Source organism: Streptomyces sp. NPDC048196 (assembly GCF_040652715.1).
GTDB lineage: Bacteria > Actinomycetota > Actinomycetes > Streptomycetales > Streptomycetaceae > Streptomyces > Streptomyces siderophoricus.
In genome coordinates this window covers 1-41,181 of sequence record NZ_JBEZMM010000059.1, presented here as the reverse complement: position 1 = coordinate 41,181, position 41,181 = coordinate 1, and the positions used below count along the sequence as shown (strand labels likewise).

The 41,181-nt window shown below is 71.1% G+C and carries 40 protein-coding genes; 28 read left to right on the top strand and 12 right to left on the bottom strand.

Translation table 11 applies throughout. The annotated features are described in order from the left end of the window. The first annotated feature begins 153 nt into the window (after positions 1 to 153). Entirely contained in the window at positions 154 to 366 is a 213-nt protein-coding gene (locus tag AB0E02_RS34265) for a hypothetical protein (protein ID WP_030416522.1), read from the top strand. A 219-nt stretch (positions 367 to 585) separates the two neighbouring features. Here the strand turns inward: AB0E02_RS34265 and AB0E02_RS34260 are convergent, their stop codons facing one another. Beyond that, positions 586 to 1,287 (bottom strand): FadR/GntR family transcriptional regulator, encoded by a 702-nt coding sequence (locus AB0E02_RS34260; RefSeq protein WP_030416523.1) that lies wholly within the window; start codon positions 1,285 to 1,287, stop codon positions 586 to 588. Positions 1,288 to 1,418: 131 nt separating this feature from the next. On the opposite strand from AB0E02_RS34260, the gene AB0E02_RS34255 reads away from it, so the two are divergent. Together AB0E02_RS34255 and AB0E02_RS34250 are read left to right on the top strand one after the other, a co-directional pair. Further along, entirely contained in the window at positions 1,419 to 1,949 is a 531-nt protein-coding gene (locus tag AB0E02_RS34255; protein WP_362146982.1) for a gluconokinase, read from the top strand. Positions 1,950 to 1,984: 35 nt separating this feature from the next. Then, a complete protein-coding gene (locus AB0E02_RS34250; RefSeq protein WP_362146979.1) occupies positions 1,985 to 3,382 on the top strand; it encodes a gluconate:H+ symporter in 1,398 nt (465 codons plus the stop codon). Positions 3,383 to 3,517: 135 nt separating this feature from the next. Here the strand turns inward: AB0E02_RS34250 and AB0E02_RS34245 are convergent, their stop codons facing one another. Further along, positions 3,518 to 5,071: an FAD-dependent monooxygenase gene (locus AB0E02_RS34245; RefSeq protein ID WP_362146976.1), complete on the bottom strand. Its 1,554-nt coding sequence runs from the start codon at positions 5,069 to 5,071 to the stop codon at positions 3,518 to 3,520. 62 nt (positions 5,072 to 5,133) lie between these two features. On the opposite strand from AB0E02_RS34245, the gene AB0E02_RS34240 reads away from it, so the two are divergent. Then, positions 5,134 to 5,817 (top strand): TetR/AcrR family transcriptional regulator C-terminal domain-containing protein, encoded by a 684-nt coding sequence (locus AB0E02_RS34240; protein ID WP_362146973.1) that lies wholly within the window; start codon positions 5,134 to 5,136, stop codon positions 5,815 to 5,817. Here the strand turns inward: AB0E02_RS34240 and AB0E02_RS34235 are convergent, their stop codons facing one another. From AB0E02_RS34235 to AB0E02_RS34225, 3 genes are read right to left on the bottom strand one after another with little or no spacing between them, the layout of a single operon-like run. Beyond that, positions 5,818 to 6,978 carry an acyltransferase gene (locus tag AB0E02_RS34235; protein WP_362146970.1) on the bottom strand — a complete coding sequence of 387 codons (1,161 nt, stop codon included), beginning with the start codon at positions 6,976 to 6,978 and terminating at the stop codon, positions 5,818 to 5,820. Continuing rightward, positions 6,975 to 8,330: a polysialyltransferase family glycosyltransferase gene (locus AB0E02_RS34230; protein ID WP_362146967.1), complete on the bottom strand. Its 1,356-nt coding sequence runs from the start codon at positions 8,328 to 8,330 to the stop codon at positions 6,975 to 6,977. The genes AB0E02_RS34235 and AB0E02_RS34230 overlap by 4 nt, the downstream gene beginning before the upstream one ends. After that, entirely contained in the window at positions 8,330 to 9,307 is a 978-nt protein-coding gene (locus AB0E02_RS34225; protein WP_362146964.1) for a glycosyltransferase family 2 protein, read from the bottom strand. Before AB0E02_RS34225 ends, AB0E02_RS34230 begins: the two co-directional genes overlap by 1 nt. A gap of 223 nt (positions 9,308 to 9,530) precedes the next feature. Here AB0E02_RS34225 and AB0E02_RS34220 point away from each other — a divergent pair, with 223 nt between their 5' ends. The 21 genes from AB0E02_RS34220 to AB0E02_RS34120 all read left to right on the top strand — a co-directional run bounded on the left by AB0E02_RS34220 (position 9,531) and on the right by AB0E02_RS34120 (position 30,138). Continuing rightward, positions 9,531 to 10,814, top strand: a complete 1,284-nt coding sequence (locus AB0E02_RS34220; RefSeq protein ID WP_362147000.1) for a DUF6716 putative glycosyltransferase — start codon at positions 9,531 to 9,533, stop codon at positions 10,812 to 10,814. A 41-nt stretch (positions 10,815 to 10,855) separates the two neighbouring features. Next, positions 10,856 to 12,058: an acylneuraminate cytidylyltransferase gene (locus tag AB0E02_RS34215; protein WP_030416532.1), complete on the top strand. Its 1,203-nt coding sequence runs from the start codon at positions 10,856 to 10,858 to the stop codon at positions 12,056 to 12,058. Positions 12,059 to 12,119: 61 nt separating this feature from the next. After that, positions 12,120 to 13,052: an N-acetylneuraminate synthase family protein gene (locus AB0E02_RS34210; protein WP_310722592.1), complete on the top strand. Its 933-nt coding sequence runs from the start codon at positions 12,120 to 12,122 to the stop codon at positions 13,050 to 13,052. Positions 13,053 to 13,278: 226 nt separating this feature from the next. Then, positions 13,279 to 14,385 (top strand): hypothetical protein, encoded by a 1,107-nt coding sequence (locus AB0E02_RS34205; protein ID WP_362146997.1) that lies wholly within the window; start codon positions 13,279 to 13,281, stop codon positions 14,383 to 14,385. Between the two features lie 172 nt (positions 14,386 to 14,557). Beyond that, positions 14,558 to 15,808: an amidohydrolase gene (locus tag AB0E02_RS34200; protein ID WP_362146994.1), complete on the top strand. Its 1,251-nt coding sequence runs from the start codon at positions 14,558 to 14,560 to the stop codon at positions 15,806 to 15,808. 230 nt (positions 15,809 to 16,038) lie between these two features. After that, positions 16,039 to 17,073: a BMP family ABC transporter substrate-binding protein gene (locus AB0E02_RS34195; protein ID WP_362146959.1), complete on the top strand. Its 1,035-nt coding sequence runs from the start codon at positions 16,039 to 16,041 to the stop codon at positions 17,071 to 17,073. Positions 17,074 to 17,254: 181 nt separating this feature from the next. Beyond that, complete coding sequence (locus AB0E02_RS34190) at positions 17,255 to 18,883, top strand: ABC transporter ATP-binding protein (protein WP_362146991.1); 1,629 nt, start codon at positions 17,255 to 17,257, stop codon at positions 18,881 to 18,883. Then, positions 18,880 to 19,986 carry an ABC transporter permease gene (locus AB0E02_RS34185; RefSeq protein WP_362146956.1) on the top strand — a complete coding sequence of 369 codons (1,107 nt, stop codon included), beginning with the start codon at positions 18,880 to 18,882 and terminating at the stop codon, positions 19,984 to 19,986. Before AB0E02_RS34190 ends, AB0E02_RS34185 begins: the two co-directional genes overlap by 4 nt. 73 nt (positions 19,987 to 20,059) lie before the next feature. Beyond that, positions 20,060 to 21,349 (top strand): ABC transporter permease, encoded by a 1,290-nt coding sequence (locus AB0E02_RS34180; RefSeq protein ID WP_362146953.1) that lies wholly within the window; start codon positions 20,060 to 20,062, stop codon positions 21,347 to 21,349. Then, the gene (locus AB0E02_RS34175; RefSeq protein WP_362146950.1) at positions 21,346 to 21,741 is read left to right on the top strand and encodes a cytidine deaminase; all 396 of its coding nucleotides are present in this window, start codon (positions 21,346 to 21,348) and stop codon (positions 21,739 to 21,741) included. The genes AB0E02_RS34180 and AB0E02_RS34175 overlap by 4 nt, the downstream gene beginning before the upstream one ends. A 223-nt stretch (positions 21,742 to 21,964) precedes the next feature. Beyond that, a complete protein-coding gene (cutA, locus tag AB0E02_RS34170) occupies positions 21,965 to 22,288 on the top strand; it encodes a divalent-cation tolerance protein CutA (RefSeq protein ID WP_362146947.1) in 324 nt (107 codons plus the stop codon). A gap of 190 nt (positions 22,289 to 22,478) precedes the next feature. Next, positions 22,479 to 23,681, top strand: coding sequence for a helix-turn-helix transcriptional regulator (locus AB0E02_RS34165; RefSeq protein ID WP_362146944.1), 1,203 nt, complete (start codon positions 22,479 to 22,481; stop codon positions 23,679 to 23,681). Between the two features lie 94 nt (positions 23,682 to 23,775). After that, on the top strand, positions 23,776 to 24,264 hold the full coding sequence (locus tag AB0E02_RS34160) for a recombinase family protein (protein WP_362146941.1): 489 nt from the start codon (positions 23,776 to 23,778) through the stop codon (positions 24,262 to 24,264). 99 nt (positions 24,265 to 24,363) lie between these two features. Continuing rightward, positions 24,364 to 24,681 (top strand): hypothetical protein, encoded by a 318-nt coding sequence (locus AB0E02_RS34155; protein ID WP_362146938.1) that lies wholly within the window; start codon positions 24,364 to 24,366, stop codon positions 24,679 to 24,681. An 8-nt stretch (positions 24,682 to 24,689) separates the two neighbouring features. Then, complete coding sequence (locus AB0E02_RS34150) at positions 24,690 to 25,046, top strand: hypothetical protein (protein WP_362146989.1); 357 nt, start codon at positions 24,690 to 24,692, stop codon at positions 25,044 to 25,046. Positions 25,047 to 25,179: 133 nt separating this feature from the next. Further along, a complete protein-coding gene (gene tgmA, locus AB0E02_RS34145) occupies positions 25,180 to 25,464 on the top strand; it encodes a putative ATP-grasp-modified RiPP (protein WP_362146935.1) in 285 nt (94 codons plus the stop codon). Further along, positions 25,464 to 26,432, top strand: coding sequence for an ATP-grasp ribosomal peptide maturase (gene tgmB, locus AB0E02_RS34140; RefSeq protein WP_362146932.1), 969 nt, complete (start codon positions 25,464 to 25,466; stop codon positions 26,430 to 26,432). Before tgmA ends, tgmB begins: the two co-directional genes overlap by 1 nt. Next, positions 26,429 to 27,595 (top strand): ATP-grasp peptide maturase system methyltransferase, encoded by a 1,167-nt coding sequence (tgmC, locus tag AB0E02_RS34135; RefSeq protein WP_362146929.1) that lies wholly within the window; start codon positions 26,429 to 26,431, stop codon positions 27,593 to 27,595. Before tgmB ends, tgmC begins: the two co-directional genes overlap by 4 nt. Positions 27,596 to 27,668: 73 nt before the next feature. Next, positions 27,669 to 27,974 carry a DUF6087 family protein gene (locus AB0E02_RS34130; protein ID WP_362146926.1) on the top strand — a complete coding sequence of 102 codons (306 nt, stop codon included), beginning with the start codon at positions 27,669 to 27,671 and terminating at the stop codon, positions 27,972 to 27,974. Between the two features lie 195 nt (positions 27,975 to 28,169). Continuing rightward, entirely contained in the window at positions 28,170 to 29,447 is a 1,278-nt protein-coding gene (locus AB0E02_RS34125) for a thymidine phosphorylase (protein ID WP_362146923.1), read from the top strand. Positions 29,448 to 29,544: 97 nt separating this feature from the next. After that, the gene (locus AB0E02_RS34120; RefSeq protein ID WP_362146920.1) at positions 29,545 to 30,138 is read left to right on the top strand and encodes a Uma2 family endonuclease; all 594 of its coding nucleotides are present in this window, start codon (positions 29,545 to 29,547) and stop codon (positions 30,136 to 30,138) included. 132 nt (positions 30,139 to 30,270) lie between these two features. On the opposite strand, the gene AB0E02_RS34115 is transcribed toward AB0E02_RS34120, so the two are convergent. Next, entirely contained in the window at positions 30,271 to 31,590 is a 1,320-nt protein-coding gene (locus AB0E02_RS34115; protein WP_362146916.1) for an MFS transporter, read from the bottom strand. A gap of 26 nt (positions 31,591 to 31,616) precedes the next feature. Here AB0E02_RS34115 and AB0E02_RS34110 point away from each other — a divergent pair, with 26 nt between their 5' ends. Next, positions 31,617 to 32,702 (top strand): LysR substrate-binding domain-containing protein, encoded by a 1,086-nt coding sequence (locus AB0E02_RS34110; protein WP_362146913.1) that lies wholly within the window; start codon positions 31,617 to 31,619, stop codon positions 32,700 to 32,702. A gap of 14 nt (positions 32,703 to 32,716) precedes the next feature. Here AB0E02_RS34110 and AB0E02_RS34105 read toward each other — a convergent pair whose 3' ends face one another. The 4 genes from AB0E02_RS34105 to AB0E02_RS34090 form a co-directional block, all read right to left on the bottom strand. Next, positions 32,717 to 33,733 (bottom strand): aminoglycoside phosphotransferase family protein, encoded by a 1,017-nt coding sequence (locus tag AB0E02_RS34105; protein WP_362146910.1) that lies wholly within the window; start codon positions 33,731 to 33,733, stop codon positions 32,717 to 32,719. A gap of 18 nt (positions 33,734 to 33,751) precedes the next feature. Beyond that, positions 33,752 to 34,759: an aminoglycoside phosphotransferase family protein gene (locus tag AB0E02_RS34100; RefSeq protein ID WP_362146907.1), complete on the bottom strand. Its 1,008-nt coding sequence runs from the start codon at positions 34,757 to 34,759 to the stop codon at positions 33,752 to 33,754. After that, a complete protein-coding gene (locus tag AB0E02_RS34095) occupies positions 34,756 to 37,245 on the bottom strand; it encodes a hypothetical protein (protein WP_362146904.1) in 2,490 nt (829 codons plus the stop codon). The genes AB0E02_RS34100 and AB0E02_RS34095 overlap by 4 nt, the downstream gene beginning before the upstream one ends. 82 nt (positions 37,246 to 37,327) lie before the next feature. After that, positions 37,328 to 38,095, bottom strand: a complete 768-nt coding sequence (locus AB0E02_RS34090; RefSeq protein ID WP_362146901.1) for an alpha/beta hydrolase — start codon at positions 38,093 to 38,095, stop codon at positions 37,328 to 37,330. A 103-nt stretch (positions 38,096 to 38,198) separates the two neighbouring features. Here AB0E02_RS34090 and AB0E02_RS34085 point away from each other — a divergent pair, with 103 nt between their 5' ends. Then, a complete protein-coding gene (locus AB0E02_RS34085; protein ID WP_362146898.1) occupies positions 38,199 to 39,323 on the top strand; it encodes an adenosine deaminase in 1,125 nt (374 codons plus the stop codon). 180 nt (positions 39,324 to 39,503) lie between these two features. Beyond that, positions 39,504 to 39,794, top strand: a complete 291-nt coding sequence (locus AB0E02_RS34080; protein WP_362146895.1) for a hypothetical protein — start codon at positions 39,504 to 39,506, stop codon at positions 39,792 to 39,794. 254 nt (positions 39,795 to 40,048) lie between these two features. Here the strand turns inward: AB0E02_RS34080 and AB0E02_RS34075 are convergent, their stop codons facing one another. Further along, the gene (locus AB0E02_RS34075) at positions 40,049 to 40,258 is read right to left on the bottom strand and encodes a PspC domain-containing protein (RefSeq protein WP_030416988.1); all 210 of its coding nucleotides are present in this window, start codon (positions 40,256 to 40,258) and stop codon (positions 40,049 to 40,051) included. A gap of 45 nt (positions 40,259 to 40,303) precedes the next feature. Then, complete coding sequence (locus tag AB0E02_RS34070; RefSeq protein WP_362146986.1) at positions 40,304 to 40,819, bottom strand: VanZ family protein; 516 nt, start codon at positions 40,817 to 40,819, stop codon at positions 40,304 to 40,306. Positions 40,820 to 41,181: the final 362 nt, after the last annotated feature.

The window sequence follows — 41,181 nt, the reverse complement described above, 5'->3', positions numbered from 1 at the left end:
GCCGGTGTTTGGGACTGCTGGCGCTTTACGTCCCAAACACCGGCCCCTCCGGCCCGTCCCCTCCCGTTGGGGGAAGGGTGCGGGTGGGTGGGGGTGCAGGTAACCACCACCCGCGGCGCCGCGGACGGGTATGGGGGAGGGAACAATGGGCGCATGTCCAGTCCGCGTCGTGCGTGCCCCGTGTGTACTCGAGAGATCGCCGTTGTCGGCGGCCGCTTTGCCCGGCATGACCCGCCGGGGCGGCGGACGGGGCTGGAGCTGATCTCCTGTCCGGGGTCACGGCGGATCGCCCCGCTGATGGCCCCCGCCGAGCGGCTCTTCGACCCCGAGGAGCCCCCGTTCCCGGGCCAGCAGCCGCTGTTCTGACGCGCACCCCCACCGGCCTTTTCCCTATCCCCCAACGGGAGGGGCCGGACCGGAGGACGGAGTCTGGAGGGCCGGCACCGCACCCGACAACCACCAGCCCGCCGCAGGCGCCACGGCGGGACGGCCCGCGGCGGGACAGACGGGTACGTGCGGGGGCGCCGCAAAGCGCCACGGCGGGACGACCCGCGGCGGGGCAGACGGGTACGTGGGAGGGCCCAACTACGGCGCCAGGACGTCCAGTTCGGCCATCGCCCCGGTGGTGATCTCGCGGGTCAGCCGCTCCGCGGCCCCCGCGTCGCCCGTGCGGACCGCCTCTGCGACCTGGACGTGGAGGGTGACCGCGGCCGGGTCGGGGTCGGTGAACATGACGTGGTGGTGGGTGCGGCCGGTCAGGACGGCCGCGACGACGTCCGCGAGGCGGGCGAACATCTCGTTGCCGGAGGCGGCGAGGATCACGCGGTGGAAGGCCACGTCGTGGACCAGGTACGCGTCGAGCTGCTGGCCGCGTGAGGTGGCGACCATGCCCATGGCGTGTTCGGTGAGTTCGGCGCACTGGGCGGGCGTGGCGTGCTGGGCGGCGAGTCCGGCGGCGACCGGTTCGACGGCCGAGCGCAGGACGGTCAGTGAGCGCAGCTGGCGGGGGCGGTCCCGGCCGGTCAGCCGCCAGCCGATGACCCGCGGGTCGTAGACGTTCCACTCCTCGGTGGGGCGGACGGTCACCCCGACCCGGCGCCGGGAGGCGACCAGCTGCATGGATTCCAGGACCCGGATCGCCTCGCGGATGACCGTGCGCGAGACGTCGAAGCGCTGCGCCAGCTCGTCGGTGCGCAGGACCGTGCCCGGAGGGTGGTCGCCCGCGGTGATCTCGGGCCCGAGGGCCTCCAGCACGCGGCCGTGCAGGCCCTTCCCCTCGTTCTCCATGGAGTAAGCGTACGTTCCCGCCTCCCGGGCAATTAAGTATGACGTTTGCATCACAGACTCTTGAATACGTCGTATGTAATCGGCTTCAGTGGGGGTGCACGGGGTCAAGGAAGACAGCGAGGTAACCCGGGATGAGCACTCCCGACGCCGCCCCAGACGTCATCGTCGTGATGGGCGTGGCCGGCACCGGCAAGACCACCATCGGCCCGCTGGTGGCCGCCGAACTGGGCGTCCCGTACGCCGAGGGCGACGACTTCCATCCCCCGGCCAACATCGCCAAGATGACGGCCGGTGTCCCGCTGGACGACGCCGACCGCGGCCCCTGGCTGGATGCGATCGGCGCCTGGGCGCACGGCCGGGCCGGGCGGGGCGGCGTGGTCAGCAGCTCGGCGCTGAAGCGGGCCTACCGGGACCGGCTGCGGGCCGCCGCCCCGGGCCTGGTCTTCCTGCATCTGACCGGTGACCGCGCGCTGATCCAGGCGCGGATGGCCGAGCGTCAGGGCCACTTCATGCCGACCACGCTGCTGGACTCGCAGTTCGCCACGCTCGAACCCCTCGGGCCGGACGAGGCGGGCGTCGCGGTCGACGTCGCCGGCACCCCGCAGCAGATCGCCGGGCGGGCGGTGGCCGCACTGCGTGCGCAGGCCGCATCCGCCGGGTAACCCCCTCCCCCTCCCGTCCAACCAAGGGAAGCGCCGTGACACATCTCAGCGTCGAGATGCTCGCAGCGGACGCGACCGTGCCGATCACCTCGGCCGGTCACGCCCAGCTGGGCATCGCCGTCCTGGCCGGCATCGCCGTCATCGTCCTGCTCATCACCAAGTTCAAGCTGCACGCCTTCCTGTCGCTGATCATCGGCTCGCTGGTGCTCGGGGCGGTGGCCGGGGCACCGCTCGACAAGGTCATCGTCAGCTTCTCGACGGGGCTGGGGACCACGGTCGCCGGGACCGGGGTGCTGATCGCGCTGGGTGCGATCCTCGGCCGGCTGCTCGCCGACTCCGGCGGCGCGGATCAGATCGTCGACACGATCCTTGCGCGGTCGAGCAGGCGGGCGATGCCGTGGGCGATGGTGCTGATCGCCGGGATCGTCGGGCTGCCGATCTTCTTCGAGGTCGGCATCGTGCTGCTGATCCCGGTGGTCCTGCTGGTCGCCAAGCGCGGCAACTTCTCGCTGATGCGGATCGGCATCCCGGCGCTGGCCGGACTGTCCGTCATGCACGGGCTGATCCCGCCGCACCCCGGCCCGCTGGTGGCGATCGACGCGGTCGGCGCGAACCTCGGCGTCACCCTGGCGCTCGGCGTGGTCGTGGCCGTGCCGACCGCGATCATCGCGGGCCCGGTCTTCTCGCGTTACGCGGCCCGCTGGGTGGACGTCCGCCCGCCGGAGAAGATGATCCCGCAACGCGCCTCGGAGGAGCTGGAGAAGCGGCCCGGGTTCGGGATCACCGTCGCCACCGTGCTGCTGCCGGTCGTGATGATGCTGGCCAAGGCGCTGGTGGACGTCGTCGTCGACGATCCGAAGGCCGGTGTGCAGCGGGTTTTTGACGTGGTCGGATCGCCGCTGATCGCGCTGCTGACCGCGGTGATCGTCGCGATGTTCACGCTCGGCCGGGCGGCCGGTTTCAGCCGCGGGCGGACCGCGGCCACCGTGGAGAAGTCGCTCGCCCCGATCGCCGGCGTGGTGCTGATCGTCGGCGCGGGCGGCGGCTTCAAGCAGACGCTGGTGGACTGCGGCGTGGGTCAGATGATCCTGGACGTCTCCAAGGGCTGGCACCTCTCCACGCTGCTGCTGGCCTGGCTGATCGCGGTCGCCATCCGGCTCGCGACCGGCTCGGCGACGGTGGCCACCATCTCGGCCGCCGGTCTGGTGGCCCCGCTCGCCGCGGACATGAGCACCACTCATGTGGCGCTGCTGGTACTGGCGATCGGCTGCGGCTCGCTGTTCTTCAGCCATGTCAACGACGCCGGCTTCTGGCTGGTCAAGGAGTACTTCGGGTTGACCGTCGGCCAGACGCTGAAGACCTGGTCGGTGATGGAGACGCTGATCTCGGTGGTCGGCATCGGGTGCGTGCTGTTGCTCTCCCTGGTCGTGTAGCCCCGGTTCATGGTCCTTCAGGGCGGACCCCTGCCGCCCCGGGCGCCGCACCCCCCTTAAGGTGCCCGTTCCCGGCGCGAGGCCGTACGGCGGAGTTTCCGCTCGTACGGCCTCGCGCGCTTGTGGAACCGCAGGTCAGACGGCCGGCTGCGGGGCGGGCGCGCCGATGTACGCGGCCAGGGCCTCGGCCACCGCGGTGGTGGCGCCGGTGGCCGGGGCGGCGAGGGCGAGGTAGCCGTCCGGGCGGACGAGGAGGACGGCGGGACCGTCGCCGTAGGCGGCGCGGAGGTGGCCGTCGGTGTCGATCAGGTCGGGGTCCGAGCCGCCGGCGCGGACGATCCGCAGCAGGGCCGGGTCGGCGGGCAGCGCGGCGGCGTCGAGGTCGGTCTCGCCGAGGACGAGCAGGGTGAAGTGCGGGCCCCGGTAGGCGTCGAAGAGCCGGACGGCCTTGCCGTCGGGGGTGTGGCAGGGGGCGTCGGGCGCCCGGTCGCCGGCCCGCAGCGCGTCCTCGGGCAGACCGGTGCGCAGCTCCCGGGTCAGCGGGCTGTCCGGGTAGCCGATGTCGAGCTGGTGCAGGTCGCGGCCGCGGCGCAGCGAGCGCGAGCGGTGCAGCCGGGTGCTGGTGTCGAGGATGCGCTCGGCTATCGGGCGGCGTTCGGCCTCGTAGGTGTCGAGCAGGGTGTCGGGTGCGCCGTGCCGCAGGACCAGGCCGAGCTTCCAGCCGAGGTTGTAGCCGTCCTGGACGCTGGTGTTCAGGCCCTGGCCGCCGGCCGGTGAGTGGATGTGCGCGGCGTCGCCGGCGAGGAAGACCCGGCCGGTGCGGAAGGTGTCGGCCAGGCCCGCCTTGGGCCGGAAGACGGAGGTCCAGACGACGTCGGTGACCTGCTCGGCGGTGAGGTGGGTGTGCGCCGCGATCGCCGCGCGGACCATCTCGGGAGAGGCGTCCGGCCCCTCGGTGGAAGCCACGATCATGCCCTGGAAGAGATCGGTGCCGGCCAGCGGCAGCAGGGCGACGAAACCGCCCTCGGTCGATTCCCAGCGGTGCCAGTGGTCGCGGTCCAGGCCGCTGATCCGGACGTCCGCGAGCAGCGCGGCGCCCGGCCCCATTTCCAGGGCCCCCGGCCCGCTCATCCCGGTGCCGAGTGCCCGGCGGACCGTGCTGCGCCCGCCGTCGGCGGCGACCAGATAGGCGGCGCGCACGGAGTGCGGCGTGCCGCCGGCGGTGACGAGACGGGCCGTCACCCCGTCCGCGTCCTGGGTGAAGTCGGTGAGTTCGGTGGAGAACAGGACGCTGCCGCCGAGCTCGGTGAGCCGTTCGTGGAGCAGCTCCAGGTTGCGGAACTGCGGCACCATCATCGCGTTCGCGTGCGGCGCGGCGGGCGTCGGCTCGACCCGCTCGATCATCACCTCGGTGCCGATGATCCGGCCGTCCTGCCAGCGGGCGGTGACCGGGTAGTCGCCGCCGGCCGCGCGGATGGCGTCCAGCACCCCGAGGTCTTCGTAGACCTCCTGGGTGCGCGGCTGCAGGCCGTTGCCGCGCGCGCCGGGGGAGAGGCGGTCCTGGCGCTCGACGATCAGGGCGCGCACGCCGCGGCGGGCCAGGTCGATGCCCAGCGCGAGGCCGGTCGGGCCCGCTCCCGCGATCAGTACGTCGACGGCCGCGGGGAGGGTGTCCGGCTGACCGCTCATGTCCTTAACGCTGTTAAGTTCCATGCTTCCGAGCATGGCCTTAACGGTGTTAAGTTGTCAACATGGTTTCGCGCATCGACCGGAAACAAGTGGTCACCACCGCACTGCGGCTGCTGAACGAGGTCGGCCTGGACGGCCTGACCCTGCGCCGGATCGCCACGGAGCTGGACGTCAAGGCCCCCGCGCTCTACTGGCACTTCAAGAACAAGCAGGAACTGCTCGACGAGATGGCCACCGAGATGTTCCGGCGGATGGCCGTGCCGCTCACCGGGCAGGGGCCGGACGGGTCGGCCTTCGACGGGACCTGGCAGGAGCTGCTGCTCACCGCCTGCCGGGGACTGCGCCGGGCACTGCTCGGCTACCGCGACGGCGGGAAGGTCTTCAGCGGCACGCGGATGACCGACAGCAGCTTCGCCGCGCCGCTGGACGGCTTCCTGCGCCGGCTCACCACGGCCGGCTTCACGCTGGGCGAGGCGGTGCACGCCTGGTGGACCGCGTACAACTTCACCATCGGGCTGGTGATCGAGGAGCAGTCGGTGCACCCGGAGCCGGGCCGTCCGGAGACCCGGGACCCGGCCTATGACTTCGACCGGCGCGAGGCGGATCTGGGCGACCGCTATCCCCTCGCGGCACGCGGCGGCCGGGAGATGTTCGGCGACCTCGACCGCAGCTTCGAGGCCGGGCTGCGGATCATCCTCGCGGGCATCGAGGCGACGGCCGGTCCGGGAGCCCGGGCCGGCCGCTGATCAGCGCCGCGGGTCCAGTGCCCGCTTCAGGCGGGGGGTCAGCGGACGCTCCACACAGCGGTACAGCACCCACGCCAGCAGCAGCATCAGCCCGGTCGTCAGGACCAGCGTCAGGGCGGATGGCACGCCGAGGGTGCGGTGCAGGGCGCGCACCACGACCCAGCCCAGGTGCTCGTGGACCAGGTAGAAGGGGTAGGTGAGCGCACCGGCGACGGTCAGCCAGCGCCAGTCCGCCCACCGCAGCGCGCCCAGGGCGACCGCCCCGACCAGTACGAAACCGAGGGTGACGACGGCGATGATGCCGGCCGTCGAACGGTAGGAGAAGGCGTGCACCGACGCGGCGTGCCAGAGGCCGGCGACCGCGTAGTGCTGCCCGATGAGCCAGCTGACCAGGACGATCGCCCAGGCGACCGGATCCCGGGGGCCGTAGCGGTGCAGCAGGTACAGCCCGATGCCGCCGATGAAGAACGGCGCGTACTCCGGCATCAGGACGACGTCCAGCAGCGGCTGGTGCGCGGCCTGGGCCAGCGCCGCGGCCAGCGTCCAGCCGGCGCAGAAGAGGACCACCCGGCCGCGGGTCGCGCCCGGCAGGACCACGCAGAGCGCGAAGAGCGCGTAGAAGCGCATCTCCGCCCAGAGGGTCCAGCAGACGCCGAGGACGCGGTGCACGCCGAGCGGCTGCTGGAGCATGGTGAGGTTCGTCAGGACCTCGCTGGGCGCGAGCGCCTTGTAGGCGACGAAGGGGAGCGCGAAGACCGCGGTGACGAGCAGGATCGCGGCCCAGTAGGCGGGATAGAGGCGGGAGATGCGGGAGGCGACGAAGGCCCGCAGGGTCCGGCCCCAGCCGGACAGGCAGATCACGAACCCGCTGATCACGAAGAAGATCTGGACGCCCAGGCAGCCGTAGGCGAACAGCGGTGCCAGGGTGGGGAATTGATGGGACGGGGAGTCGCCCCAGGCCCCGGCTATCTCGCCGCCGCGCCCGCCGTAGTGGTACGCGGCGACCATCAGGGCGGCCAGCAGCCGCAGCCCGTCGAGGGCGCGCAGCCGGGACGGTGCTCCGTCGCGGCTGCGCCGCCGTATCAGGCGCTGCGGGGCGGGGGTGACGAGGTCCGGCGCGACGGGTGGCGCGCCGGTCGCCAGCGGCGGGGTCGTCGTCATCCGAAGACGGCCCGCTTCTTCAGCCGCCGCTGCACCGCCCGGGCCCGGCGGGCGACCCGGCGGACCGTGGCGTTGCGCGGGATGAAGGACAGCTGGGAGGGGATCGCGCCGGGCAGCGCCAGCGCGGTCAGCCGGCGGCGCTTGAAGTAGCGCCAGGTCCGCGCGTCGAGGTGGGCCGCGAGATAGCGTTCGGCGGCCGGCCGCAGCTCCGGGTAGATCTGGTGCTGCATCGCATAGCCGACCGCGGCGACCAGCCCCTCGACGGACGCCGCGGTGGCGCTCGTACGCGGCCGCTCGCCGGTGTCCTCCAGGTCCGGGACCAGGGCGTCCACCAGCGTCACCGGGATGCGGTTGCTGTTCTGATACGGCGTCAGCCGCTCCAGCAGCAGATCGGTTCCGGTGCGGGCGACCGGCAGGCCGTAGAAGGTGGCCGCGGTCAGCAGGGCGGTGGAGAAGCAGCCGACGACCAGCGCGGGCCGCATCCGCTGGTAGACCACCTCGGCCAGCACCGGACTGTCGAGCACCGTCAGTGCCACGTCCAGCTTCTCCGCCTCCCGCTCCAGCAGCCGCGACCAGCGGGCCGGCGCGGACGGGTGCGGCTTGAAGACGATCTCGCGGTGCCCGCGCCCGGCGGCGCCGCGCACCATCCGCACATGCAGCTCCTCCTCCTCTTCCGGGGTGAGGATGCCCAGCGCGGAGAGGTACTGCCCGAGGAGCAGCGCGCCGCCCTCCGGGAGGTCCAACGGGCCGCTGACGTCGGCGAGTTCGGACAGCACCTTGGTGAAGGCGTCGGTCGGGACGGTCTCGGCCGGCACGTCGAACTCGGTGAGCAGCAGCGGCGACAGGTCCGGCACCAGGTCCAGGTGCAGCAGCCGGCCGATCCGGGTGCCGACCAGCGGGTCGAGCTTGTTGCGGGTCGGGCCGTAGCTCATCAGCCCGTCCGCGTAGACCTCGATCGGCGCGTCCGGGAAGAGCTGGGCGATCGCCAGCGCCGGGTTGACCTGGATGGACTCCACGACCAGCTCGACCTGGTCGTCACCCAGGCCCCACAGCAGCCGCAGGTGGCGCTCCCACAGCGGGACGTCGTCCGCGCGCGGGGACCAGCCGCCCGGGTGGAAGGGGCTGATCGTCTCGTTCCACGACAGCACCCGGTCGAAGCGGCCGCGCAGCCGCTCGAAGCCGGGCATGGTGTCCAGCGACGCGGTGGTCTCCGGGGTCGTCGCGTTGTTGCTGAGCAGCAGCAGCCGGCGGCCGGCCGGCGCGAACCGGTCGGCGTCCAGCGCCGCGGCGAGCGTCGCCGCGCCGTACAGCGTGGACGCCACGAAGATCTGGGTGCGGGCTCGGGTGGGCATCAGGCGGCCACCTCGGCAGGGACAGGGCGACGGCGCAGCCGCCGCAGCCGGGACGCGCGCTGCACATCCATCGAATCCAGTGCTTCCTTCAGTACGTCCTGCGGCATGCGCTTCATGGCCGCGGCACTCATCGAACGCAATTTACGGGCCACCTGCGGTTCGAAACGTTCGATCGAACCGAGGTGGTGGGAAATGATCGCGCAATAGGTCCGGACCGCTTTCGGAAGCAGTCGGTCCGCATCGCGGTCCTGTGCGGTTTCCTCGATCACCTGGTCGAATGCCCGGATGAAATCCAATTGCCGCACATCACCGATCTGGGTGAGCGACGAGGCCACTCCGCGCCGGTAGAAAACACCGAGCAGACCGACCACCGCCATGGACTTCGCCTCGCGGTGCAGCCGCCAGATCCACGGCCGGTCCTCGGCGGTGCGCAGCCCGTCCTTGAAACGCAGCACCCCGTCGTCCAGCAGCCGGCGGTGGTACATCCCGGCCCAGGCGTAGGCGTAGTCGACCGAGGTGGAGCGGTCCGCGGGCAGGATCACCGCGCGCGGATCCAGCACCACCCCGCGCCGGCCGTGCGGCACGCGGTGCACGGTGCGCGCCCGGGCGGTGCACTGGACGTGGTCGGTGCGGACGAAGTCACACCCCAACTCCTCGATGGCCGAGAGGAGTTCGGTGAAGTAGCCGGGTGCCAGCCAGTCGTCGCCGTCGAGGAAGGTGAGGTACTCCCCGCGGGCCTGGTCCAGGCCGGTGTTGCGGGCGGTGGCCAGGCCGCCGTTCCGTTCGTGCCGCAGCACTCTGGCGCCCGGCAGCTCACGCTCGGCACGCGCGAGGATCTCCGGGGTCTCGTCGCGCGAACAGTCGTCGACGAGCAGGAATTCAAAGTCGTCGCGGGCGTTGGCCGCGAGGCTTTTCAGGGTGTCGGGCGCGTATGTCTGCACGTTGTAGAACGGCACGATGACGGAGAGCTTAACCACCCGGGTGACGTTAGGTGTCGGTCCGGCATTCGTCTTTACGCGGTGTGGACACCGGGGTGAACGAAGAATGGCGGGATGGTTAACCGGGCCGGTAATCGGGCCGGTTCGTCATTCGTCGACCCGCTGTTAACCCTTTGTTGCGACCCAGTTGGCCCGCCAAACGGAATGCCTTCCTAGCGTCTTCGACGTGCCATCACGTACCGCTTCCCCGCCGCGAGTCGCCGTGCTCGCCGACTCGGATACCCGCTGGAAATGGGGCGCTTTGACAGCGTACCGAATCCAATCGGACATCCGGCTCGACGGATATCTGCTCCGCGGCCGCGCCACTCCCACGGTCCGCCAGCTCGACGAGGTCGGCGCCCGGGCGGACGCGCTGCGCGAGATCCGGGGCGTCGACTTCGTGCGCACCATCGACCGCACCCGCTACGACGTCGTCGTGCTGGCCTGCGTCGGCGGCGCGGTACAGGCCATGCTGCACGGCCTCGCCCGCGCCTGGGAGGGCGCCGATCAGCGCCCCGTGGTCGTCACCGGCTACGTCGGAGTGGTCTACGAGAAGCTCGCCGACGGATTGCTGCTGCGGCACGGCGCGGACGTCGTCCTCGCCAACTCCCGGCACGACGCAGAGCGGTTCCGCGCCGTCTACCGCGGGGTCGGCGCCGACGACGGCAGCGTCGTCGAATGCGCCCTGCCGTTCCTCGGCGGCGACCGCTACACCGCCGAACACGCCCCCTACACCGTGGTGTTCGCCGCCCAGCCCTCCGTCCCGGAGAACCGCGCCGACCGGACGTACCTGCTGCGCCGGGCCGTTGAGCACGCCCGTAAGCACCCCGGCCGCGAGGTGCTGATCAAGCTCCGCAGCAAGCCCGGCGAACACACCACGCACATCGAGGAACTGCCGTACCAGAAGCTCGCCGCCAAGATCCCCGGCGGACTGCCCGCCAACTGCCGCCTGGTGTATGGCAACATGGGCGAGGTCCTGGACCGCACCGACCTGCTGGTGACGGTCAGCTCCACCGCCGCCCTGGAATCCCTGCACCGCGGCATCCCCACCGCCGTCCTCACCGACCTCGGCATCCGCGAGGTCCTCGGCAACCACCACTTCCTCGGCTCCGGCTGCCTGGCCTCCTGGGACGAGCTGGACGCCGGCCACCGCCCGGAACCCGACCCGGGCTGGCTGGCCCGCCAGGGAGTCGCCGCCGAGGGCGAATACGAGAGCGCCTTCGACGCGGCCCGTGCCCGGGTCACCGCACTCCGCGAGGCCGCGACCCTGCCGCCGCTCACCCCGTACTACACACCGCGCACCGCCCCCGGCTACCTGCCCGGCATCCTCGCGCGGCACGGCCTGGACCCGCAGGGCGCCCCGCTCCCCGGCCACACCGACGCCCCCGAGGAGACCGGCGGACTGCGCCGGATCGCCCGCGAGACCGTCCGCGAGGCCGCCCGCGGCGCCTATCGCCACGGCGTCCAGCGCGTCGCCCCCGCCATCCGCCGCTGGGGCCAGCTGTGACCTCCCCAGCCTCCGCCCCCGGCCCGACCAAGGAGCCCGCAATGCCACCCACCGTGGTTGCCGTCATCCCCGCCCGCGGCGGATCCAAGGGCGTGCCCGCCAAGAACCTCGCCGCCGTCGGGGGCGTGCCCCTGGTGGCCCGCGCGGTCCGCGAATGCCGCGCCGCCCGCCTGGTCACCGACGTGGTGGTCTCCACCGACGACGCCGGGATCGCGGCCGCCGCGCGCAGCGCCGGAGCCGTCGTCGTCCGGCGCCCCGGCGACATCGCGGGCGACACCGCCACCAGCGAGGCCGCCGTCCTGCACGCCATGGACGCGTACGAGGCCGAGCAGGGCACCACGGTCGACGCGGTGCTGCTGGTCCAGTGCACCAGCCCGTTCCTGGTCCGCGAGGACGTCGACGGGGTGGCCGCCGCGGTCGTCGAGGGCGGCGCCGACAGCGCGCTGACCGTGGCGCCCTTCCACGGCTTCGTCTGGCGCGACGCCGAGCCCGCGGTGGGCGGCGCGACCGCCGGCGACGGTGGCCACGGCGTCAACCACGACAAGTCCTTCCGGCCGCGCCGCCAGGACCGGCCCCAGGACCTGCTGGAGACCGGCGCCGCCTACGCCATGGACGCGGCCGGCTTCCGCACCAGCGGCCACCGCTTCTTCGGCCGCACCGAACTCGTCCGCACCGACCCGGCCCGGGTGCTGGAGGTCGACGACCCGCACGACCTCGCCCGCGCCCGCGCGCTCGCGCCGCTGCTGGACGCTGCCCGCCCCGGCGCCCTGCCGACCCGCGACGACATCGACGCGGTCGTCCTCGACTTCGACGGCACCCAGACCGACGACCGGGTGCTGATCGACGCCGACGGCCGGGAGATCGTCGCGGTCCACCGCGGCGACGGCCTCGGCATCGCCGCCCTGCGCCGGGCCGAGCTGAAGCTGCTGATCCTGTCCACCGAGACCAACCCGGTCGTCGCCGCCCGGGCCCGCAAGCTGCGGGTGCCCGTCCTGCACGGCATCGACCGCAAGGACCTCGCCCTCAAGCAGTGGTGCGAGGAGGCCGGAGTCGCGCCCGAGCGCGTGCTCTACGTCGGCAACGACGTCAACGACCTCCCGTGCTTCGACCTCGTCGGCTGGCCGGTGGCGGTCGCCGGGGCACACGACGTGGTGCGCGGCGCGGCCCGCGCCGTCACCGCCACGCCCGGAGGCAGCGGCGCGATCCGCGAGATCGCCGGCTGGCTGCTGGGCCCCTCCCTGTAACCCACCCCCTGCTCCCCTGTTCCCCCAGCACACCCCCGTATCCACACGAAGGAATCTCCCCATGAGCACCAACTCCCGCCTCCGCAAGCTCGGTACCCGCGAGGCCGGCCCCGGCCGCCCCGTCTACGTCACCGGCGAGATCGGCATCAACCACAACGGCGACCTGGAGAACGCCTTCGCGCTGATCGACGCCGCCGCCGACGCCGGCTGTGACGCGGTGAAGTTCCAGAAGCGGACCCCGGAGGTCTGCACCCCCCGCGACCAGTGGGACATCGAGCGCGACACCCCCTGGGGCCGGATGACCTACATCGACTACCGCCACCGCGTGGAGTTCGACGAGGACGGCTACCGCGCCATCGACGAGTACTGCAAGAAGCGCGGCATCGCGTGGTTCGCCTCCCCGTGGGACGTGGAGTCCGTCGCCTTCCTGGAGAAGTTCGACGTGCCCTGCTACAAGGTCGCCTCCGCCTCCCTCACCGACGACGAGCTGCTGCGCGCCATGCGCGCCACCGGCCGCACCGTCATCCTCTCCACCGGCATGTCCACCCCCAAGCAGATCCGGCACGCCGTCGAGGTCCTGGGCAGCGACAACATCCTGCTCTGCCACGCCACCAGCACCTACCCGGCCAAGGCCGAGGAGCTCAACCTGCGGATGATCAACACCCTGCAGGACGAGTACCCCAACGTCCCGATCGGCTACAGCGGCCACGAGACCGGTCTGCAGACCACCCTCGCCGCGGTCGCCCTCGGCGCCACCTTCATCGAGCGGCACATCACCCTCGACCGCGCCATGTGGGGCTCCGACCAGGCCGCCTCCGTCGAGCCCGGCGGCCTCTCCCGCCTCGTGCGCGACATCCGCACCATCGAGGAGTCCCTCGGCGACGGCGTCAAGAAGGTCTACGAGTCCGAGCTCGGCCCGATGAAGAAGCTGCGCCGGGTCGCCGGCGTGGTCGCCGAGACGGAGGCCGCCGAGGCCCAGCCCGCGGCAGTCTGACACCGGCCACCAGCCGACGGGAGACAAGGTGAGCTCACCTGAGGGGATCCGCGCCGCGCCGTTCACGCGAGGTGCCGAGGTCCCGCCCCAGGGGACGACGGGTACTCCCGCCCGTCGTCTCCTGGGGGTGCCCCGGCAGCGCCACCGCCCCCGCACCGCAGCCGCCGGTGCCACCGCCCGCTCCGCCGCCCGCGGCACCGGCACCCTCGCCTTCGTCGAGAGCCCGGTGCAACTGCTCAACGTCCTGGAATGGGCGCACGCGGCACTGCCGGAGGCCGATACAGCGGAGGCCGGCGCAGCGGAGGCCGACGCCTCGGACGGTGCCGCCCCCGACGGTGGCGGTCCCGACGGGGCGGCCACCGAGGTCACCATCGTCGTGCTCTCCCCGCACGACCCGATGACCCGCGGCCAGCTGCGCCGAATGGCCGAACTCGCCCGCGACGAAGGACACACCGTGCGCTGGGAGGAGGCCCGCGGCGGCCCCACCGCGCCGCTGCGCACCATCGGCGGCCTCACCCCGCTGCTGCGCCGGGCCCGCCGGATCGTCATCGGCGACCCGTTCTCCCGCTACGTCCAGCTGCTGCTCGCCCTCACCGGCGCCCCCGACCTGGTCGTGGTCGACGACGGCACCGCCACCATGGAGTTCATCTCCCAACTCGCCCGCGGCGAACGGCTGGTGCGCTGGCACCGCAGCGGCGGCGGACGCGGCGCCCGGGACCTGGTCTTCGCCCCGTTCTCGGCCACCGCGCGCCGCCGGCTCACCCCGCCGCCCGAGGGCGGCCGGCGCACCGTCGGCGTGTTCAGCTCGATGCCGGTCGAGGCCCCGCCCGGTGTGCACCTCGCCCGTAACGACTTCGCCTGGACCCGGGCGCGGTTCGGTCCGCCCCGGGTGATGGGCGCCGCCGACATCGTCGGCACCTCGCTGGTGGAGACCGGGGTCGTCGACGCCGACCGCTATCTGGCGGCGGTCGGCACCCTGGCCCGTACGCACGGCGCCAGCCGCTACTTCGCCCACCGCCGCGAGAGCACCGAGAAGCTGCACCGCCTCGCCGCCGCGACCGGCCTGGAGATCGTCCGCCCGGATCTGCCGCTCGAACTGATCGCCCGCCGCGGCCCCGTCGGGCGGCTGATCGTCAGCTTCCCCTCGACCGTCGTGCACACCCTGCCGCTCGCCCTGGCCGGTACGCAGGTCCGGGTCGCGGTCTGCGACATCGACCCGGAGTGGCTGACGGCCCACGCTTCACCGCGCGCACAGGGCTTCCTCGACGGGGTCACCGGAACCGCCCGCGACGTGCAACGACTTCCGTTCGGGGAGCGGATGGCCACCGGTTGAGCGGAGCGGGGCATGGCGACGGCCGTCGCGGGAAGCCGTACTTCATACCCCTCCCATAAACGGTCCATGCGCCGAGCGGCCTAGATTTTCTTCCCCTAAGGGGCTGAACTTTTGTTGATCGAGGGACAGTTGCCCCATCGGTGGGCCTAATCTTCAACAGGTGAACCAACTGATGTCCCGCGATTCCGACGACGCCGACGCCCCCGCCGACACCGCTGCCGGGGCCCCGCTCCCCGGCACGCTGCCCGAGGCGCTCGGTGCCGAACTCATCGACTTCCGCCGCGACTTGCACCGCCACCCCGAGCTCGGCAACCAGGAGTTCCGGACCACCGCGGCGATCAAGGAGCGGCTGGAGCAGGCCGGACTGCGCCCCCGGGTACTCGCCACCGGCACCGGTCTGATGTGCGACATCGGCACGGACACCGCGTACGGCGACGGAACCGCCCCGCTGCTCGCCCTGCGCGCGGACATCGACGCCCTTCCCATCCCGGACACCAAGACCGTGGAGTACGCCTCCGTGGTCCCCGGCCGGGCGCACGCCTGCGGCCACGACGTGCACACCACCGTCGTGCTCGGCGCCGGCCTGGTGCTGGCCGCGCTGGCCCGCAACGGCGCGCTGCCCCGCCCGGTGCGGCTGATCTTCCAGCCCGCCGAGGAGGTGCTGCCGGGCGGCGCCGCGGACGCCATCGAGTCCGGGGTGCTGGACGGCGTCGGCCGGATCCTCGCCGTGCACTGCGACCCGCGCGTCGACGCCGGCCGGATCGGCCTGCGGACCGGCGCGATCACCTCCGCCTGCGACCGGCTGGAGGTCGAGCTGGACGGCCCCGGCGGGCACACCGCCCGCCCGCACCTGACCACCGACATGGTCACCGCCGCGGCCCGGGTCGCCCTCGACGTGCCGGCGCTGATCGCCCGCCGGGTCGACGCCCGGGCCGGGCTCGCCGTGACCTGGGGCCGGCTGTCGTCCGGGCACATCTGCAACGTCATCCCGCAGCGCGCCGAGCTGTCCGGCACGGTCCGGTGTCTGGATCTCGACGCCTGGCGCAAGGCCCCGGACATGGTGCACGCCGCCATCGACGAGGTCGCGACGCTGCACGGCGCGAAGTCGCAGATCAACTACGTGCGCGGGGTGCCGCCGGTGGTCAACGAGGCCGACAGCGTGACGCTGCTCAAGGACGCGATGACCGCCCGGCGCGGCGTGCACAGCGTGGAGGACACCGAGCAGTCCCTGGGCGGCGAGGACTTCTCCTGGTACCTGGAGGAGGTCCCCGGCGCCATGGCCCGCCTCGGCGTCCGCCGCCCCGGCGAGCTGGGCCGGTACGACCTGCACCGCGGCGACTTCGACGTCGACGAGCAGGCGATCAAGGTCGGGGTCGAACTCTTCACCGCGGCGGCGCTGCTCTCCGCGGAACTTCTCCCGTAGGGGGACGCGGGGGCCCGGGCCCGCGGGCGGCTCGCCCCCGGCGCGAGCGCCCGCGAGCCTCCGGTGCGATCTTGAACGTCGCACCGGAGGCCGGGGCGCCCCATCGCGATCAAGGCCCTGAGAGACAAATCGATAACGTCCACACAGTGGAGGGTTTTCCGCCAGGTCTACGCGCGTTAATCTCCGACAAGCCAGCGCCAATGGAGGCGCTACGAGTCGAAGGGGCCCTCGTGCACCGGGTATCCAAGATCGTTGCCGCGGGCATTGCCACCGCGGCCCTCACTCTCTCCCTGAGCGCCTGTGGCGAGTCGTCCACCGAGTCCGGCGGCAAGGACAAGGGCGTCGGGCTCGCCTTCGACGTCGGCGGCCGGGACGACCACTCGTTCAACGAGGCGGCGGCTCGTGGCGTGGACAAGGCCGAGAAGGACTTCGGTGTGAAGTCCAAGATGATGACCGCCAAGAACGGCGAGACCGAGGCGGACCGCGAGCAGCGCCTGTCCTCGCTGGCCGAGGCGGGTTACAACCCCGTCATCGGCGTCGGCTTCAACTACGGCAAGTCCGTCAACAAGGTCGCCAAGCAGTTCCCGAAGACCACCTTCGGCGTCGTCGACTCGCCCTCCCAGGCCAAGAACGTCTACGGCATGGTCTTCGCCGAGAACGAGGCCTCCTACCTCGCCGGTGTCGCCGCCACGCTGAAGAGCAAGACCCACAAGGTCGGCTTCATCGGCGGTGTGAACAACGCGCTGATCCAGAAGTTCCAGGCCGGCTTCGAGCAGGGCGTCAAGGACACCGACCCGAAGACGAAGGTCACCTCCGAGTACCTCTACGCCAACGACGACAAGGGCTTCAACGACCCGGCCGCCGCGAAGGGCAAGGCCAAGGGCATGCTCGACGCCGGTATCGACGTGATCTACACCGCGGCCGGCCAGTCCGGTAACGGTTCGATCGAGACGGTCGCCGGCAAGAAGGGCACCTGGGCGATCGGCGTCGACTCCGACCAGTACCTCCAGCCGGGCCTGGCCCAGTACAAGAACTCGATCCTCACGTCGGTCATGAAGAACGTCGACGTGGCGGTGTACGACCTGGTCAAGAGCGTGCACGACAAGAAGCCGCTGACCGGCAACAAGAGCTACACGCTCAAGGACGACGGTGTGCGGCTGTCCACGTCGGGCGGCTTCATCAAGGACATCCAGGCCAAGATCGACGCGGCGAAGAAGAAGATCGCGTCGGGTCAGGTGAAGGTCAGCGAGACCCCCGCCAAGTAGTAGCGTCTCTCCGGTCCGGCGCGGCGGCCACCCGCCGCCGCGCCGGACTTTCGCCGGATCGACCCGGCAGGTATTTCGGCTTTTTTCGGCGTCAACACTACGCGCGTAGCGCGGAGTTGGCGCGATATCTTCACCTCCCCGCTCCTTCGTACCACTCCCTGTCCCCCGAGGAGAGTGCGCCATCAAAGCGTCCAGCAGCCCCCAGGCAGACAGCGCCCCCGCCGCGGCACCGGCGGTGGAACTCCGCGGGATCACCAAGCGGTTCCCGGGAGTCGTCGCCAACCACGACATCGACATCACCATCCACCGCGGCACCGTGCACGCGCTGGTCGGCGAGAACGGCGCGGGCAAGTCCACGCTGATGAAGATCCTCTACGGCATGCAGAAGCCGGACGAGGGCACCATCGGCATCGACGGCGACCAGGTCAGCTTCCACAGCCCGGCCGACGCCATCGCCCGCGGCATCGGCATGGTGCACCAGCACTTCATGCTCGCCGACAACCTCACCGTCCTGGAGAACGTCGTTCTCGGCGGTGAGAAGCTGCACGGCATCGGCGCCAAGGCCCGCGCCGAGATCCTCAAGATCTCCGACCGCTACGGCCTCGGCGTCCGCCCCGACGTCCTCGTCGAGGACCTCGGTGTCGCCGACCGCCAGCGCGTGGAGATCCTCAAGGTCCTCTACCGCGGCGCCCGCACGCTCATCCTCGACGAGCCGACCGCGGTGCTGGTCCCGCAGGAGGTCGACGCGCTCTTCGACAACCTGCGCGAACTCAAGGCCGAGGGCCTGACCGTCATCTTCATCTCCCACAAGCTGGGCGAGGTGCTCTCGGTCGCCGACGACATCACCGTCATCCGGCGCGGCACCACGGTGGCCTCCGTCGTCCCCGGCGAGACCACGCCCAAGCAGCTCGCCGAGCTGATGGTCGGCAGCGAACTGCCCTCGCCGCAGACCCGCGAGTCCACCGTCACGGACGTGGAGATGCTGAAGGTCGAAGGGCTGCGGCTGACCACCGCCGACGCGGAGGGGGTGGAGCGCACCGTCCTGGAGGACGTGTCGCTGACCATCCACAAGGGCGAGGTCCTGGGCATCGCGGGCGTGGAGGGCAACGGCCAGGCCGAACTGGTCGAGGCGATCATGGGGATGCGCGACCCCGACGGCGGCACCATCACGCTGGACGGCACCGACATCAGCCACCTGCCCACCCGCGCCCGGCGCGAGGACGGCATCGGCTACATCCCCGAGGACCGCCACCGGCACGGCCTGCTGCTGGAGGCCCCCCTGTGGGAGAACCGCATCCTGGGCCACGTCACCCAGAAGCCCAACGCCAAGGGCCGGCTGCTCGACCTGAAGGCCGCCCGCGCGGACACCGAGCGGATCGTCGCCGAGTACGACGTCCGCACCCCCGGCATCGAGGTCACCGCGGCCTCGCTCTCCGGCGGCAACCAGCAGAAGCTGATCTTCGGCCGGGAGATGAGCCACCACCCCAAACTGCTGATCGCCGCGCACCCCACCCGGGGCGTGGACGTCGGCGCCCAGGCACAGATCTGGGACCAGATCCGTACCGCCCGCCACGAAGGTCTCGCCGTACTGCTGATCTCCGCCGACCTGGACGAGCTGATCGGCCTGTCCGACGGCCTGCGGGTGATGTACCGCGGCCGGCTCGTCGCGGACGCGGACCCCGCCACCATCACCCCTGAGGAGCTGGGTTCGGCCATGACCGGCGCCGCCAGCGGCCATCTCACGCATTCCGACAACGACTCCTCCGCGGAGCAGGAGCCGCGCTCGTCCCAGGAGGGGGAGTCCGAGTGAAGAAGATCGACAAGAACAAGCTGGTCCTGGGCATCGCCGCCCCCGCCCTGGCGATCGTCGCGGCACTGGCCATCACCTCGGTGATCATCATGGTCACCGGCAAGGACCCGATCCACGCCTACCTGGTGATGGCCGACTTCGGCTCCAAGAGCGACAGCCAGGTCTGGATCATCAACAAGGCGGTCCCCTACTACCTGTCCGCGCTGGCCGTCGCCATCGGCTTCCGGATGAACCTCTTCAACATCGGCGTCGACGGCCAGTACCGCATCGCGGCGTTCTTCGCCGCGGTGGTCGGCGGTGCGCTGACCCTTCCCGGCTTCCTCCAGATCCCGATCATCATCATCGTCGCGATGCTGGTCGGCTCGGTCTGGGCCGGCATCGCGGGTCTGCTGAAGACCACCCGCGGCGTCAGCGAGGTGATCACCACGATCATGCTGAACGCCATCGCGGCCGCGGTCATCGGCTACTTCCTCCAGGACGGCCGGCTCGCGGTCAAGGACGGCAACCTCTTCCACACCCCGAACCTCCCGGCCTCCAGCCACTTCTTCACCCTCCCCACCCAGCCCGCTCCCCTCGACGGCTTCCTCGTGATCGCCGTGGTCGTCGGCTTCGCGTACTGGTTCGTGCTCAACCGCACCCGCTTCGGCTTCGACCTCCGCACCGTCGGCCAGTCCGAGTCCGCGGCCGAGGCGGGCGGCGTCAGCGTCAAGCGGATGATCGTCACCTCCATGCTGCTGTCCGGCGCCGCGGCGGGCCTGATCGGCATGCCGACGCTGCTCGGATCCTCGTACAACTACGGCACCGACTTCCCCATCGGCATCGGCTTCACCGGCATCGCCATCGCGCTGCTGGGCCGCAACCACCCGCTCGGGATGGCCGCCGCCGCGCTGCTGTGGGGCTTCCTCGAACGGACCGGCACCCAGCTCGAATTCGAGGACTACCAGCAGGAGATCGTCGGCGTGATGCAGGGCGTCATCGTGCTGTGCGTCGTCGTCGCCTACGAACTCGTACGGCGCTACGGCCTCAGACTCCAGCAGCGGCAGGTCGGCGCGGAGCTCGCCGCCCAGGCCCGTAAGACCGAGAAGGCGGAGGTGTCCTCGTGAGCGAACGGAGTGAGCGAGCCATCCAGGGGTGCGCGCCGTGCGAATGCGCGGCCGAGCGAAGCGAGGTCTCGGCATGAGCACGAACCTCACGGCTCCGGTCGACCAGAGCCCCCACCACCACAAGCCCAAGGCCCCCCGGGCCAAGCTCAGCTACCCCAAGGTCCTGCTGATCATCTCGGGCAGCCTGATCCTGCTGTCCCTGCTGCGGGTGATCACCGGCGCCAACAACCTGACCGAATCCGGCCAGTACACCGCCGCGCTCAACGCCGCCGTGCCGATCGGCCTGGCCGGCCTCGGCGGTCTGTGGGCCGAGCGCTCCGGCGTCATCAACATCGGCCTCGAAGGCATGATGATGCTCGGCGCCTTCTCCGCGGGCGCGGTCGGCTGGCAGCACGGCCCCTGGGCCGCGGCGGCCGCCGGCATCGTCGGCGGCGCGCTCGGCGGACTGCTGCACGCCGTCGTCACCGTCACCTTCGGCGTCGACCACATCATCTCCGGCGTCGCCATCAACATCATGGCGCTCGGCCTGACCCAGTTCCTCGCCAAGCTGTGGTTCGGCGCGGACGGCAGCGCGGCGGCGGCCGCCGGCGGCAACGACAAGCAGTCGCCACCGATGCCCGACATGCCGACGTTCACCGTCCCCGGTCTGTCCGACTGGCTCTACTCCATCGAGCAGCACCACTGGTTCCTGGTCTCCGACGTGGCCGGCATCCTCGGCTCCCTGGTCACCAACGTCTCCTGGCTGACCCTGCTGACCGCCGTCGTCTTCGGGCTCAGCTTCTTCGTCCTGTGGCGTTCCTCCTTCGGCCTGCGGCTGCGCTCCTGCGGCGAGGGCCCGATCGCGGCCGAGTCGCTGGGCGTCAACGTCTACCGCTACAAGTACGCGGCGGTGATCGTCTCCGGCGCGCTGGCCGGCCTCGGCGGCGCGTTCCTGGCGATCTACGTGCACATCTACCAGGACGGCCAGACCGGCGGCCGCGGCTACATCGGCCTCGCCACCATGATCTTCGGCAACTGGCGGCCGGGCGGCGTCGCCATGGGCGCCGGCCTGTTCGGCTTCATGGACGCGCTCCAGCTGCGCGGCGGCGGCCCCACCGTCCACGCGCTGCTGCTCCTGCTCGCCGTGCTGCTGGTCGGCCTGGCGGTGTGGAAGATGCGCGCCGGGCAGCGCCCCCAGGCCGTGATCAGCCTGGTCGCCGCCGCGCTGCTCACCGTCTGGTACACCACCACCGACACGGTCCCGCTGGAGATCGTCGGGGTCGCCCCGTACATCGCCACGCTGCTGGTGCTCTCGCTGGCCTCGCAACGACTGCGGCCACCGAAGGCCATCGGCAAGATCTACCGGAGAGGCCAAGGCAAGTGAGCACCACTCCCGACTGGGAGTCACTGCGTGCGCAGGCCCGGGACGCGATGTCCCGGGCCTACGCCCCGTACTCCGGCTACCCCGTCGGGGCCGCCGCCCTCGTGGACGACGGCCGCACGGTCACCGGCTGCAACGTCGAGAACGCCTCCTACGGCCTCGCCCTGTGCGCCGAATGCGGCCTCATCTCCGCCCTCTTCGCCACCGGCGGCGGCCGCCTGACCGCCTTCACCTGCGTGGACGGCGCGGGCAACCTACTGGTCCCCTGCGGCCGCTGCCGCCAACTCCTCCACGAACACGGCGGCCCGGACCTCCTGGTGGACACCCCTTCCGGAATCCATCCGCTCTCTTACCTGCTTCCTGAGGCTTTTGGGGCGGGGCATTTGGGGGGCTGAGGGAGGGGCGGGGGCTGAGGGGCGGACCGTCTGAGGGGTGGGCCACCTGAGGGGTGGCGGGCTCGAGCTCGGGCGGGTCCTTGCTGTACGGCCCTAAGGGGTGCCATCGCCCGCTTAGGGCATGGCCCCCGCCACCCACCCCCGCCACCCACCCCCGCCACCCACCCCCGCCACCCACCCCCGAAGCGACCCAGGTCTGCCGGTTCGCCACTACTGTCGCCCCATGACTGACCTTCTTCAGGTATCCACCGCAACGGAGAACCGCGAAGCGGCTGTGAAGCTGGCGCAGTCGGTAGTCCTCGCACGGCTCGCAGCCGGGGCGCAGATCGTCGGGCCTGTCGGGTCCGTGTTCTGGCACCAGGGAGAGTTCGGCTCAGGCGAGGAATGGCAGCTCGTCCTCAAGATTCGCGCCGACCGGTACGACGAGGTCCAGGCGCATCTGCTCAAGCACCACCCCTGGCAGAACCCGGAAGTCTCCGCAGTTCCCGTCGTTGCCGGGACGGATGCGTATCTGCACTGGCTCGAGACGACCACCGCACCGGACTGACCTCAGGTCCATACCAGTTCCAGGGCCTCGGCCACTGCGGGCCGTTCGCGGTGAGAGCAGTGTCTCAACGCTGCGTATCACGGCCGGGGCCAGCCGAGCCGCCGACTGCTCCGTTCACCCTTGGCACTTCGATAGCGGGACCTACCATCGGGGTACAGCCACTGAGCCTGAGCAACCCACCGAGGTGATCGTGAGCAACTGGGCCGACCTTACGACCGGTAAGCGCATCAAGCACCTACGGGGCTCCGATCTCACCCAGCAGGGGCTCGCCGATGCGGCAGGCGTCTCGCTCGCCCTGGTGCAGAAGGCTGAGCAGGATCGCGGCGAACTGTCTGTCGGCTCGCTGCTCAGACTGGCGAACGCGCTCAGGACCGACGTTGCGGTGATCCTCGGCCAACAGGCACCGCGGCGGGGAGCGAGCCGGGACACCCGGGCCGCTCTGCGGCGACTTTCCGACGCAGTACACGACAGCGCCCTCGGGGACTGGAACGGTATCGAAAGGCCAAGCTCGTTCGTCGAACTGTCGACTGCTCACGATCGTGTGTGTGCCGCCTACTGGCGGGGCGATTACGGGGTGTTCAGCGAGCTCATCGCCAAGGTGTTGCTCGAAGGGGGCGTCCGGTACGGGCAGGCGACGGGGTACGAGCGTGAGCAACTGGGCTCGCTCCTCGCCAACACCTACCAGTTCGCGTCCTCGGCCGCGATCCTGCTCGGGCATCGTGATCTTGCGCTCAGCGCGATTACATCAGCGCGCCGACTGGCGAAGGACTCCGGTGACGACGTGCTGGCAGCGCTTCTGGAATCGACGCTGTCATGGATTCATCTGCGGAGTGCGAAGGTTTCCCGAGCAGTTGCTGTTGCGGAGCGCGCGGCCTTGCAAATCGAGCCGTCGTTCAGCAGAGCGTCCCGTCCCCAACTACTCGCTTTCGGCAGGTTGATGACCTCTGCGGCGGTAGCGTCCTCACGTCGAGGAGATGCCGCTTTCGCGGATGACTATTTGGCACAGGCACATGCGGCAGCGGCTCGGCTCGGTCATGACGAGGCCTTGTACGGCACGCATTTCGGTCCTACCGCCGCGAACACCGAAGCGGTGGGAATCGCTGTGGCGCTCGGCAACTACGGAAGGGCACTGCAGCTCGCTGCTCACACCGAACTGCCGTGCTCCATGCCTAAGCTCGCCCGCAACCGCTACAAGCTCGACGTCGCCCTGGCCCAGTGCGAGGCGAAGCTGTACGACCGAGCCGCCGACACCCTCACCGAGGTGGCGCTCGACGCCCCGGAGTGGGTCAAGCACCAAGTGTTGCCCGGCGTCATTGGGAAGCGTCTCGCCAAGGTCTCCACCGCACGCGTGCGGAACATCAGCGAACTGATCGGTGTGCCGCTGATCGCGTAGGTCCTACGGAGCGTACGAGTCGGGGCCGGGCCTTCTCGCCCGGTCCTACGACCCATCTCTTCACCAAGAGTGATCACGCGGGCACGATCGATGCATGGTCAGCATCGAGCACGGAAACAGGCAGGCGCCGACGACTGTCCGCCGAACCGAGGGCGACGTGAGACGGCGACAGGCCCTTGCGGACGCGGCGTCGGGCATGAGCCCCGGCGCGATCGAGTTACCGGCCGAGGCCGCGAAGATCGAGCGGTTCCGCTGTGTGATCTACCTGTGCAGGGTCCCGCACGCGAACATCGCGGAGCTTCGTAAGGAGTGCGCCGAGTACGCCGAGGCGTTCTGCTGGGAGATCACGGCCGTGATCGAGGACCGCGAGGGATCGCTGGCGCCCGAAGGCCGCGACGGGCTCAGGCAGGCGATCGACCTCATCAAGTCCGGCCAGGCCGGCGCAGTCGTCACCGCGTGGCGATCGATGATCTCCCCCGCTGTGCAGGAGTACGACCAGTTCGCTCGCGAAGTCGAGAAGGCCGGCGGCTTCCTGCACGTCAAGGACTCGCCACGTGGTCGGTGCAGCGTCGAGCGAGGCTGACGGCGCCCCTCCGGAAACCCGGCCAGGCCAACTGCAGGACCCCCGCGACCGGGCGAACGGTCCGGGGGCATGGCCATCAACTACCAAGGAGTTGACAACATGACTCACGCTACAACGAGGTTCTTGGTCCGGCTGCTGCGGCTGCTGCTTCCGGCGCGGGGTCGCCACCGGACGGACCGCGCGCTGCCGGAGGCGCGGTGCGCGGACGCGCCGACGCTCGCCCCGCACCGCAGGCCCGTCCGGCAGCCTGGACTGCTGCGTGGCGAGGACTCGGCCCTGGTGCGCCCGTATCTGCTCACGCCCGCAGAGCTGAACCAGCGCCGCTCGCAGCACCAGCGGCGACAGGTGCTGTGGCTGGCCCCACGAGGCATCGACGTCGGGCCGTACGTGATGCACGCCGTGGGGGCGACAGCGTGATCAACCCCATGGACAATGCGCGGCTGCTGCCGTGGTCCAGCCCGGACGGGAAGCCGTGCTACCTGGCAGGCAACGGGAACGGATACGTGTCCCGCCTGGCCGACAACGTGGAGGCGGCGCAGCTCAGCACGGCCGCTGAACTGATCGAGGAAGCCCGCCCCCTCCTCGCCGGACGGACCTGGGCCCCTGATGAAGTCCATCTACTGGCATGCGTGTTGACCGCATCCCTGGCCGATGTGCACCGGGTGGCGGAGAGCAGAGGCGCGCGGCTGCCCGCCCCGGACGGTGACGAACCCGACGGTGATGCCGCTCCGGGCGGCGGCGATGGCGGCGAGTCGCGGCTTCCTGCAGACACGTTCGTCTGATGCACACTCGCCCGCCGGAGCGGCGTCGCCCTCACGGCCGACAGCCCAACCGGTGGGAGCCCGATCCGTGGCGACGGACGGGCAACTCCCGCGCCCGGCCGGGCCGGGACCGACGAGAGAAAGGGGGCGCGGCATGGCCGCGACCGCTGAGATCGAGAGCGCCACATCCGCTACGTACCTCATCAGCACCCGCCCCTGGGGGGCCGGCCGACTCGCGCCGTATCCGGCCACGTTGTGCCGTTCGCACGCCACGGTCACCGTCGACCCTGCCACGCAACTCGGCGTGTTCCGCGACCACGCCGGTCAGGTGGTCGAGATGGGAAAGCACGGCACCAGCTCCGGCACCGAGACCTCCACGACCACGAACTCGGACTCGCAGAACGACCAGGGCCACGACCAGGACAGCCAGCAGGACTGATGCTTGCGACCGAGGAGAGGCCGGTACTGGTGGCCACCGAGACGGACGATGTCACCGCCGACATGGTGATCACGCAACTCAACCGGCGAAAGGTGCCGGTGGTCAGGTTCAACCCCGCCGACATCGGCGGATGCCTGACGGTCTCGGCTCGGTTCGGCACCTGCCCGGCCCCGGTGGCCGGGCAGGTGCGTACCCTGTCGAGAACCGTCGACCTGGATCGCGTGCGAGCGGTGTACTGGCGCCGCCCCGTCTGGCCCGACTTCCCGTACTTGAGCGACGACGATGCGCGGTTCGCCGCCGCGCAGGTTCGCCATGGGCTCGGCGGTACCCTTTACGCCCTCGAAGGCCCACTATGGGTCAATCATCCCCTTCGTAATGCAGCGGCCGACTACAAGCCTGCTCAACTCGCTGTCGCACAGCGGCTTGGCCTCACAGTGCCGTCGACCCTTGTGACCAATGACCCCGAAGAAGCACGGGAGTTCATCGCCGCGCACGGTCAGGTGATCTACAAGACACTGCGGTGGACCTCGTACAAGCGAGGCGGAGTTCCGGTCACAGGGTGGGCAGACCCGGTCACCGCCGCGGAGATCGATGACAGCGTGCGCGTGACACCGCACCTGTTCCAGGCCCGCGTGGACAAGGTTGCCGACGTGCGAGTGCTGGTGGTCGGCGGGCGGGCGTTCCCCGTGCGGATCGACTCTGACCTCCTGGACTGGCGCAAGGACTACTCCGCCCTCTCCTACAGCGTGGTAGACCTGCCTGATCACGTGGAGAAGGCGCTCTGTGCCTACCTGGACCGCTTCGGGCTGGTGTCCGGGAGCTTCGACCTCGCCGTTGACCGGGCGGGTGACTACTGGTGGTTGGAGCTGAATCCGAACGGCCAATGGGGGTGGCTGGAAGAGAAGACCGGCCTGGAAATGTCCGCCACATTCGCCGACCTGCTGACCCGAGGAGAGCCCGCCCCATGACTGAACCCGCATCCGAGCGACGTGCCCTTGCCGACAGGCTGGAGAAGGCCGGTGTCCTTACGACCCCCCAATGGCGGGCGGCGGTCGAGGCCGTACCGCGTGAGCTGTTCTTGAACCCCGGGGTCTTCCTGCCCGTGGACGGTGGCCGCTGGCGACCGGTCACAGCGGCGGGAGCCGACCCGGCGGAGTGGGCGGAGACCGCCTACAGCGACCAGTCCCTGACCACTCAGCTCGATGGTCACCTCACCGCCGACCAGGCCACTGACCTCGTGACAGGTGTGCCCACGTCCTCGTCCACCACGCCCGTCACCGTGGTCGGCATGATCGAGAGCCTGGATGTGGAAGACGGGCACCAGGTGCTGGAGATCGGCACCGGCATCGGTTACTCCTCGGCCCTGATGTGCCACCGCCTCGGCGAAGACAACGTCACCACGGTCGAGGTGGACCCCGACGTGGCGGCCCGCGCGGACGCCGCGCTGGAAGCAGCCGGTTTCTCGACATGGACCGTGACGGGGGACGGGCTCCTGGGGCATCCTCGCCGCGCCCCGTATGACCGGGTGATTGCCACCTGTGCCGTACGCCGCATCCCCCACGCCTGGATCCGGCAGACGAAGCCGGGCGGCATCATCCTCGCGACCATTGGCTCCTGGCCCTACGGCACGGGTCTGGCAAAGGTGACCGTGGGCGAAGACGGGACCGCCGAGGGTCGGATCATCGGCCGCTCCTCGTTCATGCAGGCTCGGGCGCAAGCCGTGGTCCCGCCGGCCGGCGACCTGTCCGCACGCACGGCCTTCCCCGACAGCGAGCGCGCGACGAAGGTAGCGCCGGTCATGCTGGAGGAGTGGATGCCCGCCTTCCTCGCCCAGCTTGCCGCGCCCGGCGCACACCTGGTTCGCGCCTCGACGCGCGAGGGACCAGAGCTCCTGTACCTCGTCGACCCAGAGCGCGAGTCCTTCGCACAATTCACATCTGAGGGCGATGGCTGGACCGTCCGCCAGGGCGGCCCGGTGGCCCTGTGGGACGACATCGAGCAGGCCCTCACGGCATGGCAGGACACGGGAAGCCCCGACATCACCGCCGTACAGCTCCAGATCGACAACAAGGCCCACACATATGGGATCGAGGACAGCCCGTCGCTGCGCTGGCACCACCGCCTCGCATGAAGGAGCGCGAAGCGATCAACCCCGGCGGCCCCTACCCTCCTGAGGAGCAGCCGCCGGACCGTAAGGATGCGAGATGAACGACGAACCGTTGTCGGAATGGGCGGAGCGCCGTTACGCGAAGGTCGGACGGCTCCGCGCGATTCCCCTCGTCACCGGTGACGGCCCCAAAGGCGCGCATCTGAACCCAGATGTACCCCGTGCCATCCAGCGATGGAACGGATACTCCTGGGAACCCCACGGCTTCGCGTCCAACCTCGCCGAGGCGAGACAGATCCTGTACCCCGAGGTCATCGAGTCCCCGGCCCCGGGGCCGGCGCCCAGGCTCGGCGCAGGCACCGGCAAGCACCGTAAGCCCCAGGCGCCAAGGTCGGAGCGCTAGGGATCGTCATGCCGCGTGGCCTACACCGCACCGGACGGGACGGTCCACCGCTGGACGATGTAGCCGACATCAGCCTGGGGCGCAGTGCCCTGCGCCCCAGCGGATCAAGGGCCCGCCGCATCTCCGCCCACCCACCCTGGCCACCCCCGCGTCTATGCGTGTAGAACGGACCTACCCGTTCGAAAGGAACCGTCCATGGACGCCATCTCCGTCATCCGTACCAAGCGCGACCGCGGCGAGCTGACCCCCGATCAGATCGACTGGGTCATCGACGCCTACACCCGCGGTGAGGTCGCTCACGAACAGATGTCGTCCCTGGCGATGGCGATCTTCCTCAACGGTATGAACCGCAAGGAGATCGCCCGGTGGACCGCCGCGATGATCGCGTCCGGTGAGCGGATGGACTTCTCCTCGCTGCCCCGCCCCACCGCCGACAAGCACTCCACCGGTGGCGTCGGCGACAAGATCACCCTGCCGCTGGCCCCGCTCGTCGCCGCCTGTGGTGCCGCCGTACCGCAGCTCTCCGGCCGCGGCCTCGGCCACACCGGTGGCACCCTGGACAAGCTGGAGTCCATTCCCGGGTGGCGCGCCCACCTCAGCAACGCCGAGATGCTGGACGTGCTCCGCGATGTCGGCTCCGTGATCTGTGCCGCCGGCGACGGACTGGCCCCCGCCGACAAGAAGCTCTACGCGCTGCGCGACGTCACCGGCACCGTCGAGTCCATCCCGCTGATCGCCTCCTCGATCATGTCCAAGAAGATCGCCGAGGGCACCGGTTCCCTCGTCCTGGACGTCAAGGTCGGCTCCGGCGCCTTCATGAAGCACCTCGACGACGCCCGTGAACTCGCCTCCACCATGGTCGAGTTGGGAACCGACCATGGGGTGCGGACGGTCGCCCTGCTCACCGACATGGCCACCCCGCTCGGCCGCACCGCCGGCAACGCCCTCGAAGTCCGCGAGTCCGTCGAGGTGCTGGCCGGCGGCGGCCCGCAGGACGTCATCGACCTCACCCTCGCCCTCGCCCGCGAGATGCTCGACGCGGCGGGTCTGCCGGACGCCGATCCGGCCAAGGCGCTCGCCGACGGCTCCGCCATGGACCACTGGCGCCGCATGATCACCGCCCAGGGCGGCGACCCGGACGCCCCGCTCCCGGTCGCCCGCGAACAGCACACCGTCACCGCCGCCGCCACCGGCACCCTCACCACCCTCGACGCCTACGCCGTCGGCCTCGCCGCCTGGCGCCTCGGCGCCGGCCGCGCCCGCAAGGAGGACCCGGTCCAGGCCGCCGCCGGCATCGAACTCCACGCCAAGCCCGGCGACCGCGTCACCGCCGGCCAGCCCCTCCTCACCCTCCACACCGACACCCCCGAAAAGCTCCCCTACGCCCTGGAGGCCCTGGACGGCGGAGTGCTGATCGGCGCCCCCGACACCACCTTTACGGTGAGCCCGGTGGTCCTGGAACGCATCGGCTGACCTGCGGTTTTCCCGTATGGGTGAACGGGATCGGTGGACCGGCGCCGGTCCCGTTCGGCATGCTGGGATCGGTGACGTACCGATAGAGGAGACCGCCATGAGCGCACTCACCGTCGACCACGCCGCGGGCAACGGCCCCGAGTGGGACGACCTCGTCCGCATCTGGGAACAGGCGGACGCACGCGAGGGCTGGAAGGTGGAGATCATCGAGGGGATCGTCACCGTGTCACCGCCGCCCGACAACAGCCACAACTTCATCGCAGCGAAGGTCCAGCGCCGTCTGTACTCCGTGCTCCCGGAGGACTGGGACATCTACCAGACACTCGGGACGGGCATTCCCCTGCGCAAGGGCCTCTATATCCCTGACCTCGCCGTGGTTCCGGACGATGTCGTGCTCGACAAGACCGGCGAGTACGTCTCGGCATCCGCCGCCAAGCTGATCGTCGAGGTCACCTCGAAGTCCAATGCGAGCAACGACCGGATCGCGAAGGCGGCGGGCTACGCCCGGGCCGGCGTTCCGCTGTATCTGCTCGTCGACCGGTTCGCCCCCGCTGGGCCCACCATCACCCTGTACGGCGAGCCCGCGGGCGACGTCTACCGGGTGCTGCAGACCGTGAAATTCGGCGACGAACTGGCTCTTCCCGCACCTTTCGAACTCGCCCTGGACACCGGCGTCTTCCCGGTCGACTGACGACGACTGCCCGATCCCCGGGACAGCACGACGAAGGACCCGCCCCGCCAGGACAGGTGGCGGGACGGGCCCTTCGGTCGAGGGGCGGGCGGGGGCTACGGGCCCCGGCCGCGCGGGAGTTGCTCGGTGGGGTTACGCCGCCCGGGCCAGGTGGAGCAGGCGGCCTTCCGCTACGGCCTTGCGGGTGGCGTAGAGGGTGATCGACGCGGCGCCGAGCATCGCGGCGAGGCCGAGGAGGACGGTGCCCTGCCAGCCGACCGCGTGGAAGGCGGCGGCGCCGAGCGCGCCGCCCAGGCTGCTGCCGACGTAGTACGCGCACTGGTAGAGGGCCGACGCCTGGGCGCGGGCCGTCTTGGCGGTGCGGCTGACCGACGACGAGGCGACCGCGTGGCCCGCGAAGAAACCGGCGGTGATCAGGACCAGGCCGGCGAGCACCGCGCCGACCGAGTCGGCGAGGGTGAGCAGCAGGCCCGTCGAGGTGGTGCCGACGGCCAGGTAGAGCGCGCCGCGGCGGCCCACCCGGGCGACCAGCTGGCCGGCCGCCGCCGAGGAGGCCGTACCGACGAGGTAGATCACGAAGACCGAACCGACGACGCCCTGCGGGAGGTTGAACGGCTCGGCGACCAGCCGGTAGCCGATGACCGTGTAGACCGCGCCGAAGACCGTCATGAACAGGGCGCCGATGGCGTACAGGCGACGGAGGAGCGGGTCGGCGAGGTGGCCGCCGAGGGTGCGGGCCAGTGCCCGCGGGCCGACCGAACGGGGCGCGAAGTGCCGGGCCTTGGGGACCAGCAGCCGGAACGTCACCGCGCACACCACGGCCATCAGCCCCACCGCGCCGAGCGCGGCCCGCCAGCCCCAGCCCTGGGCGACCCAGCCGGTCACGATCCGGCCGGACATCCCGCCGATGCTGTTGCCGGCCACGAACAGTCCGATGGCCGCCACCAGCGCCTTGGCGCGTACCTCCTCGGCCAGGAAGGCCATCGCCGATGCCGGCAGACCGGCCAGCGCCACGCCCTGGACGGCGCGCAGCGCGATCAGGACGCCGAGCGACGGCGCGAACGGCACCAGCAGGGCGATCACCGAGGCCACCGAGAGCGACGCGGTCATGAGCGTGCGCCGCCCGAAGCGTTCGGACACCGCGCTCAGCGGGATCACGCCGAGGGCCAGTCCGAAGGTGGCCGCCGAAACGGTCCAGCTCGCCTGGTCCGGGGAGACGCCGAGGTCGCCGGAGATGGCGGGCAGCAGTGCCTGGGTGGAATACAGGAGGGCGAAGGTGGCCACTCCGGCGGCGAAGAGGGCGAAGCTCATCCGGCGGTAACCGGGGCCGCCCGGCCGCAGCTTGCCCGCTTCGGGGTCGGGCGCGGCGGCGGAGGAAGAGGAGCTGGTGGACGACTGGGGAGAGGCGGCCGCACGGTCGGTGACGGACGCCCCGGTATCAGCGGGAGGCATGCTTCGACCGTAGGACCCGACAGTTCATGCGTCCAATGCATGGAAACGGCATAATCGATTCCGTGGCGCATGAGCAGAGGTCAGAGGGGTCGCTGTTGCACGGTCGCAACAGAAAAGATGTTGAGGCAGGGAGGCGTAGCCGGGGAACGGAAGCGGGCCGGGGCGGGGCACCCGGCGCGGAGACCGGCGAGGCGGCCGAGCTCGGTGTCGGGTCGTGGGCGGCGGTGCTCGCCCCACGGCTCGCCCAGTTCACCGCCGTCGCCCGGCACGAACACGTCACCCGGGCCGCGCAGGAGCTCGGCGTGCCGCAGCCGACCCTCAGCCGCGCCATCGTCCGGCTGGAGGACGACCTCGGCGTCGCGCTCTTCGCCCGGCACGGCCGTACGCTCTCCCTCACCCCGGCCGGCCGGTCCTTCCTCGCCTCCGCCGAACGGGCGCTCACGGACCTTGAGCGGGCCACCGAGTCGGTACGCGCCGACGTCGACCCGGCCGCCGGCAAGGTCGCCTTCGGGTTCCTGCACACCCTCGGGCCGGAGACCGTACCGGGGCTGATCCGCAGCTTCCGCGCCGACCACCCCCGCGTCCGCTTCCAGCTCGTGCAGAACTACGGCGAGGCGATGATCGAACGGCTCCGCGCCGGCGACCTCGACCTGTGCCTGACCTCGCCGGTGCCGGACTACCCGGACCTGGTCGCCCGCCGGCTCGACGAGCAGAAGCTGCGGCTGGTCGTCCCGGACGACCACCCGCTGGCCGCCCGCAAACGCATCCGGCTCGCGGAGGCCGCCGGCGAGCTGTTCGTGACCCTCGAACCGGGCTACGGGCTGCGCCGGATCACCGACGCGCTGTGCGCCGAGGCGGGCTTCGCCCCGCGCGTGGCGTTCGAGGGCGAGGAGGCCGAGACGCTCCGCGGACTGGTCGCGGCCGGCCTCGGCGTGGCCCTGCTGCCGCCACCGGCCGTACCGCGCCCGGGAGTTGCCGAACTGACGGTGACCGCCCCGCGCGCGGTCCGCGAGATCGGCGTGGCCTGGCTGGACGGCCACCCCGACACCCCACCGGTCGCCGCCTTCAAGAAGTTCCTGCTGAGCAGACGGGGGCGCCTGCTACCGCGGTGACGGGCACCGCCGCCCTAGCCCTGCGGTCCCCGGCGCCCGGCCCAGCGCCCCACCGCGCGCTCGATGTCGGCCGGGGAGTTGTCGGAGCGGGGGCCCGACGGCCAGAAGGGCCGGGCGGCCCGGAGTTTGTCCGCGAGTTCGCCCGCGCGGGCCCGGCGCTGGCCCGCCGTGGGAGCGGCGGCGATCAGTCGCGCCCAGCGGACGGTGTCCACCACCGCGGACTTCATGCGCTCGAAGGCCAGGTAGAAGGCGAGCGCGTCCTCCCATCCCACCCGGCACTCCGCGGGTGCCACCCGCTGCCAGGCGGCGACCGTCCGGTCCTGCTCGGCGGGCAGGTAGGACATCTTGTGCAGATGGTCCGCCAGGTCGTAGACCGGGTCGCCCCACAGCGCGAGCTCCCAGTCGAGGAAGACCGTGCGATGCCGGTGAGTGATCACGTTGCGCCGGTGGATGTCCGCGTGGAGGAGGCGGAAGGGCCGGCTCCGCAGCGTTCCCGCCCGTTGTTCCAGGAGCGCACACGGGTCTTCCGGGACGCCCAGGTCGCGGTAGAGCTGCCCGGTCGCCTCGTCGCCGTCGGCGCGGATGGTCCGCACCAGACGCAGGAGGAGGGCCACGAAGCCGGCGGTGTCGCCGTCCGCGGGCCAGTCGGCGGGCACGCCGGGCAGTTTGGCGGCGGGCACGCGCAGCAACTGGGAGAACAGGGTGCCGATGTCGCAGAGCACACCGGCGGGCAGCGGGGTGCCGGCCGGACAGACCTCGTCGAGGCAGGTCCCCGCGATGAACTCGTGGATCTGGAACGGGGGGTCCGCCTCTACGTGGAGCAGCTGCGGTGCCGAGGTGACGTAGGGGCGGATGGCTTCGAGGACCGCGTGCTCGGGCCACATCGTCAGGTCCATCGTCGGCGCCCCGCCTGCCGGGATGCGGACCATCACGGGCCCGTCGGCCGAGTCCACGCGGACATTGCTGTTGTAGTACCCGGAAAGCGCGTCCTGCCGTACGCGCGCTTCCTGGTACAAGGCCATCGCGTCCATCCGCTGTCCACCGCCCTTTCAGGGGCCTGGGTGCGTCGGTCCGTAGCGCAGTCCGGAGCGGATCCGCGCCGGAGTCACGTCGGGAACATGTCCCCACACCAGGCGGGCGGCATTCACCTTCTTCGCCAGACGGGCGATGAGGCCGTCCCGGGTGGCCGGATCCGTTCCGGGAGCGGCCAGCTGCTTGGAGTACCGGACCGTGTCCACGATGGCCGACTTGATCCGCTCGTGCCACAGGTACGTCGTAAGGTCGCGCCGCCAGCCGGCGGTGGTCTCCGGCGGCAGGGCCCGGAGCCAGTGGCGCAGCAGGTCCTCGCGCTGGTCGTCCGGGTAGTCCATCTTGTGGAGGTGGAGGGCCACTTCGTAGACGGGGTCGCCCCACAGGGCGAGTTCCCAGTCGATGAACCAGGTCGTTCCGGCGGTCACGATCATGTTCTTGCGGTGCAGATCGGCGTGGAGCACGGCGAACGGCCGCGGGGTCAGGGCGCTCCACCGCCCGCTGACCGGGGCGAGCGGATCCGTCGGGAACCCGAAGTGGTCGAAGACCCGGCCGTACGCCGGCAGGTGGTCCGCGTGGATCGTCCGCGTCAGCTGCGCCAGGCGCTGCCCGAAGGCCGGTGCGTCCCCCGGCGTGGGCCAGCCGTCCGGAAGCGGCGGCATCTTCCCCAGGGGGATCGCCGTCAGCTGCCCCATCAGCGCGACCGTATCGCCGATCACATGGTCCGGTACGGCACTTTGGCGCGGGGAGAAGTCGTTGAGGATGTCACCCGCGATGAAGCTCTGGACCTGGAAGCGCGGGGCGTGGGAAACATGGCGGAGTTCCGGCGCGTAGTCCACATAGGGGCGGACGGCGGCCAGCACCTCCTCCTCGCGCCACACCCGCACGTCCATCACGTCGGCGGCCGCGAGGGGGATGCGGACGTTGACCCGGCCGTCCGGGGTGTCCAGCGCGGCATTGCGGTTGTAGTAGCCCGCCGCCGCGTCGGTGCTCCGGAGAGCCGCGTCGTACAGCGCGTGCCAGCTCATGCGGCTGCCCCGAGGAACAGGGACAGGACCTCGTCCGTGCGGTGTTCCAGCGCGTCCAGCGTGCCCAGCGGCCGGAGGCCGGCCCGGGCGCACAGCGCGGCGTCGGCCAGCCCGCCGTCCTCCTCGCCGAGCCGGACGGCTGCCCGGTGGATGGCCATGACCAGGGACGGATAGACGTCGCACGCCTTGAACTCGGCCACCGCCCGGCGCCATGTCGACAGCGCCCCGCCCCGGTCGCCTTGCTGCAGCAGCAGGAAGGCCCGGTACATGTCGGCGCGCGCCCTCCCGGAGCGGTAGCCGGCCCGGTCGAGCGCCGCGTACGCGCTGAGGAAGGACGAGGAGGCGCGCTCGGGCTGCCCGAGCCGGATCTGCGCCATCGCCATGGCGGTGTATGCCTTGCCGATCTCGTGCTGGGCCCCCAGCTCCCGCTGGACGGCCAGCGCCTCGGCGGCCTCCGCCACGGCCGCCTCCGGATCGGTGAAGGCCAGCAGCTCGGCGCGGTTGGTCCGGATGTTCGCGAGGCCGAAGGGGTCCTCGGCGCGCCGGTATTCCGCCTCGGCCTCCTGCAGCAGGTCCGCTGCCGCGTCGAAGGAGAGGAGGAACCGGTGGCCGAGGTGCAGCAGCCGCTTCACATCGGCACGGACGACGGGTTTGTCCGGCCGGCTCATCCCGTACACGGCCTCGGCCAGGTCGAACGCCTCGGCGAAGTCCCCCTGCCACATCCTGATGTCGGCCAGACAGAACCCCGCGGAGACCCGCACGGGCCCGGACTGCTCCTCCCAGACCTGCTGGAAGATACGGGCGGCCGTGCGGCTCTCACCGGCGATCCTGCGGGCATTGGCGGCGGCGAGGGAGAGCCTCGCCGAGACGGCGGTGCCGGCCCGCCGGTCCACCTCGGGGGCGAGCTCGATCACCGCCCGGGCGTTGCCCAGCGACAGCAGGGACTCGGCTTCGAGGCAGTCGGCGGCCTCCCGGACGGAACTCTCGCCTCCGGGCCGGGCCGCCAGATAGTCCCGCAGGTCCTTCACGATGCCGTCGACCACCTGCCGGCCGCCCATGGCCATCCCGCGGTCGGCGTACTCGTGGATCTGCTCCGCACTGATCGCTTCCGCGTGCAGACCGTGGTAGACGGCCTCGCGCAGGGGTGACGAACGGGAGACGCCGGCACGGTCGGGGCTGCTTTCGAGGCGGTCGGCCACGTCCTCCCAGTAGGCGCGCAGCCGGTCGTGGACCGACCGCTTCACCGCGGGGGAGAGGTGGGACTGCAGAGCGGCCACCATGAGCTGGTGCAGCCGGTACCAGCCCTGGGCGAGCGGATACGCGAACGAATAGGCGGTCAGCGACTCCCAGGTCAGCAGGTGCGCCGGCAGGTTGAACGCCCGCCCGAGCGCGCGGAAGGCCCCGAAGTCGAAGGTGCGGGCCACACTGAGCAGTTCGAGGATCCGCACCTCGTCCGGCGGTACGTGCTGCAGGAACCGCTGCACGATGTGCTCGGAGGTGATCGTCGTCTCCAGCCGGGCGGGGTTCTGCAGGTAGGTGTCGATGGCGAGGTGCAGATAGAACGGCACCCCGGCGCTGGCCTCGGCGATCGACCGCTGCCGGCCGCCCTCGGTGATGCCCGCGGCGGACAGCAGATCGAGCCGGGCGTCCATAGGCAGGCCCTCGACCGGGACGTGCTGGATCACCGAGGCCCAGTCCTCGTCGTACGCCGCCCACTGCAGCGGCTCGCGGCTGGCCACGACGGTCAGTCCACCCTGCAGCTGACCCAGCAGATCACGCAGCCAGGCATCGGCGCCGAAGCTCTTGCCACCCGGTAACGGAGTGGGGACCAGCGCCTCGTAGGCGTCCACATAGAGCACATAGGGCCGGTCGCCGCTCGCCTCCCGCAGCTCCTCGGCCAGCAGGTACGAAACGGCATAGCCGAGCTCGGCGTTGGTGAGGTTGTCGAGGTCCTGCAGCGTGGGGTCGGACTTGATGCGCTGCTTGCGCTGCCGGTTGGACAGCGCCCGGTCCGTCAGCCGGACCAGCCCCGCCGCCGTACCGAACACCGGGAACCCCATGGCGTCGTCGAGGATCTTCGACAGGACGTCGCTCTGCTCCGCGAACGGCGTACTGGAACGGTCCATCCGCAGCTGAGGGTGGACCCGCTGCCACAGGACCGCGTACGCGATGTCGAAGCGGTCGAACTTCACGCCCTGCGCGCCGAACTCGGTACGGAGCACGGCCAGTGCGTCCTCCTGCTGCCGCAACGCCGGGACCTGCAGGTCGAGGCGGGCCGTACGGTAGCTCTGGCCGGTCCGGTTCCGCAGCTCCTGCAGCAGCCGGGACTTTCCGATCCCTCCGATGCCCACGACGTTGAAGACCTGCGGGTCCGGTCCGGCGGGCAGCCGGCCCAGGGCCGACTCGTACGCGGCCAGCACCGATTCCCGGTCGAAGAACTGCCGTTGCAGTGCGGAAACCCGTCGGTAGCGCGGCCCGATCGGCATGCCGTATCCCCCCGGTTGCTGGTGCTGCCGCCAGGGAGGCTACCCGCAACGCACCGCACCGGCACCCGGGTTGGAGCACCGCTCAGTGCCGCAACGACGCTCCGAAGCCGGTGGCCAGGGGCATGCGCAGGCCCAGGGGAGGGGGCGCGGCGAGGGCGTCCCTGACGGGGCGGGCGTAGTCGCGGGCGAAGAGGGAGCCGAGGAGGAAGTCGGTGGCCAGTGCGAGGACTTCGGCGCGGTGCTGGTGGAGGGAGTGGCCGTCGGAGTGCACCTCGAAGCGGCAGGTGTCGCGGTTGATCTTCTTGGCGCGCTCGGCGTAGCGGTAGGACAGGTCGGGGTCGTGGCGCTCGTCGTTGGTGCCGTGCACGAGCAGGACCTGACGGCCGACGAGCTGCTTCACCGGATCGGGCTGCTCGCCGGTGGCGCGGTGGTCGGGCAGCCACGGTGCGATGGCCAGTACGGAGTGGACGGCGGGGTGGCCGGCGGCGTGCAGGGCGGCGCGGGCGCCCATGCCCGTGCCGACGAGGCAGACCGGGACGTCGCCGTAGCGGCGCACCACCTCTTCCAGGGCCCAGGTGGCGTCGCGCGCGGGGTGGGCGGCGGAACCGTTCCAGCCGCGGCAGCGGTAGTGCACCACATGGGTGGCCAGCCCTTCGGGGCGTCCCGCCCGGGCCAGCCGGAGGGCGAGGGGGCGTACCGCGAGCGCGGTCACCGGCGACGGTCGGCGGACCCCGGTCGGTCCGCCCCCCGGCAGTAACAGGGCGACCCCGCTGACGGTCCCCTCCTTGCCGTTCGCTCCCAGCGGTTTTCCCAGCCGGGCCTCGCGCACCGGCAGCGCTTGCTGAGCCATGACCAGAACGATGGCAGAAGGAGACCGGCCCGCCACCCTGTGGACGGGTCACTGTTACGTATCGTTCGGTGAGATCTACGCGCGTAGGGGCTACAGTGCCGAAATGACGAGCGAGACCACCACCCTTCCGAGCAGTGAACAGATCCGCCGCGCCCCCAAGGTGCTGCTGCACGATCACCTCGACGGCGGCCTGCGCCCCGCCACGGTCGTCGACCTGGCCCGCGAGACCGGATACACCGGTCTGCCCGAGACCGATGCCGAGAAGCTGGGCATCTGGTTCCGCGAAGCCGCCGACTCCGGCTCGCTGGAGCGCTACCTGGAGACCTTCGCGCACACCTGCGCCGTCATGCAGACTCGCGACGCACTGGCCCGGGTGGCCGCCGAGTGCGCCGAGGACCTGGCCGCCGACGGCGTGGTCTACGCCGAGGTCCGCTACGCGCCCGAGCAGCACCTGGAGCAGGGGCTGACCCTCGAAGAGGTCGTCGAGGCCGTCAACGAGGGCTTCCGCGAGGGCGAGCGGCGGGCCCGCGAGAACGGCCACCGCATCCGCGTCGGCGCCCTGCTGACCGCCATGCGGCACGCCGCCCGCGCCCTGGAGATCGCCGAACTCGCCAACCGCTACCGCGACTCCGGCGTCGTCGGCTTCGACATCGCGGGCGCCGAGGCCGGCTTCCCGCCCACCCGCCACCTCGACGCGTTCGAGTACCTCAAGCGGGAGAACAACCACTTCACCATCCACGCGGGGGAGGCCTTCGGGCTGCCCTCCATCTGGCAGGCGCTCCAGTGGTGCGGCGCCGACCGCCTCGGCCACGGCGTCCGGATCATCGACGACATCGAGGTCGCCGACGACGGCACCGTCAAGCTCGGCCGGCTCGCCTCCTACGTGCGCGACAAGCGGATCCCGCTGGAGATGTGCCCCACCTCCAACCTCCAGACCGGCGCCGCCCCCTCCTACGCCGAGCACCCCATCGGGCTGCTGCGCCGGCTGCAGTTCCGCCTCACCGTCAACACCGACAACCGGCTGATGAGCGGTACGAACATGTCCCGGGAATTCGAGCACCTGGTCAAGACATTCCGCTACACGCTCGATGACATGCAGTGGTTTACAGTCAATGCGATGAAATCAGCGTTCATTCCTTTCGATGAACGTCTGGCGATGATCAATGACGTCATCAAGCCCGGTTACGCGGAACTGCGGGCCGAGTGGCTCTTCCGCCCGATGGGCTGAACATCCGCTCCCAGCAGCGCTTCTGACCGTATGTAACGGGGACGGCGCGAGCATATAGCGCAACGGCCGGTGGAATGTCCACCGGCCGTTTTTTGTTTCCTTCTGGCTGTTTGCGACGCCGGTTGCCGCATCACTAGGTTGATGGGCCGGTCAAGCCCCCATCAATGAGGACGTAATTCGATGAAGCAGGGAACGATCAAGACTCTCGGTGCCGCCGCGCTCGGTGCCGCGATTGCCGTCACCGCCGCGGGCGCCGCCTCCGCCGCCCCGGTGGCCGGTGCCGCCGACACCGCTGGCGGTCTGCTGCACAGCGCCACCGACACCGTCTCGGGGGCCACCAAGAACGTCAACGGCGGCACCAACGCCAAGCCGGGCAGCAACGGCGTCAAGACGCACCTGAACTCCAAGGGCAACAAGCTCCTCGGCGGGCTGCCCACCGGCGCCGTCGGCAAGGCCCTCCCGCTGGGCTGAGCCCCGCACCCCCGCCGCCCTCAGGGGCGCGCGGCGCACCGTCCCCGGCCCGTACGCCTCCGCAGGCGTACGGGCCGTCGGCTTGCTTCGGGTGCGGTGGCTCCCGCGGCGCGGTGGCTCCCGCGGCGGGGTGGCTCCCGCGGCACGGTGGGGCAAGCGGTGCGGTGCGGCAAGCGGTGCGGTGCGGCAAGCGGTGCGGTGGGGCATGCGGTGCGGTGGCGTCACCAGGGGGCGGCCCGCCAGGCGCGGTGCGCCTACCAGGCGGCGGCGCCGTGTGCCTTCTCCTCCGAGGGGAGGAGTATCCACAGCGCGAGGTAGACCAGGAACTGCGGGCCGGGAAGCAGACACGACACCAGGAAGATCACGCGCATCGTGACCGGCGTCGTACCGAAGCGACGGGCCAGGCCCGCGCACACTCCGGCGATCATTCGGTTGTTGCGGGGACGGACCAGTGCGGCGGCCATGAGAGAGGACTCCTTTGCGACTACGTGGGGCGTTTGCCCGATGTCTCAAAGGTAGGTCCGGCCGCCCGAGAGCACGTCAGCCTGTGGTGTGAGGCCGACCCTGGAGATCTTCGGGGTCGCACCCCCGAGACGCTCGTACCGCCGGCGGAGCCGGCACCGGGCCCCAGGGACGACCAGCAGGTGCACCACCGCCACGCCCAGGGTGTTGAGCAGCACCGAGTCGACATCGGGGACCCGTCCGGGGATCCCTGACTGCAGCAGTTCGATGGCCAGCGCGATCATCGCGCCGGCGAAGGCGGTACGGGTGAAGGAGACCAGCGGCGAAACGTTCAGGCGGCCGGCGGAGAGCGGCAGCAGCACGCCCAGCGGCGCCAGCAGCAGCACCGAGCCGCCCAGATGCTGCACGGCCTCCCACGACGCCCCGCGCGCCAACTCGGCCCGGATCGTCGCCAGCGGTTCGAGGTTCGCCGCCGGAACCCAGGGCACGGTCCGGGGACGCAGCGTGAGCCAACCGACGATCAGCAGATGCGCCACAAGGAGAAGAAGTCCGGTGACGCGCATACGGGGGGAGGCGGCGGTGCCGTGGCCATGACGCTGCACAAAGCCCAGGACGCCAGGACCGGTGGCCATGGTTCCGCCCTATTGCACCCGTCTTGGGGCGTGGGGCGGGCGGTGGGGGCGTACGGCGTTGTGGGGCGGGGCCGGCGGGGGCCTCGTGGGGCGTGCGGGGCCTCGTGAGGCGTACGGCGTGGCCTCCGGCGGCGGGGCGGCGGGGCGCCGCGGCGGTGGGGCGGAGTGGGCGCGGTGGGATCGGGCGGGCCCGCCGGGGTGGCCGCGCGCGCAAGGGCTGCATCCCCCCACCCCCGAACCCATCGCGACGAAGACGTCCGCGACCCGCGCCAAGAACGTGGTGAGCGGGTGCC

What these genes read in the sequence shown, in the direction of transcription:
- AB0E02_RS34265 (WP_030416522.1), top strand. Translation starts at nt 154, where the DNA reads ATGTCCAGTCCGCGTCGTGCGTGCCCCGTGTGTACTCGAGAGATCGCC.
- AB0E02_RS34260 (WP_030416523.1), bottom strand. Translation starts at nt 1,287, where the DNA reads ATGGAGAACGAGGGGAAGGGCCTGCACGGCCGCGTGCTGGAGGCCCTC.
- AB0E02_RS34255 (WP_362146982.1), top strand. Translation starts at nt 1,419, where the DNA reads ATGAGCACTCCCGACGCCGCCCCAGACGTCATCGTCGTGATGGGCGTG.
- AB0E02_RS34245 (WP_362146976.1), bottom strand. Translation starts at nt 5,071, where the DNA reads ATGAGCGGTCAGCCGGACACCCTCCCCGCGGCCGTCGACGTACTGATC.
- AB0E02_RS34240 (WP_362146973.1), top strand. Translation starts at nt 5,134, where the DNA reads ATGGTTTCGCGCATCGACCGGAAACAAGTGGTCACCACCGCACTGCGG.
- AB0E02_RS34235 (WP_362146970.1), bottom strand. Translation starts at nt 6,978, where the DNA reads ATGACGACGACCCCGCCGCTGGCGACCGGCGCGCCACCCGTCGCGCCG.
- AB0E02_RS34230 (WP_362146967.1), bottom strand. Translation starts at nt 8,330, where the DNA reads ATGCCCACCCGAGCCCGCACCCAGATCTTCGTGGCGTCCACGCTGTAC.
- AB0E02_RS34215 (WP_030416532.1), top strand. Translation starts at nt 10,856, where the DNA reads ATGCCACCCACCGTGGTTGCCGTCATCCCCGCCCGCGGCGGATCCAAG.
- AB0E02_RS34210 (WP_310722592.1), top strand. Translation starts at nt 12,120, where the DNA reads ATGAGCACCAACTCCCGCCTCCGCAAGCTCGGTACCCGCGAGGCCGGC.
- AB0E02_RS34200 (WP_362146994.1), top strand. Translation starts at nt 14,558, where the DNA reads ATGTCCCGCGATTCCGACGACGCCGACGCCCCCGCCGACACCGCTGCC.
- AB0E02_RS34180 (WP_362146953.1), top strand. Translation starts at nt 20,060, where the DNA reads ATGAGCACGAACCTCACGGCTCCGGTCGACCAGAGCCCCCACCACCAC.
- cutA (WP_362146947.1), top strand. Translation starts at nt 21,965, where the DNA reads ATGACTGACCTTCTTCAGGTATCCACCGCAACGGAGAACCGCGAAGCG.
- AB0E02_RS34160 (WP_362146941.1), top strand. Translation starts at nt 23,776, where the DNA reads ATGGTCAGCATCGAGCACGGAAACAGGCAGGCGCCGACGACTGTCCGC.
- AB0E02_RS34155 (WP_362146938.1), top strand. Translation starts at nt 24,364, where the DNA reads ATGACTCACGCTACAACGAGGTTCTTGGTCCGGCTGCTGCGGCTGCTG.
- AB0E02_RS34150 (WP_362146989.1), top strand. Translation starts at nt 24,690, where the DNA reads ATGGACAATGCGCGGCTGCTGCCGTGGTCCAGCCCGGACGGGAAGCCG.
- tgmA (WP_362146935.1), top strand. Translation starts at nt 25,180, where the DNA reads ATGGCCGCGACCGCTGAGATCGAGAGCGCCACATCCGCTACGTACCTC.
- tgmB (WP_362146932.1), top strand. Translation starts at nt 25,464, where the DNA reads ATGCTTGCGACCGAGGAGAGGCCGGTACTGGTGGCCACCGAGACGGAC.
- tgmC (WP_362146929.1), top strand. Translation starts at nt 26,429, where the DNA reads ATGACTGAACCCGCATCCGAGCGACGTGCCCTTGCCGACAGGCTGGAG.
- AB0E02_RS34130 (WP_362146926.1), top strand. Translation starts at nt 27,669, where the DNA reads ATGAACGACGAACCGTTGTCGGAATGGGCGGAGCGCCGTTACGCGAAG.
- AB0E02_RS34125 (WP_362146923.1), top strand. Translation starts at nt 28,170, where the DNA reads ATGGACGCCATCTCCGTCATCCGTACCAAGCGCGACCGCGGCGAGCTG.
- AB0E02_RS34120 (WP_362146920.1), top strand. Translation starts at nt 29,545, where the DNA reads ATGAGCGCACTCACCGTCGACCACGCCGCGGGCAACGGCCCCGAGTGG.
- AB0E02_RS34115 (WP_362146916.1), bottom strand. Translation starts at nt 31,590, where the DNA reads ATGCCTCCCGCTGATACCGGGGCGTCCGTCACCGACCGTGCGGCCGCC.
- AB0E02_RS34110 (WP_362146913.1), top strand. Translation starts at nt 31,617, where the DNA reads ATGCGTCCAATGCATGGAAACGGCATAATCGATTCCGTGGCGCATGAG.
- AB0E02_RS34105 (WP_362146910.1), bottom strand. Translation starts at nt 33,733, where the DNA reads ATGGACGCGATGGCCTTGTACCAGGAAGCGCGCGTACGGCAGGACGCG.
- AB0E02_RS34100 (WP_362146907.1), bottom strand. Translation starts at nt 34,759, where the DNA reads ATGAGCTGGCACGCGCTGTACGACGCGGCTCTCCGGAGCACCGACGCG.
- AB0E02_RS34095 (WP_362146904.1), bottom strand. Translation starts at nt 37,245, where the DNA reads ATGCCGATCGGGCCGCGCTACCGACGGGTTTCCGCACTGCAACGGCAG.
- AB0E02_RS34090 (WP_362146901.1), bottom strand. Translation starts at nt 38,095, where the DNA reads ATGGCTCAGCAAGCGCTGCCGGTGCGCGAGGCCCGGCTGGGAAAACCG.
- AB0E02_RS34085 (WP_362146898.1), top strand. Translation starts at nt 38,199, where the DNA reads ATGACGAGCGAGACCACCACCCTTCCGAGCAGTGAACAGATCCGCCGC.
- AB0E02_RS34080 (WP_362146895.1), top strand. Translation starts at nt 39,504, where the DNA reads ATGAAGCAGGGAACGATCAAGACTCTCGGTGCCGCCGCGCTCGGTGCC.
- AB0E02_RS34075 (WP_030416988.1), bottom strand. Translation starts at nt 40,258, where the DNA reads ATGGCCGCCGCACTGGTCCGTCCCCGCAACAACCGAATGATCGCCGGA.
- AB0E02_RS34070 (WP_362146986.1), bottom strand. Translation starts at nt 40,819, where the DNA reads ATGCGCGTCACCGGACTTCTTCTCCTTGTGGCGCATCTGCTGATCGTC.